46 protein-coding genes, 1 tRNA gene and 5 pseudogenes are annotated in these 55,367 nt (G+C 70.4%); 27 read left to right on the top strand and 25 right to left on the bottom strand.

What is annotated here, in order from left to right:
• The coding region (locus AB0M27_RS34270) for a penicillin acylase family protein (protein ID WP_365727598.1) at window positions 1–2,920 on the bottom strand (2,920 nt) is incomplete at its 3' end.
• A 215-nt stretch (window positions 2,921–3,135) separates the two neighbouring features.
• Here AB0M27_RS34270 and AB0M27_RS34265 point away from each other — a divergent pair.
• The 6 genes from AB0M27_RS34265 (at window position 3,136) to mscL (ending at window position 8,935) form a co-directional block, all read left to right on the top strand.
• Window positions 3,136–4,695, top strand: coding sequence for a potassium/proton antiporter (locus AB0M27_RS34265; protein WP_365727596.1), 1,560 nt, complete (start codon window positions 3,136–3,138; stop codon window positions 4,693–4,695).
• 282 nt (window positions 4,696–4,977) lie between these two features.
• Complete coding sequence (locus AB0M27_RS34260) at window positions 4,978–6,276, top strand: MFS transporter (RefSeq protein ID WP_365727594.1); 1,299 nt, start codon at window positions 4,978–4,980, stop codon at window positions 6,274–6,276.
• Window positions 6,277–6,343: 67 nt separating this feature from the next.
• Window positions 6,344–6,643, top strand: a complete 300-nt coding sequence (locus AB0M27_RS34255; protein WP_365727592.1) for an FmdB family zinc ribbon protein — start codon at window positions 6,344–6,346, stop codon at window positions 6,641–6,643.
• Window positions 6,644–6,742: 99 nt separating this feature from the next.
• Complete coding sequence (locus AB0M27_RS34250) at window positions 6,743–7,576, top strand: S-methyl-5'-thioadenosine phosphorylase (protein WP_365727590.1); 834 nt, start codon at window positions 6,743–6,745, stop codon at window positions 7,574–7,576.
• A 144-nt stretch (window positions 7,577–7,720) separates the two neighbouring features.
• Window positions 7,721–8,320 carry a hypothetical protein gene (locus tag AB0M27_RS34245; protein ID WP_365727588.1) on the top strand — a complete coding sequence of 200 codons (600 nt, stop codon included), beginning with the start codon at window positions 7,721–7,723 and terminating at the stop codon, window positions 8,318–8,320.
• A gap of 138 nt (window positions 8,321–8,458) precedes the next feature.
• Window positions 8,459–8,935 carry a large conductance mechanosensitive channel protein MscL gene (gene mscL, locus AB0M27_RS34240; protein ID WP_365727586.1) on the top strand — a complete coding sequence of 159 codons (477 nt, stop codon included), beginning with the start codon at window positions 8,459–8,461 and terminating at the stop codon, window positions 8,933–8,935.
• Window positions 8,936–8,954: 19 nt separating this feature from the next.
• On the opposite strand, the gene AB0M27_RS34235 is transcribed toward mscL, so the two are convergent.
• The gene (locus AB0M27_RS34235; protein ID WP_365727584.1) at window positions 8,955–9,131 is read right to left on the bottom strand and encodes a hypothetical protein; all 177 of its coding nucleotides are present in this window, start codon (window positions 9,129–9,131) and stop codon (window positions 8,955–8,957) included.
• Window positions 9,132–9,293: 162 nt separating this feature from the next.
• On the opposite strand from AB0M27_RS34235, the gene AB0M27_RS34230 reads away from it, so the two are divergent.
• The 4 genes from AB0M27_RS34230 (at window position 9,294) to AB0M27_RS34215 (ending at window position 13,898) form a co-directional block, all read left to right on the top strand.
• The gene (locus AB0M27_RS34230) at window positions 9,294–10,532 is read left to right on the top strand and encodes a low temperature requirement protein A (protein ID WP_365727580.1); all 1,239 of its coding nucleotides are present in this window, start codon (window positions 9,294–9,296) and stop codon (window positions 10,530–10,532) included.
• A 37-nt stretch (window positions 10,533–10,569) separates the two neighbouring features.
• Window positions 10,570–11,592 carry a P1 family peptidase gene (locus AB0M27_RS34225; protein WP_365727578.1) on the top strand — a complete coding sequence of 341 codons (1,023 nt, stop codon included), beginning with the start codon at window positions 10,570–10,572 and terminating at the stop codon, window positions 11,590–11,592.
• A gap of 184 nt (window positions 11,593–11,776) precedes the next feature.
• Window positions 11,777–12,994, top strand: coding sequence for an Ig-like domain-containing protein (locus tag AB0M27_RS34220; protein ID WP_365727576.1), 1,218 nt, complete (start codon window positions 11,777–11,779; stop codon window positions 12,992–12,994).
• A gap of 157 nt (window positions 12,995–13,151) precedes the next feature.
• Window positions 13,152–13,898 carry a DUF6227 family protein gene (locus AB0M27_RS34215; RefSeq protein WP_365727574.1) on the top strand — a complete coding sequence of 249 codons (747 nt, stop codon included), beginning with the start codon at window positions 13,152–13,154 and terminating at the stop codon, window positions 13,896–13,898.
• 57 nt (window positions 13,899–13,955) lie between these two features.
• On the opposite strand, the gene AB0M27_RS34210 is transcribed toward AB0M27_RS34215, so the two are convergent.
• From AB0M27_RS34210 to AB0M27_RS34190, 5 genes are all read right to left on the bottom strand, one after another.
• Window positions 13,956–14,207, bottom strand: a complete 252-nt coding sequence (locus AB0M27_RS34210) for a hypothetical protein (protein WP_365727572.1) — start codon at window positions 14,205–14,207, stop codon at window positions 13,956–13,958.
• A 118-nt stretch (window positions 14,208–14,325) separates the two neighbouring features.
• Window positions 14,326–16,470 (bottom strand): fructose-specific PTS transporter subunit EIIC, encoded by a 2,145-nt coding sequence (locus AB0M27_RS34205; protein ID WP_365727570.1) that lies wholly within the window; start codon window positions 16,468–16,470, stop codon window positions 14,326–14,328.
• A gap of 283 nt (window positions 16,471–16,753) precedes the next feature.
• Window positions 16,754–17,701 (bottom strand): 1-phosphofructokinase, encoded by a 948-nt coding sequence (gene pfkB, locus AB0M27_RS34200; protein ID WP_365727568.1) that lies wholly within the window; start codon window positions 17,699–17,701, stop codon window positions 16,754–16,756.
• Window positions 17,698–18,459, bottom strand: coding sequence for a DeoR/GlpR family DNA-binding transcription regulator (locus tag AB0M27_RS34195; protein WP_365727565.1), 762 nt, complete (start codon window positions 18,457–18,459; stop codon window positions 17,698–17,700). The genes pfkB and AB0M27_RS34195 overlap by 4 nt, the downstream gene beginning before the upstream one ends.
• Before the next feature lie 208 nt (window positions 18,460–18,667).
• On the bottom strand, window positions 18,668–20,098 hold the full coding sequence (locus tag AB0M27_RS34190; RefSeq protein WP_365727602.1) for an MFS transporter: 1,431 nt from the start codon (window positions 20,096–20,098) through the stop codon (window positions 18,668–18,670).
• Between the two features lie 176 nt (window positions 20,099–20,274).
• Here AB0M27_RS34190 and AB0M27_RS34185 point away from each other — a divergent pair, with 176 nt between their 5' ends.
• Window positions 20,275–21,264, top strand: coding sequence for a YafY family protein (locus AB0M27_RS34185; RefSeq protein WP_365727563.1), 990 nt, complete (start codon window positions 20,275–20,277; stop codon window positions 21,262–21,264).
• Between the two features lie 18 nt (window positions 21,265–21,282).
• On the opposite strand, the gene AB0M27_RS34180 is transcribed toward AB0M27_RS34185, so the two are convergent.
• Window positions 21,283–22,131, bottom strand: a complete 849-nt coding sequence (locus AB0M27_RS34180; protein ID WP_365727561.1) for a TetR family transcriptional regulator — start codon at window positions 22,129–22,131, stop codon at window positions 21,283–21,285.
• A 152-nt stretch (window positions 22,132–22,283) separates the two neighbouring features.
• Here AB0M27_RS34180 and AB0M27_RS34175 point away from each other — a divergent pair, with 152 nt between their 5' ends.
• Window positions 22,284–23,264, top strand: a complete 981-nt coding sequence (locus AB0M27_RS34175) for a MerR family transcriptional regulator (RefSeq protein WP_365727559.1) — start codon at window positions 22,284–22,286, stop codon at window positions 23,262–23,264.
• 471 nt (window positions 23,265–23,735) lie between these two features.
• On the opposite strand, the gene AB0M27_RS34170 is transcribed toward AB0M27_RS34175, so the two are convergent.
• Window positions 23,736–24,734 (bottom strand): sigma-70 family RNA polymerase sigma factor, encoded by a 999-nt coding sequence (locus AB0M27_RS34170; protein ID WP_365727557.1) that lies wholly within the window; start codon window positions 24,732–24,734, stop codon window positions 23,736–23,738.
• A gap of 192 nt (window positions 24,735–24,926) precedes the next feature.
• Here AB0M27_RS34170 and AB0M27_RS34165 point away from each other — a divergent pair, with 192 nt between their 5' ends.
• Window positions 24,927–25,445: an N-acetyltransferase family protein gene (locus AB0M27_RS34165; RefSeq protein WP_365727555.1), complete on the top strand. Its 519-nt coding sequence runs from the start codon at window positions 24,927–24,929 to the stop codon at window positions 25,443–25,445.
• A 37-nt stretch (window positions 25,446–25,482) separates the two neighbouring features.
• On the opposite strand, the gene AB0M27_RS34160 is transcribed toward AB0M27_RS34165, so the two are convergent.
• A complete protein-coding gene (locus AB0M27_RS34160) occupies window positions 25,483–26,274 on the bottom strand; it encodes a class III extradiol ring-cleavage dioxygenase (protein ID WP_365727553.1) in 792 nt (263 codons plus the stop codon).
• A gap of 104 nt (window positions 26,275–26,378) precedes the next feature.
• Here AB0M27_RS34160 and AB0M27_RS34155 point away from each other — a divergent pair, with 104 nt between their 5' ends.
• Window positions 26,379–26,888, top strand: a complete 510-nt coding sequence (locus tag AB0M27_RS34155; RefSeq protein WP_365727551.1) for a MarR family transcriptional regulator — start codon at window positions 26,379–26,381, stop codon at window positions 26,886–26,888.
• A gap of 31 nt (window positions 26,889–26,919) precedes the next feature.
• Here the strand turns inward: AB0M27_RS34155 and AB0M27_RS34150 are convergent, their stop codons facing one another.
• Both AB0M27_RS34150 and AB0M27_RS34145 read right to left on the bottom strand, forming a co-directional pair.
• Window positions 26,920–28,476: an MFS transporter gene (locus AB0M27_RS34150; protein WP_365727549.1), complete on the bottom strand. Its 1,557-nt coding sequence runs from the start codon at window positions 28,474–28,476 to the stop codon at window positions 26,920–26,922.
• 179 nt (window positions 28,477–28,655) lie between these two features.
• A complete protein-coding gene (locus tag AB0M27_RS34145; protein WP_365727548.1) occupies window positions 28,656–29,303 on the bottom strand; it encodes a TetR/AcrR family transcriptional regulator in 648 nt (215 codons plus the stop codon).
• 465 nt (window positions 29,304–29,768) lie between these two features.
• On the opposite strand from AB0M27_RS34145, the gene AB0M27_RS34140 reads away from it, so the two are divergent.
• The 7 genes and pseudogenes from AB0M27_RS34140 to AB0M27_RS34110 all read left to right on the top strand — a co-directional run bounded on the left by AB0M27_RS34140 (window position 29,769) and on the right by AB0M27_RS34110 (window position 36,214).
• Window positions 29,769–31,019: a M6 family metalloprotease domain-containing protein gene (locus AB0M27_RS34140; RefSeq protein ID WP_365727600.1), complete on the top strand. Its 1,251-nt coding sequence runs from the start codon at window positions 29,769–29,771 to the stop codon at window positions 31,017–31,019.
• 139 nt (window positions 31,020–31,158) lie between these two features.
• A complete protein-coding gene (locus tag AB0M27_RS34135) occupies window positions 31,159–32,775 on the top strand; it encodes an IclR family transcriptional regulator C-terminal domain-containing protein (protein WP_365727546.1) in 1,617 nt (538 codons plus the stop codon).
• 383 nt (window positions 32,776–33,158) lie between these two features.
• Window positions 33,159–33,602 carry a hypothetical protein gene (locus tag AB0M27_RS34130; protein WP_365727544.1) on the top strand — a complete coding sequence of 148 codons (444 nt, stop codon included), beginning with the start codon at window positions 33,159–33,161 and terminating at the stop codon, window positions 33,600–33,602.
• Window positions 33,603–33,871: 269 nt separating this feature from the next.
• Window positions 33,872–34,345 (top strand): annotated as a pseudogene (locus AB0M27_RS34125) (RHS repeat domain-containing protein); the annotation flags it as partial.
• Between the two features lie 293 nt (window positions 34,346–34,638).
• Entirely contained in the window at window positions 34,639–34,869 is a 231-nt protein-coding gene (locus tag AB0M27_RS34120; protein WP_365727542.1) for a hypothetical protein, read from the top strand.
• A 240-nt stretch (window positions 34,870–35,109) separates the two neighbouring features.
• Window positions 35,110–35,185, top strand: a tRNA-Arg gene (locus tag AB0M27_RS34115).
• Window positions 35,186–35,647: 462 nt separating this feature from the next.
• Window positions 35,648–36,214: a Uma2 family endonuclease gene (locus AB0M27_RS34110; RefSeq protein WP_365727540.1), complete on the top strand. Its 567-nt coding sequence runs from the start codon at window positions 35,648–35,650 to the stop codon at window positions 36,212–36,214.
• A 401-nt stretch (window positions 36,215–36,615) separates the two neighbouring features.
• On the opposite strand, the gene AB0M27_RS34105 is transcribed toward AB0M27_RS34110, so the two are convergent.
• Window positions 36,616–36,765, bottom strand: a complete 150-nt coding sequence (locus AB0M27_RS34105) for a hypothetical protein (RefSeq protein WP_365727538.1) — start codon at window positions 36,763–36,765, stop codon at window positions 36,616–36,618.
• Between the two features lie 185 nt (window positions 36,766–36,950).
• Between AB0M27_RS34105 and AB0M27_RS34100 the strand changes: the two genes are divergently transcribed.
• Window positions 36,951–37,112 (top strand): hypothetical protein, encoded by a 162-nt coding sequence (locus AB0M27_RS34100; protein ID WP_365727537.1) that lies wholly within the window; start codon window positions 36,951–36,953, stop codon window positions 37,110–37,112.
• Between the two features lie 135 nt (window positions 37,113–37,247).
• Here AB0M27_RS34100 and AB0M27_RS34095 read toward each other — a convergent pair.
• From AB0M27_RS34095 to AB0M27_RS34085, 3 genes and pseudogenes are all read right to left on the bottom strand, one after another.
• Window positions 37,248–38,473, bottom strand: a pseudogene (locus AB0M27_RS34095) (IS110 family transposase).
• Between the two features lie 925 nt (window positions 38,474–39,398).
• The gene (locus AB0M27_RS34090; protein WP_365727535.1) at window positions 39,399–40,121 is read right to left on the bottom strand and encodes a hypothetical protein; all 723 of its coding nucleotides are present in this window, start codon (window positions 40,119–40,121) and stop codon (window positions 39,399–39,401) included.
• A 33-nt stretch (window positions 40,122–40,154) separates the two neighbouring features.
• On the bottom strand, window positions 40,155–40,544 hold the full coding sequence (locus tag AB0M27_RS34085) for a hypothetical protein (protein ID WP_365727533.1): 390 nt from the start codon (window positions 40,542–40,544) through the stop codon (window positions 40,155–40,157).
• 254 nt (window positions 40,545–40,798) lie between these two features.
• Between AB0M27_RS34085 and AB0M27_RS34080 the strand changes: the two are divergent.
• Window positions 40,799–41,358 (top strand): annotated as a pseudogene (locus tag AB0M27_RS34080) (hypothetical protein); the annotation flags it as partial.
• A 224-nt stretch (window positions 41,359–41,582) separates the two neighbouring features.
• On the opposite strand, the pseudogene AB0M27_RS34075 reads toward AB0M27_RS34080, so the two are convergent.
• Together AB0M27_RS34075 and AB0M27_RS34070 are read right to left on the bottom strand one after the other, a co-directional pair.
• Window positions 41,583–41,767: pseudogene (locus AB0M27_RS34075) on the bottom strand (IS630 family transposase); the annotation flags it as partial.
• Window positions 41,768–41,884: 117 nt separating this feature from the next.
• The gene (locus AB0M27_RS34070) at window positions 41,885–42,223 is read right to left on the bottom strand and encodes a DUF1801 domain-containing protein (RefSeq protein ID WP_365727531.1); all 339 of its coding nucleotides are present in this window, start codon (window positions 42,221–42,223) and stop codon (window positions 41,885–41,887) included.
• A 174-nt stretch (window positions 42,224–42,397) separates the two neighbouring features.
• Between AB0M27_RS34070 and AB0M27_RS34065 the strand changes: the two genes are divergently transcribed.
• The 3 genes from AB0M27_RS34065 to AB0M27_RS34055 are packed head-to-tail and all read left to right on the top strand — an operon-like array spanning window position 42,398 to window position 45,623.
• Window positions 42,398–43,051 (top strand): response regulator transcription factor, encoded by a 654-nt coding sequence (locus AB0M27_RS34065; RefSeq protein WP_055705962.1) that lies wholly within the window; start codon window positions 42,398–42,400, stop codon window positions 43,049–43,051.
• Complete coding sequence (locus AB0M27_RS34060) at window positions 43,042–44,310, top strand: HAMP domain-containing sensor histidine kinase (RefSeq protein WP_365727529.1); 1,269 nt, start codon at window positions 43,042–43,044, stop codon at window positions 44,308–44,310. Before AB0M27_RS34065 ends, AB0M27_RS34060 begins: the two co-directional genes overlap by 10 nt.
• A gap of 38 nt (window positions 44,311–44,348) precedes the next feature.
• Window positions 44,349–45,623: a hypothetical protein gene (locus tag AB0M27_RS34055; protein ID WP_365727527.1), complete on the top strand. Its 1,275-nt coding sequence runs from the start codon at window positions 44,349–44,351 to the stop codon at window positions 45,621–45,623.
• A 230-nt stretch (window positions 45,624–45,853) separates the two neighbouring features.
• Here AB0M27_RS34055 and AB0M27_RS34050 read toward each other — a convergent pair whose 3' ends face one another.
• The 5 genes from AB0M27_RS34050 to AB0M27_RS34030 are packed head-to-tail and all read right to left on the bottom strand — an operon-like array spanning window position 45,854 to window position 51,323.
• Window positions 45,854–46,615, bottom strand: coding sequence for a response regulator transcription factor (locus AB0M27_RS34050; protein ID WP_365727525.1), 762 nt, complete (start codon window positions 46,613–46,615; stop codon window positions 45,854–45,856).
• 38 nt (window positions 46,616–46,653) lie between these two features.
• Window positions 46,654–49,305 carry an FtsX-like permease family protein gene (locus tag AB0M27_RS34045; protein WP_365727524.1) on the bottom strand — a complete coding sequence of 884 codons (2,652 nt, stop codon included), beginning with the start codon at window positions 49,303–49,305 and terminating at the stop codon, window positions 46,654–46,656.
• The gene (locus AB0M27_RS34040) at window positions 49,302–49,964 is read right to left on the bottom strand and encodes an ABC transporter ATP-binding protein (RefSeq protein ID WP_365727522.1); all 663 of its coding nucleotides are present in this window, start codon (window positions 49,962–49,964) and stop codon (window positions 49,302–49,304) included. The genes AB0M27_RS34045 and AB0M27_RS34040 overlap by 4 nt, the downstream gene beginning before the upstream one ends.
• Window positions 49,951–50,661, bottom strand: coding sequence for an ABC transporter ATP-binding protein (locus AB0M27_RS34035; protein ID WP_365727520.1), 711 nt, complete (start codon window positions 50,659–50,661; stop codon window positions 49,951–49,953). Before AB0M27_RS34035 ends, AB0M27_RS34040 begins: the two co-directional genes overlap by 14 nt.
• Before the next feature lie 5 nt (window positions 50,662–50,666).
• On the bottom strand, window positions 50,667–51,323 hold the full coding sequence (locus AB0M27_RS34030; protein ID WP_365727518.1) for a hypothetical protein: 657 nt from the start codon (window positions 51,321–51,323) through the stop codon (window positions 50,667–50,669).
• Between the two features lie 153 nt (window positions 51,324–51,476).
• Here AB0M27_RS34030 and AB0M27_RS34025 point away from each other — a divergent pair, with 153 nt between their 5' ends.
• The gene (locus tag AB0M27_RS34025; RefSeq protein ID WP_365727517.1) at window positions 51,477–52,802 is read left to right on the top strand and encodes a HAMP domain-containing sensor histidine kinase; all 1,326 of its coding nucleotides are present in this window, start codon (window positions 51,477–51,479) and stop codon (window positions 52,800–52,802) included.
• A gap of 683 nt (window positions 52,803–53,485) precedes the next feature.
• Here the strand turns inward: AB0M27_RS34025 and AB0M27_RS34020 are convergent.
• Window positions 53,486–54,547 (bottom strand): pentapeptide repeat-containing protein, encoded by a 1,062-nt coding sequence (locus AB0M27_RS34020; protein WP_365727515.1) that lies wholly within the window; start codon window positions 54,545–54,547, stop codon window positions 53,486–53,488.
• Between the two features lie 406 nt (window positions 54,548–54,953).
• Window positions 54,954–55,105 (bottom strand): annotated as a pseudogene (locus AB0M27_RS34015) (IS5/IS1182 family transposase); the annotation flags it as partial.
• Window positions 55,106–55,367: the final 262 nt, after the last annotated feature.

Genomic DNA, 55,367 nt, shown 5'->3' with positions numbered 1-55,367 from the left:
CCTCGTCGGTGTGCACCTGGACGTAGGTCAGGTTGCGCCACGGCGTGCCGACCACGTGCGTGCTGATTCCGGTGATGCGCACGGCAGTTGCCCCTAGGACGAGGGTGTCGCTCGTGCTGTCGTCGACCGCCTTGGCCGAGAACGACCAGGGCAGCAGTTCGCCCTTGGCCCACAGGCTCGTCTGGTCCGTGTAGTGGGCGCTGAAGGCGTGCCCGGAGGCGCCGGTCAGGTTGATCCACCTGGACTTGTCGAAGTCGGCGAGGTTGACCACCATCCGCATGGACGGCACCCAGACGACGCTGTAGCCGCCGGCGGCGTTCCAGCCGGTCGCGTTCACCGTGGCCTCGCCGCCGCTGAGCTTCCAGGGGCCGCGGTTGAGGACGTACTGCAGGACCGCGGGGCCGTCGGTGCCGAGCGTCTGGTTCTTCAGGAACAGGCGGTGCAGCCGGCCCCAGCTCCAGGTGTCGATGTCCTTGCCGAGCTTGGCGGTCAGCTCCCAGCGGGCGTCGATCATGGCGCGGCGGAAGAGCTGGTCCATGTTGTTCGCCGGGGGGCGGGTGCCCGACTTGGGGGTCTTCCACCAGTCGCTGTCCGGCTTCTCCATCAGGGTGCGCACGACCTCGAACCAGCGGTCGCCGCCGTCCGGCTGCGCCTGGTCGGCGTCGCGCTCGCCGCACTCGCGCACCTTGGTGTCGTCGTCGACCGGGCCGGTGCTGTCGATCTTGTCGACCCACAGGCACTGTCCCTTGACGCGCAGCTCCTTGGGGAGCTTGTTGCCGAAGGCGAGCTTGAGGATGTTGCGCCAGACCGCGTTGAAGTAGGCGGCCGCCGCGGAGTCGGACTCCTGGGTGTAGTCCCAGCCCTCCAGCAGCTTCTGCGCGTCGCGCACGTTCTTGTCGTCGAGGTTGATCTTCAGCAGCTTCGGCACCAGGAGTTTGGCGATCTCGCTGCTGTTGTCCAGCTGCATCTGCCGCATGTCGTCGGTGGAGATCTTGCCGCCGTCCTTGATCTTGGACTCGATCAGGTCGGTGATGCGCTGGCTGCGGGCGCCGTAGCCCCAGTCGGTGGTGAGGGTGTACGGGTACTTGTCCTTGTCGACCACGGCCTGGTTGGCGGTGACGATGTAGCCGCGCTTGGGGTTGTACTCGTAGGGCAGCTCGTCCTGCTTGATGAAGCCGGTCCAGCGGTACTTCGAGTTCCAGCCGGGCGCCGGCACGGAGCCGTCGTCGACGGAGGAGCGCGTGGGGATCCTGCCGGGCAGCGTGTAGCCGATGTGGTTGTCGGTGTCGGCGTAGACGAGGTTCTGCGAGGGCACGTCGAACAGGGCGGCGGCCTGGCGGAAGTCGCTCCAGTCCGCCGCCCTGTCGAGGGCGAACACGGCGTCCATGGAGGTGCCCGGGTCCAGCGCGGTCCACCTCAGGGCGATGCCGTAGCCGTCGCCGCGGTCGGGGGCGGCGGTGTTGACCGTGGCCCGCTTGCCGACCTGGACGAGTTCGTCGTCACGGTCGGACAGCAGCGGCATCCCGTCCTGGGTCTGGCGCACGACGATCTTCTTGGACGCGCCGCCGGCGACCTTGATGGTCTCCTCGCGGGACTTGAAGGGCCGGACCTTGCCGTCGTACAGGTAGCCGTTCGCGCTCACCTTCTCCAGGTAGAGGTCGGTGACGTCGACCCCGGAGTTGGTCATGCCCCAGGCGATGTTCGCGTTGTGGCCGATGATCACACCGGGCATGCCGGCAAAGGTGTAGCCGGTCACGTCGTACTGGCACGTGGTGGAGACGCTGCGGCAGTGCAGGCCCATCTGGTACCAGACCGACGGCAGCGACGCCGACAGGTGCGGGTCGTTGGCGAGCAGCGGCTTCTTGGTGATGGTGTACTTCCCGGACACCACCCACGAGTTGGAGCCGATGCCCTGGCCGTTCACTCCGACGGCGGTCGGAACGTCGTCCAGGACGTTGTACAGGCCCGTCAGCTGGCTTGTGAGCGACGATCCGGACGTGGTCGAGGTGGACGAGCCGGTCGTGCCCGTCGAGCCCGCAGAGCCGCCTGTGGCGCCGCCGGTCGTGCCGGACGCACCCGTCGTGCCGGTGCCCTGCGAGGTTCCGGAGGCGCCGCCCTGATGGAAGGACTTGGCCAGCTCGTTGTACTGGCCCTCCTGCACGATCGGCTTGTTCCGGCCGTACGGGTACTCCGGGTACAGGTCCTGGATCTGCTGCGGGCCGAGCCGGCTCGTCATCAGGGCGCGGTCGATCTCGTCCTGCATGTTGCCGCGCAGGTCCCAGGCCATCGCCTTCAGCCACGAGACCGAGTCGACCGGGGTCCACTTCTCGGGCTTGTAGTCGTTGGTGAGGCCCAGGGCCGCGTACTCCAGGGAGATGTCCTTGCCGTCCTTGCCCTGAAGGTAGGCGTTGACACCCTTGGCGTACGCCTGGAGGTACTTCTTCGTGGCGGTCGACAGCTTGGTGTCGTACTCCTGCCCGGCGATCCGGTCCCAGCCGAGGGTGCGCAGGAACTCGTCGTTCTTGACCTGGCTCTTGCCGAACATCTCCGACAGACGCCCGGAGGTCATGTGCCGGCGCACGTCCATCTCGTAGAACCGGTCCTGCGCCTGGACGAAGCCCTGTGCCATGAACAGGTCCTCGTCGGAGGACGCGTAGATCTGCGGGATGCCGTTGCCGTCCCGCTTGACGTCGACCGGCCCCGACAGGCCCTGGAGCGTGATCGTGCCCTTGGTCTGCGGGAAGGAGGCGCGGACTGTGCTGATCGACCAGTACGCGCCGAAGGCGATGCCTCCGATGACGGCCAGTACCAGGACCAGCACGATCAGGCGGGCTTTGCGCCCCTTCTTCCTGCCGGACTTGGCGGGCGCGACACCGGTGGTGGCGGTGTCACCCGTTGTGGCGGTGGTGTTGGGGGGCATCGCTGTCCTTGCTGTCCTAACGCGAGCGGCAGGTCGGGCTGTGACTTTGAATGAGCGCTGGAGCAACCATAGGCGCAGGGCCCTGTGCCGCTTGACGCGGAGTCGGGAACCAGCGCGCACGAGCGTTCGATCTTCCCCCGGGAAGCGTCAAGAAAGCGTCAAGAGTTAGGTAAGGTAACGAAGTACTTGGGTGCGGTGCGCCGCAGCCTCGGGTCTTGTGTACGCGAGCTCGCGCCCCCCGGCGCGCGGGCCAAGGAAGGGAACCGCCGCTGACTGTTCACCACCTCAACCAGCTCCTGCTCGTGTGCTCCGTGGTCCTGCTCGTCGCCGTCGCGGCCGTCCGGATCTCCTCCCGCAGCGGGCTCCCCAGCCTGCTCGTGTACCTGGGGATCGGCGTCCTCATGGGCCAGGACGGTATCGGCGAGATCCACTTCAACAGCGCCGCCGTGACGCAGGTCATGGGGTACGCGGCCCTGGTCGTGATCCTCGCCGAGGGCGGTCTCGGCACGAAGTGGAAGGAGATCAGGCCGGTCCTGTCGTCCGCCTCCGTCCTGGCGACCGCCGGGGTCGCCATCAGCGTGGGCGTCACCGCGGCGGGCGCGCACTGTCTGGTCGGGCTGGAGTGGCGGCAGGCGCTCATCATCGGCGCGGTGGTGTCCTCGACCGACGCGGCGGCGGTCTTCTCGGTGCTGCGCAGGGTCCCCCTCCCCGCGCGCGTGACGGGCACGCTGGAGGCGGAGTCCGGCTTCAACGACGCCCCGGTGGTCATCCTGGTCGTCGCCTTCTCCACGGCCGGCCCGGTCGAGCACTGGTACGTCCTGCTCGGCGAGATAGCCCTGGAGCTGGCCATCGGCGCGGCCATCGGGCTCGCGGTGGGCTGGTTCGGCTCCTGGGGGCTCAGGCACGTGGCCCTGCCGGCCTCCGGCCTCTACCCGATCGCGGTCATGGCGATCGCCGTGACGGCGTACGCCGCCGGCGCGCTGGGGCACGGCAGCGGCTTCCTGGCCGTCTACCTGGCCGCGATGACGCTCGGCAACGCCAAGCTCCCGCACTGGCCGGCCACGCGCGGCTTCGCCGAGGGGCTCGGCTGGATCGCCCAGATCGGCATGTTCGTCGTGCTCGGCCTGCTGGTCACCCCGCACGAGCTGGGCGACGACGTCGTACCGGCCCTGATCATCGGGCTGGTCCTCACCATGGTGGCCCGCCCGCTGAGCGTGGTGCTCAGCCTGGCGCCGTTCCGTGTGCCGTGGCAGGAGCAGACGCTGATGTCGTGGGCGGGCCTGCGCGGTGCCGTGCCCATCATCCTGGCGACCATCCCGATGGTGAGCGGCGTCACCGGCAGCCGCCGCATCTTCAACATCGTCTTCGTGCTGGTCGTGGTCTACACCCTCGTCCAGGGGCCGACGCTGCCCTGGCTGGCCCGCACGCTGCGGCTGGGCGAGACGGGCGAGGCCTCCGACCTCGGCATCGAGTCGGCGCCCCTGGAGCGGCTGCGCGGACACCTGCTGTCCGTCTCGATTCCCGCGGGCTCCCGGATGCACGGTGTGGAGGTCAGCGAGCTGCGCCTGCCTCCGGGGGCCGCCGTCACCCTCGTCGTCCGCGAAGGAAAATCGTTCGTTCCGCTGCCCTCGACGGTGTTGCGGCGGGGCGACGAACTGCTCGTCGTCGCCACGGACCCGGTCCGCGACGCGGCCGAACGCCGTCTGCGCGCGGTCGCCCACGGCGGCAAACTGGCCGGCTGGCTCGGCACGAACGGGGCGAGCAGCTCGCGTTGAGGGCGCGTTCCCTGCCGTTCGCGCTCCCTTCCCGTGAAATCCCAGGTGGCCCGTTCCGTGGTGCTCGTTTTCACAGCTGAGGGAAGAGGTGATCCCTGTAGCATGAAGGCGCACCCTGATCGAACCAACTCTGCCTGACGCAGAGCTGGCGCGACCGTATGGCGGCCGGGTCCCCCACCCGCAGTGGGCGCCGGTATCTACCGCAGTCCGCGCAAGAGGACAGCTCTCGGCGCCCGGGCCCACACCAGGCCCGCGCTACCAGGCGGCAGAAAGGCACGGGCCGTGGGATCCACGGTCACCACCACCGAACCGGAGAAGACCTCGCCGGCCTCGTCCCGCCCGGGATACGGACAGCTGCTGCGCACCCGCGGCGCCTGGACCTTCCTGCTCCCCGGCTTCGCGGCGCGCCAGCCGTTCGCGATGCTCACCATCTCCATCGTGCTGCTCGTGCAGCACACCACCGGCTCGTACGGCGCCGCGGGTGCCACCGCGGCCGCCACCGGTGTCTCCATGGCACTGTTCGCGCCGTACAGCGGGCGCCTCGCCGACCGCTACGGCCAGCGCGCCGTGCTGGTCCCCGGCGTTCTGGTGCACACCCTGTCCGGCCTGTCGCTGACGGCGCTCGCGCTGGCGCACGCGCCCCTGTGGGCGCTGTTCCTGGCGGCCGTCCCGACCGGCGCCTCGGTACCGCAGGTCGGCCCCATGGTGCGTGCGCGCTGGGGCGTGAAACTGCAGGGTTCGCCGCTGATGAACACCGCCGCGGCGTTCGAGTCGGTCACGGACGAGCTGACCTTCGTCTTCGGCCCGCTGCTGGCGACCGCGCTGTGCACCGCCGTGACCCCGGCGGCCGGTCTGGTCACGGAGGGCGCGCTGACCCTCGTCGGCGGTCTGCTGTTCGCCGCGCAGAAAGGCACGCAGCCGCCGGTGACCGGTGCGGGCGGGCACGCGCGCGTGCAGCACGCCTCCGCGCTGCGCGTGCCGGGCGTGCGCGTGCTGGTCGTGACCTTCCTGGGCATCGGGTCCGTCTTCGGCGGCATGCAGGTGTCGCTGGCGGCGTTCACCGAGTCCATCGGCGAGCCCGGCCTGAACGGTGTCCTGTACGGCGTCTTCGCCGCCGGCAACATGCTGTCCGGCATCGTCTGCGGCGCGATCGCCTGGAAGACCGCCCCCCAGCGCCGCCTGGTCGTCGGCTACACGGCGCTCGCGATCGTGGCGTCCGCCCTGTGGACGGCGCACTCGGTGCTGCTGCTCGCCGGTCTCGGTCTGCTCGTGGGCATGTGCATCGCACCGGCGCTGATCACCGGCTACACGCTGGTCGAGGGCCTGGTCCCGGCCGGCGCCCGCACGGAGGCCTTCACCTGGCTGACCGGCGCGGTCGCGCTCGGACAGGCGGCCGCCGTCACGGTCGCCGGACAGCTGGAGGACCGGCTGTGGGACGGCGCGGGATTCCTGGTGCCGATGGCCGGCACGGTGCTCGCGCTCGCGACCCTGCTGGCGCTGCGGTCGCGGCTGGTCGCGCCGCCGCAGAACCGAACCGTCGCACGTGGCGTCGGTCACCGCGTGCCGGTGGCGGTGGACTGAGCCTCAGGAATACGTCACTATAGACCGTCGTTAGCACTCATCGAGTGAGAGTGCCAGGAGGAAGACAGTGCCGACCTACCAGTACCAGTGCAGCGAGTGCGGCGAGGGCCTTGAGGCGGTGCAGAAGTTCACCGACGACGCCCTGACCGAGTGCCCCAGCTGCGGTGGCCGCCTGAAGAAGGTGTTCTCCGCGGTCGGCATCGTCTTCAAGGGCTCCGGCTTCTACCGCAACGACTCCCGCGGCTCCACGTCGAGCAGCAGCCCGGCGTCGAAGCCGTCGAGCACGCCGTCGTCGAGCACGTCGAGCTCGTCCTCGTCCGACTCGAAGCCGTCCTCGTCGAGCTCCGCCAACAGCTCCGCGGCCTGACCTGTTCATCCCCGGACCCTGCCGTCGTACGACGGCAGGGTCTTCGGCGTTTCCCGGCGCCGCTCCCCCACGGTTTCACCGACCGCTAGTGTGCTGGTCATGGCGAACGCAGAGATCGGCGTAATCGGCGGCTCGGGCTTCTACTCGTTCCTCGACGACGTGACCGAGGTCCAGGTGGACACCCCCTACGGGCCGCCCAGCGACTCCCTCTTCCTCGGCGAGATCGCCGGCCGGCGGGTCGCCTTCCTGCCCCGGCACGGCCGCGGCCACCACCTGCCGCCGCATCGCATCAACTACCGCGCCAACCTGTGGGCGCTGCGCTCGGCCGGCGTCCGGCAGGTGCTCGGCCCCTGCGCGGTGGGCGGGCTGCAGCCCGAGTACGGCCCCGGCACCCTGCTCGTGCCGGACCAGTTCGTGGACCGTACGAAGACCCGGATGCAGTCGTACTTCGACGGGCTGCCGCTGCCCGACGGCACGGTGCCGAACGTCGTGCACGTCTCCATGGCCGACCCCTACTGCCCCACGGGACGGGCTGTCGCCCTGAAGGCCGCCCGGGGGCGGGACTGGGAGCCGGTGGACGGCGGCACGCTGGTCGTGGTCGAGGGGCCGCGCTTCTCGACGCGTGCCGAATCGTTGTGGCACCGGGCGCAGGGCTGGTCGGTCGTGGGCATGACCGGTCACCCGGAAGCGGCGCTCGCCCGTGAACTGGAGCTCTGCTACACCTCGCTGACCCTGGTCACCGACCTCGACGCCGGCGCCGAGACCGGCGAGGGCGTCTCGCACGAGGAGGTGCTGCGGGTGTTCGCGGCCAACGTGGACCGGCTGCGCGGCGTGCTGTTCGACGCGGTGGCGGCACTGCCGGAGACCGGGGCGCGGGACTGCCTGTGCGTGAACGCGCTCGGCGGAATGGATCCGGGCTTCGCGTTGCCGTAGCGCCTTCGAAAAGACCCGGAATTCCCCGTTCGGGTGGCGGAGTTATCCACAATCCGTCCGTGATCCACCGGCTCCGGCGCAATTCGGCGTGAGGCCTCATCGTGGCATCGCAAGCCGAATTCCTCGTCGCAGGCGGTGATTTCCGTGCCTCTGTCCCCGTCCTTGAATCCGTCCCCCACCCCGTCCCCGCCCTATCCGCCTTTTCCGCCTCCGCTCCGGCTTCCGCGTCCCCTGGGCACGGACGCCCCGGCGACCTGTGACATCCCGCAGTTCCCGCCGGTGCGGGTGCGTGGCGGGCGGTATCGGCTGCAGCGGCTCGTACGGCACCGCGGGCGGGCCGTCGCGGCCGGCCTCGCGGTCACCGCGGCCGCGCTCATCGCCGCGGGGCCGCGCACGGGGACCGCACCGCAGCGTGCGGAACCGGCCCGGGGCCACCCGGTCACGGTGCCCGTACGCCGGCCCGCGGCCGTGGACGTGGTGACGGCGCCCGTGCGGATCGCCGACGCGGCCACCGTCCGGCTCCTACGGCCCGGCGACCGCGTCGACGTCATCGCCGCCGGGGACCCGTCGGCCGGGGGCGTCGCCCGTGTGCTCGCGCGCGGTGTGCGGGTGACCAAGGTGCCCGAGCCGCTGGAGGACGGGGCCGAGAGCGGGGCGCTGGTCGTGCTGTCGGTGCCGCGGGGCACGGCGGCGCGGCTCGTCGGCGCGAGCGCCACGGCGCGCCTGGCGGTGACGCTGTGCTGAACCGACTCGGACGCTTTCCCGGCGGCTTGCCGTCAAGTCGCTCGATCGAACGCCGGGACTGGACACAACGGCCGCACCGTGCCGTAGGTTGCGGAGCGTTTCGTTCCACACCCTGCGTATGCGAGGAGAGTCCCCGAGGTGAGCGCGAAGAAGGAACCGAGCGTCTGGCAGGGCTTCAAGGCCTTCCTGATGCGCGGCAACGTCGTCGATCTGGCAGTCGCGGTGGTCATCGGCGCGGCCTTCACGAACATCGTGAACTCGGTGGTCAAGGGGGTGATCAACCCGCTGGTGGGGGCGATCGGCACGCAGAATCTGGATCACTACAGCTTCTGTCTGAAGGACCCGTGCGTGGTGGGCCCGGACGGCTCGGTCAAGAGCGGTGTGCCGATCCTGTGGGGCACTGTTCTCGGTGCGACGCTGACGTTCGTGATCACCGCGGCGGTCGTGTACTTCCTGATGATCCTGCCGATGTCCAGGTACCTGGCGCGGCAGGCGGCCCGAAAGGCGGCGCGGGAGGGCACCAAGGAGGTCATCGAGGTGACCGAGCTGGAGGTGCTCAAGGAGATCCGCGACGCGCTGGTCGCGCAGCGTGGCTCGGGACACGACGAGCGCTAGCGGCGCCGCCGCGGGCGGCTCAGAGGTGGTGGGGCGGCTTCTCGTCGAGGAAACGCTTCAGGTCGGCGGCGCTGTCGCCGTCCGTGCGCTCGCCCCACCCGCGGTCGGTGTCGTCCGAGGACTGCTGGTCCAGCGGGTCGTCGAAGACCAGCGCGGGCTTCGGGTCGCGGGGCTCGGACGCGGGGGCGGTGCTCATGCCACCAGGGTACGGCCCCGGCCGCGGCGCACCCTCCGCACCGGCGGATCGCCGAGCCCACAAGCGTGCCCTGAACCGGGGCTTGTTCACGGCCCGGCCCCTCGCCCCGCTTTGTGAATCCGTCGCAAGATTTCGGCCCTGTTTTCTGCTGTCCTGGGAGGCATGACGTCGAGTTCCGCTCCGGCGCCCGCCTCCCCGGGCGCACCCCAGTCCTCCGGACCGCTGCGACGGCTCGTCGCGCGCGGGCGCGACGAGGCGCACCGGGTCTCCTCGCCCCTGGAGCTCCTCTTCGACCTGTGCTTCGTCGTGGCGATCGCGCAGGCGGGCGCGCAACTGGTGCACGCCGTCGCCGAGGGGCACTCGGGCGACGGCATCCTCAACTACGCCATGCTGTTCTTCTCCATCTGGTGGGCCTGGATGAACTTCACCTGGTTCGCCTCGGCGTACGACAACGACGACGCGCTCTACCGGGTCGTCACCCTGGTGCAGATCGCCGGCGTCCTGGTGCTGGCCGCCGGCATCTCCCGGGCCTTCCAGCAGCACGACTACCTGGTGGTCTGGCTCGGCTATGTGATCATGCGGCTGGCGATGGCCTCGCAGTGGCTGCGAGCCGCGAGATCGGCCGAGGGCGCCGAGAGAACCTTGGCGTTGCGGTACGCGTGCGGCGTGCTCCTGTGCCAGGTCGGCTGGCTCGGACTGTTGCTGCTGCCCGAACCCGCCCGGCCCTGGGTGTTCCTGGTGATGGCGATCGCGGAGATGTACGTGCCGCTGTTCGCCGAGAAGAACTACGAGACCTCCTGGCATCCGCACCACATCGCCGAGCGGTACGGCCTGTTCACCATCATCGTGCTCGGCGAGACGGTCGCCGCGGCGACCGTCGCCGTCAAGGGGGCCTTCGACGAGCAGAACGCACTGGGCGAGCTGCTGCCGATCGCGGCGGGCGGGCTGCTGATCGTCTTCTCCGCGTGGTGGATCTACTTCGTGGTGCCCATCCACGGCCACCTGCGCGCCAGCGGCCAGGCGTTCCTGTGGGGTTACGGCCACTACCTGATCTTCTCCTCCGCCGCGGCGATCGGCGCGGGCCTGGCGGTGGCCGTGGAACACGCGGTCGGCAAGACAACCATCTCCACGCTGTCCGCGTCGGCGGCCGTGACGCTGCCCACCGCGCTGTATCTGCTCACCGTCTGGGCGCTCCACTCGCGGCACTTCAAGGTCGGCATCGCCCAGCAACTGGTGCTGCCGGTCGCGGCGCTGCTGGTGATCTGCTGCACCTTCCTGGGCGACTGGGCGGTGTTCGCGGCGGGGCTGACGTGCTCGGCCGCGGTCGCCGTCGGGGTGACGCTGACGGCGCGCATGGTCGGCCGGGGGCGTGCGGCGAGCGCCACCGTTGCGGCCGGCTGAGTCCGCTCGGGCGCCGGGACGGGCGAGACTGGCCTCCATGACAGTTGACGCAATCACGGACGTCGTCGGGGTGCGGGTGGGGCATGCCACCCGCACCGGGGACGGCTGGCTCACCGGCACCACGGTCGTGCTCGCTCCGGAGGGCGGTGCGGTCGTCGCCGTGGACGTGCGCGGCGGCGGCCCCGGTACGAAGGAGACCGACGCGCTCGATCCGCGCAACGTGGTGCAGCGGGTCGATGCGGTCGTGCTGACCGGTGGCAGCGCTTACGGGCTCGACGCGGCGTCCGGTGTGATGGCCTGGCTGGAGGAGCAGCGGCGCGGAGTGCGGGTGGGGCCGGACCCGGCGCACGTGGTGCCTGTCGTGCCCGCGGCGTGCGTCTTCGACCTGGGGCGCGGGGACTTCCGCGCGCGGCCGGACGCGGCGACCGGGCGTGCGGCGGTGGAGGCCGCGGCGGCGAGCGCGCCGGGCGCTCGGGTGCCGCAGGGGTGCGTCGGGGCCGGGACGGGCGCCGTGGCGGGGCGGATCAAGGGCGGCGTGGGCACCGCGAGCACGGTGCTCGACTCGGGGATCACCGTGGCCGCGCTGGTGGTCGTGAACGCTGCGGGGTCGGTGATCGAGCCGGAGACGGGGGCGCTGTACGGGGAGTTGTGTCAGGGGCGGGTGGAGTACCCCGAGGAGCGCGTGCACGAGGCCGCGCGCCGGCGCCTCGAGGAAACCGCCGCCAAGAAGGCGCCGCCCTCGCTCAACACGACGCTGGCGATCGTCGCGACCGACGCCGACCTCTCCAAGACGCAGGCGCAGAAGCTGGCAGGCACGGCGCACGACGGAATCGCGCGCGCCGTACGGCCGGTGCACCTCATGAACGACGGAGACACGGTGTTCGCGCTGGCGACCGGCGCGCGCTCTCTCGCCGGGCACCCCTTGGAGCTCAACGGCATCCTCGCCGCCGGCGCGGATGTCGTGACCCGCGCGATCGTACGGGGTGTGCGCGCCGCCGAGTCGGTCGACGGGCCCGGTGGAGTGTGGCCGTCGTACGGGGAGTTGTACGGGGCGAGGTAGGGCGGTGCCGTGGCGGGGGCGGCGGGCTGAGGAGGGGTCGGCCCCGCAGTCGGCGTTGCATTGTCGCGGTTCTGTCACGTGATGGCGTTCACAGGTGGCCGGCGGGAACCTTCCCGGCCGCCAGTGCCCTCTTTCTTCACGCACTGGAACGGATCACGCACATCACACGAACCTGGAGCAGCCCGTGACAACGCCGGACATTGCAGCGCGGCGCGTACTGGGGGCCTGTGCCGCCCTGGTGGTCGGCAGCCTCGCCCTGACCGCTTGTGGTGGCAACGCCAACGCCACCGACAACGACAAGGGCGGCAAGAACTCCCCCAAGGCGTCGACGGCGCAGATCCTGATCTCGGCCAAGGACGGTTCGACCGGCGCGTCCATCAACGCGACCGGCGTGAAGGTCAGCGGCGGCAAGCTGACCGAGGTGAGGATGACCGCCGCCGAGTCGGGGCAGACCGTGGCGGGCGCGATATCCGCGGACGGCGGCAGCTGGAAGCCGAAGCAGCAGCTGGAGCGCGGGACGAAGTACGAGATCGACGCGACCGCGAAGGACTCCGGCGGGCGTACCACCACGACCAAGTCCGTCTTCACCACCGTCACGACGGCGAACAGCTTCATCGGCACCTACACGCCGGACAACGGCACCACGGTCGGGGTGGGCATGCCGGTGTCGTTCAAGTTCGACAAGTCGATCACCGACAAGAAGGCCGTGCAGTCGCACATCACGGTCGACTCCAGCAGCGGTCAGCAGGTGGTCGGGCACTGGTTCGGGGACCAGCGGCTCGACTTCCGGCCGCAGGAGTACTGGAAGGCCGGCTCCAGGGTCACGCTGAAGATCGACCTGGACGGGGTTCAGGGGGCGAAGGGCGTCTACGGCGCGCAGAAGAAGACCGTCTCCTTCACCATCGGGCGGTCGCAGGTCTCCACGGTCGACGCCGACACCCAGACCATGACCGTGGTGCGGGACGGCAAGACGGTCAAGACGGTTCCGATCTCCACCGGCGACCCGCAGCACACCACGTACAACGGGCAGATGGTGATTTCCGAGAAGTTCCAGCAGACCCCCATGGACAGCCGGACGGTCGGTCTCGGCAACGCGTACAACATCCCGGACGTGCCGCACGCGATGCGCCTGACGGACTCCGGCACCTTCATTCACGGCAACTACTGGTACAACAAGGCCAATCCGCCCTTCGGTCGCGAGGGCACCAGCCACGGCTGCGTCGGGCTCGCGGACGTGCAGGGCGGGCAGGGCGCCACGTCGGCCAAGTGGTTCTTCGACAACTCGATCACCGGGGACGTCGTGATCGTGAAGAACTCTCCCGACAAGACCGTCACCCCGGACAACGGGCTCAACGGCTGGAACATGTCGTGGAGCGCCTGGACCGCCGGAAGTGCCGTCTGAGCGGCGGTTTTTGACGTCACGTCGGGCCGCGCGGGAACTTCTCGCGCGGCCCGCGCGTTTTCCCTGCGTACGTTTTCTCGGTTCCCGGACATGATGTCCGACCGAGGGGCTACGGTATGCACCCACTAGGTGACATGCAGCAACGCCGGGAGAAGCCTTGAGCGTTCCGTACGAGACGGCAGCGTACGAACCAGCCGAGTCGCCCGAGTCTCCTGAGGAGCATCTCGAGCGACTCCTCGGCCGTGCCCTGAACTCCTTCGAGCTGCCCGACGAGGTCATACGGCAGCTCGACTGCGCGCTGGCGCACGACAGTTCACTGCACTCCGCGTACCACAGCGCGGGGCTGCACCGGGAGACGTACCGGCACACCTGGCTGCTCGCCGACGGCTCCGCGGTCACGCTGTGGGAGCTCGTGCACAACCCCACGCCGGGCGGCGCCCCGGAGAGCGAGGTGTACGTCGACGAGGAGGAGCTGCAGACGGCCACGGCGCGGCTCGGGATGCCGCCCGAGACGCCGGAGTTCGAGCTGCCCGCGCTGATGCGGCTGTGGGCGATTCCGGAGCCGCGGCACATGTTCGCCTCCGACGACTCGGCCGACCACGCGCGCCGGCTGCTGCGCCGTGCGGAGAATCCGGACCGGCCCGACGCGGAGACGGCGGCACTGCTGGCGACGGCGACGGCGCACGAGATCACGCAGGCGTTCGGACGCCCGGGCCGCGCCGGGCGCGCGGGACTGAGCTACGCGCTGTACGAGCACGCGTTCCTGCTGCCGGACGGCAGCCAGGTCTCCCTGTGGGAGGTGGAGCACACCGCGACGCCGGACGGGCGGCACATGTGCGAGGTGTACATGTCGGAGGACGCGGCGCGGGACGCCATGGAGCGGCGCGCGGCGCGACAGGGGTAGCGCGCGCCGCAGGGCGGCGGGGGCAGCGGGCGCCACGGGGCGAGTGCCGCCTCTCGGTCAGTGATCGCCAAGTCGCCGTATCAGTCCGGCGAAGGCGTCCCGTTCCGCGGGGGTCAGTTCCACCTTCTCCCACGCGGGGCCGGCCTGCCGTTGGGTCGGCAGGAACGGCAGACGAGCGGCCGGGAGTTCTCGCAGGGCCTCCTTGCGGAAGCGGCGCAGCAGGCGTACGACGACGATCGCCCAGGCCACGCCGGCCAGGGTGAGGACGGCCGCGCCGGCCAACTGGAGAGTCGCGACTTGCTCTGGCATAGGCCCAGTACACACCACGGTCCGGGACTTTGGTCCCGGACCGTGACGTATCTCGCAGGTGCCGTGAACAACTCACAGCGAACTAAAGGGACAAGGCGCGGCGGCGGTGGTGCGGTGGTCAGGCCGCCACGGGCTGCTTGGTCTCCTTCGCCGCGGTGGCCGCGTTCGCGGCGGGGTCGGTGGCCGTGGTCTGCGGGGTCTGCTTGCGCATGCCCTTGAGCAGGACGACCAGGGCCGTGGTGGCGCATACGCCGACCGCGATGGCGATGAGGTACAGGAAGGGGTTGCCGATCAGCGGGATCACGAAGATGCCGCCGTGCGGGGCGCGCAGGGTGGCGCCGAAGGCCATCGACAGGGCGCCGGTGAGCGCGCCGCCGACCATCGACGAGGGGATCACGCGCAGCGGGTCGGCCGCCGCGAACGGGATCGCGCCCTCGGAGATGAAGGAGGCGCCCAGGACCCAGGCGGCCTTGCCGTTCTCCCGCTCGGTCTGCGTGAACAGCCTGCCGCGCACGGTGGTGGCCAGGGCCATCGCCAGCGGCGGGACCATGCCGGCCGCCATCACCGCGGCCATGATCTTCATCGCGGAGTCGCTGGGGTTGGAGACCGCGATGCCGGCCGTGGCGAAGGTGTAGGCCACCTTGTTGACCGGGCCGCCCAGATCGAAGCACATCATCAGGCCGAGCAGGGCCCCGAGCAGGATCGCGTTGGTGCCGGTGAGGCCGTTCAGCCAGTCGGTGAGGCCCTTCTGGGCGCTGGCGATGGGCTTGCCGATCACGACGAACATCAGGAATCCGACGATCGCCGAGGAGATCAGCGGGATCACCACCACCGGCATGATGCCGCGCAAAGCCGTGGGTATCCGCACCTTCTGGATGGCCAGCACCACACCACCGGCGATCAGACCGGCCGCGAGGCCGCCGAGGAAGCCCGCGTTGATGGTCAGTGAGATCGCGCCGCCCACGAAGCCGGGGACCAGGCCGGGCCGGTCGGCCATGCCGTAGGCGATGTAGCCGGCCAGGACCGGGACCAGGAAGCCGAAGGCGACGACGCCGATCTGGAAGAACAGCGCGCCCCAGCTGTCGGCCTGCGTCCACACGAAGTGGTCCATCACCGACGGCGCCTTGTTGATCTTGTAGCCGCCGATCGCGAAGCCCAGGGCGATCAGGAGGCCGCCTGCGGCGACGAACGGCACCATGTAGCTCACCCCGCTCATCAGCCACTTGCGGAGCTTGGTGCCGTAGCCCTCGGTGGAGTCGCCCGCGCGCTCGACCGGCGTGCCGCCCGACGCGGGCGCCGGCGCGCTCGTCTCGCCACGCGCCGCCTTCGCGCGCGCCTCCGTGATGAGCTCGGCGGGGCGGTTGATGCCCGCCTTCACCCCTACGTCGACGGTCGCCTTGCCGGCGAAACGGTCCTTCTCGCGTACGGGGACGTCGTGCGCGAAGATCACGGCGTCCGCCGCCGCGATCACCGCCGGGTCCAGCCGGGTGAAGCCGGCCGAGCCCTGCGTCTCGACGACGAGTTCGACGCCCGCCTCGCGTCCCGCGCTCTCCAGGGACTCGGCCGCCATGTACGTGTGCGCGATGCCGGTCGGGCAGGAGGTGACGGCGACGATACGGAAGGGCCGTTCGCCGGAGTCCGCGGCGGAACCGGTTCCCGCCGGGGTCGCCTGCGCCGGGGCGGATGAGCCCGGCGCCTGCGCGGTGGTGTCCGCCGCGGCGCCGGCGGAGGCCGCCACCGGCGCCGCGGCGGAGTCTTCGGACACGTCCGCCGTGCCCACGGCGCCCTGAGCAGCGCCCGCCGCCTGCGCCGCGCTCGGCGTCTCGTCCCCGCGGATCAGCGCGGCCGCCGTCTCCGCGTCGGCCACCGACCGCAGCACGTCCGTGAACTCGGTGTTCATCAGCTGGCGGGCCAGTGAGGAGAGGATCGTCAGGTGGGCGTCGTCGGCGCCGGCCGGGGCCGCGATCAGGAAGATCAGGTCGGCCGGGCCGTCCGCGGCGCCGAAGTCGACGCCGGCGGCGCTGCGGCCGAAGGCGAGGCTCGGCTCGGTGACGTGGGCGCTGCGGCAGTGCGGGATGCCGATGCCGCCGTCGAGGCCGGTCGGCATCTGGGCCTCGCGGGCGGCCACGTCGGCGAGGAAGCCCTCCAGGTCGGTCACCCGGCCCTGGGCCACCATGCGCTCGGCGAGGGCGCGCGCCGCCGCTTCCTTGGTGTCGGCGGACAGGTCGAGATCGACCAGGTCCGCGGTGATCATGTCGCTCATCGCGGGCTCCTATGCACGCGTATCGCCCGGGGGGAGGCGTGGGCGGAAAGGGGGACGGGGGTGCGGTGGGGGGGTGACGTGGTTGGGGAGGCGGGTCCGGGGAATCCCGGCCTCTCCGGGGCGGCACGGTGGCTGGGCAGGCCGTGCCGCCCGCAGGCAGCGGCGAGTAACGGGGTGCCTCGCCGCTTCGAGGTGGGCCGGGTGGGCGCGTCCTGGGGTGCGGACGCGCTGCGAGCGCCCAGCCGCCGGGTGCCGGGGCGGGTGCGGCGGGGCGCGAGGGCGTTCATGACACCGGCTCCGTCAGTTCGCGGTCGACCGGGATCTCGGCCGTGACGGTCACCGCCGACGGGTCCAGGTCGGCGGGGGTCGGCATGACGCTGCCGGGTAGCTGGACGGCGGCGGCGCCGTGGGCGACGGCGGAGGCGAGGGCCTCGGGGCCGCTCCCACCGGCGATCAGGAACCCCGCCAGGGAGGAGTCGCCGGCACCGACGTTGCTGCGGACCGTGTCCACGCGGGCGGTGGCGAACCAGGCACCCGAGTCCTCCACGAGGAGTTGTCCGTCGGCGCCCAGGCTCGCGAGCACGGCGCGTGCGCCCATGCCGCGCACCTCCTCGGCCGCCTTCAGCGCGTCGCCCACGGTCGCCAGAGGGCGTCCGACCGCTTCCGCGAGCTCCTCGGCGTTGGGCTTCACCACGTCGGGCCGCGCGGCCAGTGCCTCCAGCAGCGCACGCCCCGAGGTGTCCAGCGCGATGCGCGCGCCCACGGCGTGCGCCCGCGTGACGACGTCGGCGTACCAGGAGGGCGCGAGCCCCCGGGGCAGGCTGCCGCAGCACGCGATCCAGTCGGCGTCGCGAGACTGCTCGCGCACGGTGTCCAGGAGGAGCTCCTGTTCGGCCTCCGACAGCTCCGGGCCCGGCGCGTTGATCTTCGTGAGCACCCCGTCGGACTCCGCGAGCGCGATGTTCGAGCGGGTGGCTCCGGCGATCAGGACCGGCGCGACCTCGATGCCCTGCGCGTCGAGCAGGTCGGCGATGAGCGCCCCCGGCGCACCACCCAGGGGCAGAACGGCGACCGTGCGCCGGCCCGCGGCCGCGACGGCGCGCGAGACGTTCACGCCCTTGCCGCCGGGGTCCATGCGCTCGCCGGTCGCGCGGACGACCTCGCCGCGCTCCAGGGCCGGGACCTCGTAGGTGCGGTCGAGGGAGGGGTTGGGGGTGACGGTGAGGATCATGCGCGCACTACTTCCGTGCCGCCGCGCTCGATGGCGACGGCGTCTTCCGGGCTCAGCCCGCTGTCGGTGATCAGCAGGTCCACATCGCCCAGGTCGCCGAACCGGGCGAAGTGCTCCTGGCCGTGCTTGGAGGAGTCGGCCAGCAGCACCACGCGCCGGGCGGCGGCGACCGCGGCCCGCTTGACCGCGGCCTCGGCGAGGTCCGGGGTGGTCAGACCGTGCTCGGCGGAGAAGCCGTTGGCCGCCACGAACAGCACGTCGGCGCGGATCTCGCCGTACGCGCGCAGCGCCCAGGCGTCCACGGCGGCGCGCGTACGGTGCCGTACGCGCCCCCCGACCAGGTGGAGCTGGATGCCCGGGTGGTCGGCGAGGCGAGCGGCGATGGGCAGGCTGTGCGTGACGACCGTCAGGGAGGCCTCCAGCGGGATCGCGGCGGCGACCCGGGCGACCGTCGTACCGGCGTCGAGGATCATCGTGCCCTCGGTCGGCAGTTCGGCGACGGCGGCCTTGGCGATGCGGTCCTTCTCGTCGGCGGCGGTGGACTCGCGCTCGGTGAGATCCGGTTCGAAGTCGAGGCGGCCGACCGGGATGGCACCGCCATGCACCCGGCGGACGAGGCCCGCGCGGTCGAGGGCCTTCAGATCGCGGCGGATCGTTTCCGCGGTGACCTGGAACTCCTCGGCGAGCGACAGCACGTCCACCCGGCCGCCGTCACGCGCGAGCCGGAGGATCTCCTGCTGCCGCTCCGGTGCGTACATGTCCGCTCGCCTCCGACTCGATGTCCGTTCACTTCTGACCGATGCCCGAACGTGTGGTTTCAGTCGGGAGGCTACGCCGTGATTTCCGGAAAGTAAACAGGTTCGGGCTTCAACCGGACATGATCGGGCGTCCGCCCAGGCGGTTGAGCACAGAGGAGCATGCGAAGGGCCCGGCACCCGCAGGTGCCGGGCCCTTGTCAGGCGCGGCTCAGTGCACCAGCTCCGGCTCCCTCGCCGGTGCCTCCGCCTCGGCTCCCTCCGCGTGCTGTGCGGGCCGCTTCGGCAGGGCGGACATCAGCAGGAAGATCGCGCCCATGATCCCGGCGACCCACCACAGCGCGTGCTGGAAGGCGTGCACGAAGGCCGGGCCGACCTGGGCCGGGGTCAGCCGGTCGCCGATCTCGCCGAAGAACACCACCGACACGAGCCCCAGGCCGAGCGCGTTGCCCATCTGCTGCACCGTGTTGATCAGCCCGGACGCGGACCCCGCGTGCTCGCGCGGCACCTCGGAGAGCACCGCGTCGGTCAGCGGGGCGACGATCAGCCCCATGCCGGCGCCCATCACGACCAGCGGCAGGGCCATCTGCCAGGAGGCGATGGCGAGGCCGTACCGGTGCGCCTCCCACAGGTAGAGCAGTACGCCTACGGCCATGACCAGCGCGCCCGCCTGGAGCACCTTCCGCCCGAACCTCGGGACCAGCTTCTGCACCGACATCCCGGCCGCCGTCGACACCGCGAGGGAGAACGGCACGCCGGTCAGCCCGGCCCGCAGCGGGCTCCAGCCCAGGCCGATCTGCATGTACAGCGTCCAGACCAGGAAGAAGATGCCGAGCGCGACCCCGAAAACGGTCTGTACGGCGATGCCCGCGGCGAAGCTCTTCACCCGGAAGAGGGACAGTTCGATGAGCGGGGAACCGTCCCTGGCGGCCTTCCGTTTTTCGTACGACACCAGCGCCGCGAAGACGACGAGCGCGCCGGCCATGCAGAGGTACCCCCACAGCGGCCAGCCCAGCTCGCGGCCGCGGGTGAGCGGGTAGAGCAGCATCAACAGGCCCAGCGAGACCAGGGCGACACCGACGAGGTCCAGCTTCAGCGCCTTGGGGGCCTTCGATTCGGTGATGAAGCGGCGGCCCAGGATCCAGGCCAGGACGCCGACGGGGAGGTTGATGAGGAAGATGGGCCGCCATTCGAGGCCGAACAGGTTCCACTCGGTCAGCAGCGCGCCGAGCAGCGGTCCGGAGACCGCGCCCAGGCCCACGATCGCGCCGAACAGGCCGAACACCTTGCCGCGTTCGTGGGCCGGGAAGGTGGCGTGCACGATCGACAGCACCTGCGGCACCATCATCGCCGCCATACCGCCCTGCAGGATGCGGGAGGCGACCAGCATCTCCGGGTTCGCGGCGAAGCCGCACAGGGCGGAGGCGAGGGTGAAGCCGCCGACACCGATCAGGAACAGCCGTTTGCGGCCATGGATGTCACCGAGACGTCCGCCGGTGATGAGGGCCGCGGCGAAGGCCAGGGCGTAGCCGGCGGTGATCCACTGGATCTGGCTGACCGACGCGTGGGCCGTCCGCTGGATGGACGGGATGGCGATGTTGACGATCGTCACGTCCACCAGGTCCATGAAGGCAGCGGTCATGACGATGGCCAGGGCCAGCCATCGGGTTCGGTCGGGGATGGGTTCGGGGAGCGCCGTGGGGGTGGGTGTGGCGGCCCCGCGCCCCTGGAAGGTCTTGTCGTCGCCGTGGGTCATGCGCTCAAGCTAGGACGCCATTAGGTCAGATCGTGTCCTACTTGTGCGGCATCCTCGTACTCATGACGACGGACACCCCGGCACGGCTGCTGCAGCTCCTCTCCCTGCTCCAGACCCCGCGCGAGTGGCCCGGTGGTGAGCTCGCCGAGCGACTCGGGGTGTCGCGGCGCACCGTGCGGCGGGACATCGACCGGTTGCGCGAGCTGGGGTATCCCGTGCAGGCCAGCAAAGGGGCCGACGGCGGATATCGGCTGGTCGCCGGCAAGGCGCTGCCGCCGCTGGTATTGGACGACGAGGAGGCGGTGGCGATCGCGGTGGGGCTGCGGGCCGGAGCCGGGCATGCGGTGGAGGGCGTGGACGAGGCCTCCGTACGGGCCCTGGCCAAGCTGGAGCAGGTGCTGCCGGCCCGGCTGCGCCACCGGGTGTCCACACTCCAGGCCGCGACGACACCGCTGACCAGCGGAGACGGGCCGACCATCGCGCCGGAGACGCTGACCGTGATGGCCTCGACGGTGGCGGGGCACGAGCGGCTGCGGTTCGCCTACCGCGACAAGGACGGCAGCGAGTCACGGCGGCTGACCGAACCGCACCGGCTGGTGTCGACCGGGCGGCGGTGGTACCTCGTCGCCTACGACCTCGACCGCGCCGACTGGCGGACCTTCCGGGTGGACCGGGTGAGCGAGCCGTTCGCGACCGGAGTCCGCTTCGCGCCACGGGAGTTGCCGACCGGGAGCGCGGCGGAGTACCTGCGGCAGTCCATCCGGCGGCGGCAGGAGAGGTACGAGCTCGCGGTGCGCTTCGCCGCGACGGCGGAGCAGGTCTCCGCACGCCTGCCGGCGGGGCTCGGGGTGCCGGAGGACGACGGCGAGGGCGGTTGTGTGCTACGGGGCGCCTTCGGCGATCCCCTGGAGTGGCTGGCGGTACGGCTGGCGATGGCGGGGTACGAGTTCACGGTGCAGGAGCCGAGCGAACTGGTCGAATGTGTACGGAAGTTGGGCGCACGGCTGAGTCGGGCGGGGGCGGATGTTCGCGAGGAGGGGGCCCTTCGGTGAGGGCCCTTCGGTGACGGTCTAGCCCTCCCCGGCGCCCCATCCGAAGCCGCGCAGGGATTGGAGGTGGCGCAGCGCCAGCGCAGCGGGGCCCTCCGGGCCTGTGGGCGGGGAGGAGGTGGCGGCCCAGGACTCCACGGCCACGCGGACGGCGGCGCCGGCGACGGCCGCGGCGAAGCGGAGGTCGCGGGTGACCGGTGCGGGGGGTGTGGGCTCCGGGGCAACGTTGTCGGGCCCGTTGTTGTCGCGCCGTCCTTCGGCTGCGTCGACCTCAGCGGTTCCGCGACCGCCAACTTCGCCGCGCTCACCGCCCGTTGCCGCTGCCACGATCCGGTGCGCGAGGATCTCGGCCAGGCTCCGCTCCGACGCCTGGCACACCTCTGCCCAGACCTTGCGCAGGGCAGGACTGGCGTCGGCCAGACGGATCAGGGTGCGGACCCATTCCCAGGAGGCGGCCGAGACACCGGCGCCTGGGGTGAGGGTGTGCTGTACGGCGTGCTCCAGGGCCTCGGGGACGCTGAGGTGGGCCGGGGCCGAGCGGACCGCTTCCGCCCAGCGCTGGGCGCCTGTCGCGTAGAGGGGGGCGACCGCTTCCTCCTTGGTGGCGAAGTAGCGGTAGAAGGTGCGCGGTGCGATGCCCGCGGCCTGTGCGATGTCCTCGGCGCGGGTCGCCCGCAGACCCTGGCGGACGAACAGGGCGGCCGCCGCCCGGGCGATCTCCGTCCGGGTCTCGGCCTTCCGGCGTTCGGTCAGCGAGACCGGCGCGGAGGCGGAAGGCGACCGGTGGGCAGTGCTGGAGGTGGTGCCGGGGGCAGTGCTGGAGGTCGTGCCGGGGGTGGTGCTCGGCGTGGTGCCGGGGGTGGTGCCCATCTCGGCAGGCTATGCCCGTGTGGCAGAATCTGCCATCCGACGGTCCACCCCGGGGTTCAGGTACGGGGTGGGCCGTCGTTCCACGACGCGCCACCGCCCCACCGTCCGTGCAGACTTGAGTCTCCCGCAAGGGGAGACCGGAAGGTGGGGTCATGCACTCCGGCATCTCGTACTCGATCGGTGAGCTGGCCCGGCGTACCGGGCTGTCGGTCAAGACGATCCGCTTCTACTCGGATCAGGGTCTCGTGGTGCCGGCGAGCCGTACCCCGGCCGGTTACCGCCGCTACGGCCCCGAGGCCGTCGCCCGGCTGGCGCTCGTACGGACGCTGCGCGAACTCGGCCTCGGCCTGGAGGTGATCCGGCGGATCGTGGACCGGCCACTCGCCCTCGGCCGGGTCGCGGCCGAGCAGGCCGCCGCGCTGGACGTGCAGATCAGTGTGCTGCGCCTGCGCCGGGCGGTGCTGTCCGCCGTGGCGGCCAGGCGTGAGCCGACGTTCGAGGAGATGGAACTCATGCACCGGTTGGCGACCCTGTCCGAAACGGAGCGTCGACGCCTGATCGACGGTTTCCTCGACGCCGTCTTCGAAGCACCGAATCAGCCCTCCACGACCCACGCACCCCAGCCCTCCCGGGCCGAGGCAGGGCTCCGGCGCTCCCTCACCCCCGAGTTGCCCGACCACCCGACGGAGGAGCAGGTGTCGGCGTGGGTGGAGCTGGCCGAGCTGTCGCTCGACGACGAATTCCGTGCGGCCGTACGACGGCTGGTACGGGAGCATGCCGGCAACCGGCGCGGACCCGAGGGCAGCGTCGGCACACCGCCCGCGCCGGACGTCGTCGCCGTCGCCCGGGAGGTCGTGAACACCGCCCTGGCGTCCGGCACCAGGCCCGAAGCGCCGGATGCGGATCCCGTCGTCGCGGCCCTCGTCACCCGGTGCGCCCCCGCCCGTGGGCAGGCCGGTCACGCCGCGCCCTGCGAGTGGCTGCTCCAGCGCCTCGAGGGCGCGCGCGAACCCCGCAGGGACACCTATCTCCGCCTGCTGGCCCTCGTCAACGGCTGGCCGGCCCCCGAGCCGCTGACACCGGTGATCGACTGGGCGGCCGCAGCACTGCGCGCGCGGACGGTGGCCGGATAGGAACGTCCGGAGAGGACCGATCAGTTCACGGGCGGCACCCTGCCCAACCTGAGCAGTCGAGAAGACCACATACAGGCACGCATAAAGCCGGGCCCCGGCACCCGGGGGGGATAGGTGCCGAAGCCCGGCTGGGAAGGTCCCGGCGCCGGGGGGGGTGTGCGTCGGGACCTGGCTGTGTGGCTCGGGTCGTGCGGTGGGCGCGTGGGGTCGGCCGGTTTGTGCGGTTGGTCCGTCGGGAGTGCGGTCCCGGGCCTGGCTGCCGGGGGCCCGGAAGGGTTGTTCCCGCGGGCCCGCGAGTTGAAGCGATGGGACCGCGCCATGTTTGCGCCGCCTTTCGCCACCGGCGTGCGCTCCCCGCAGGCACCGCACGCCCACAGGCACCACAGGTTGCCGACCGCCGCGCTCCAGTACCGCGGCCCCCGACTCACCCCACGGGCACCCCTCTCACAACACCGGCACGCCGTAACCCCGTTACGCCGCCGCGTCGAAGCCGGTCTGGCGGGCCAGCTTCTTCAGTTCGAGCAGCGCGTGCTTCTCGATCTGGCGGATGCGTTCGCGGGTCAGGCCGTGCTCCTTGCCGACCTCGGTCAGGGTGCGCTCGCGGCCGTCCTCGATGCCGTACCGCATCTTGATGATGGAGGCCGTGCGCTGGTCCAGGCGGCCGATCAGGTCGTCCAGTTCCTCGCTGCGCAGCAGGGTCATGACGGACTGCTCGGGGGAGACCGCCGAGGTGTCCTCCAGCAGGTCGCCGAACTGGGTCTCGCCCTCGTCGTCCACCGACATGTTCAGCGAGACCGGGTCGCGGGCCCAGTCGAGGACGTCGATGACGCGCTCCGGCGACGCGCCCAGCTCCACGGCGATCTCCGCGGGCTCCGGGTCGCGGCCGTGCTCACGGTTGAACTCGCGCTGCACGCGGCGGATGCGGCCCAGCTCCTCCACCAGGTGGACGGGGAGCCGGATGGTGCGGGACTGGTCGGCGATGGAGCGGGTGATGGCCTGACGGATCCACCAGGTGGCGTACGTCGAGAACTTGAAGCCCTTGCGGTAGTCGAACTTCTCGACCGCGCGCACCAGACCGGCGTTGCCCTCCTGAATCAGGTCGAGCAGGGGAAGGCCGCTGCGCGGGTAGCGCCGGGCCACCGCCACGACCAGGCGGAGGTTGGAACGGATGAAGATGTCCTTGGCCCGCTCGCCGGCGGCGACCAGCGCCTCCAGCTCCTCGCGGGTGGCGTCCGTCTTGGACTCCTCCTCACCGTCGAGGACCTGCTGCGCGAAGACACCCGCCTCGATGGTCTGGGACAGCTCGACCTCCTTGGCGGCGTCGAGCAGCGGCGTACGCGCGATCTCGTCGAGGTACATGCCGACCAGGTCGCGGTCCGCGATCTCGCCGCCATGGGCGCGAACACTGCTTGCCGAGTCGCCCGTCTCGCCGGTGGCGGACTGACGACGGGCGACGGCACGGGTTGCCATGCGTGCTCCCTTGCGATGGTGGGCTGGCGGGTGGTCCTGCTGAACGCTCGGCATCGGGGGAGGGTCTGTGGCGACTCTCTCCGAGTGCCCTGCATCCGTGGGAAACAACGACTGGAATCCGGACAGAATTCCCAACCCTCCCCCCAATTTTTCTGATCATGCAGTACCCTGTCCGCCACACGGGGAGGCGACATGCCGACGCAACGTACAGAGGTGCAGGTCAGGCCGGGAGCCGAGGGAGATCTCGACGCTCTCACGGCGATCTACAACCACTATGTACGTGAGACGGCCATCACCTTCGATACCGCGATCTTCACTCCGGAAGAGCGCCGCCCTTGGCTGCTCTCCCACCCGGAAGACGGTCCGCACCGGCTGAAGGTTGCCACGGACGCGGAGTCACAGCAGATTCTGGGGTACGCCACATCCAGCCCTTACCGGCCGAAGCCCGCGTACGTCACGTCGGTGGAGACCTCGGTGTACGTCGCCCCGGCCGCCGGCAGGCGCGGCGTCGGCACGCTGCTCTACGAGGCTCTCTTCAAGGCGCTGGCCGACGAGGACGTGCACCGCGCCTACGCCGGGATCGCCCAGCCCAACGAGGCCTCCGAGCGGCTGCACGCCCGCTTCGGCTTCCGGTATGTCGGCACGTACCGCGAGGTCGGCCGCAAGTTCGGCCGCTACTGGGACGTGGCCTGGTACGAGAAAGAGCTATGACCCACAGGGGGCCGTCCGTGACCCTCAGGGCCCGCACTCATCCGAACTGCACCGACCGCTTGGCCATTCCCATCCAGAACCCGTCGATCACGGACTTCTGCGCGTCGAGCTCGTCCCCCGCCTCCGCCGCGCCCATGGTGACGAAGAGCGGGGCGAAGTGTTCGGTGCGCGGGTGGGCGTAACGGCCGGCCGGGGCCTTGTTCAGGAAGTCCAGCAGGGCGTCCCAGTCCCGGGCCTCCAGGGCGCGGCGGCCCCAGTCGTCGAACTCGGAGGACCAGCTGGGCACGCCGCTCCCCGCGTACCGCAGGGCGGCGAGGTTGTGGGTGAAGAAGCCGGAGCCGACGATCAGCACCCCCTCGTCCCGCAGCGGCGCGAGCTTGCGGCCGATGTCCATCAGGCGCGCCGGGTCGAGTGTGGGCATGGATATCTGCAGGACGGGGATGTCGGCGGCCGGGAACATCTCAACGAGGGGGACGTAGGCGCCGTGGTCGAGGCCGCGGTCGGGGATGTCCTGGACGGGGGTGCCGGGGGCGCGCAGCAGCTTGCGGACGGACTCGGCCAGCTCGGGGGCGCCGGGGGCGGCGTACTGGACCCGGTAGTAGTGCTCGGGGAAGCCCCAGAAGTCGTAGACGAGCGGAACGGCCTCCACCGCGCCCAGCGCGAGCGGGGCCTCCTCCCAGTGGGCGGAGACCATGAGGATCGCCTTGGGGCGGGGCAGACCGGCGGACCAGGCGGCGAGCTGGCCGGGCCAGACGGGGTCGTCGGCGAGCGGCGGGGCGCCGTGGCTGAGGTACAGGGCGGGCATGCGCTCCGGGCTGCTGGTGGACATCGCGGCGACTCCCAGGACTGCGTTGCTTTAACTCTCAAGTTTCAGGTTCAACGGTACGCCGGACTTGTTCAAGTTTCAAGGAGATGCCTCGTACAGTGGAATGCATGAACACGGCATCCGACTCCGCCGCACAGCCCCGCTGGCTCAACGACGAAGAGCAGCGCGTCTGGCGCGCCTACCTGCACGCCACCACCCTGCTGGAGGACCACCTCGACCGGCAGCTGCAGCGCGACGCGGGCATGCCGCACATCTACTACGGCCTGCTCGTCGGCCTGGCCGAGGCACCGCGCCGCCGGCTGCGGATGACCGAGCTGGCGATGCAGGCGAAGATCACCCGTTCCCGGCTGTCGCACGCGATCGCGCGACTGGAGAAGAACGGCTGGGTGCGCCGCGAGGACTGCTCCTCCGACAAGCGCGGCCAGTTCGCGGTACTCACGGACAAGGGCGCGGAGGTGCTGGGGCACACCGCGCCGGGACATGTGGCCGCCGTACGGCAGGCGCTGTTCGAGCGGCTCAGGCCGGAACAGCAGAAGGCCCTCGGCGAGATCATGGAGATCGTCGCCGAGGGCCTGCAGCCCGATGAAGCGGGTGCGGACCTGCCCTGGCTCCGCTAGATCAGCGCGCGGCCACGCGCGCTGCGGCCGGTCAGTGGGCCACCACCGGCACCGGCACCTCGTCCTCGACGCCCTCGCCGGAGGCCACCGTGGTGGCGCCCGGGCGCCCCGCGTTGACGAAGGTGAAGGCGATCAGCGCGGCAAGGCCCAGGATGCCGACGGCGAACCAGATCGCCGCGGTGTAGCCGTGCACCAGGCCCTGCAGCTGGACCAGCTGCTGTTGCGGCTTGGCGGTCGCACCGGCGATGTGGTCCTTGACGTACGACGTCGTCGCGGAGGCGGCGATCGTGTTCAGCAGGGCGGTGCCGATCGCGCCGCCCACCTGCTGCGAGGTGTTGACCATCGCGGAGGCGACGCCGGCGTCCCGGGGCTCGACGCCCATGGTGGCCAGGGACATGGCCGGCATGAACGCCGTACCCATGCCGAGACCCAGGAGCAGCATCGCGGGCAGCAGCAGGGCGGCGTACGACGAGCCGACCTCCAGCTGGGTCAGCAGCAGCATGCCGACGCCGGCGACCAGGAAGCCGGGGCCCATCAGCAGCCGGGCCGGGGCGCGGGTCATCAGCCGGGTGCCGATCTGGGTGGAGCCGGTGATCATGCCCGCGATCATCGGCAGGAACGCGAAGCCGGTCTTGACCGGTGAGTACCCCTTCACGACCTGCAGGTAGTAGGTCAGGAAGAGGAACAGGCCGAACATGCCGATGATCGCGAGACCGAGCGAGAGGTAGATGCCACCGCGGTTGCGGTCGGTCACCACGCGCAGCGGCAGCAGCGGGGCCTTGACCCGGGACTCGACGAAGGCGAAGGCGGTCAGCAGCACCACGGACGCGATGAACATGGACACGGTGACCGTGTCACTCCAGCCGTCGGACTCGGCACGGGTGAAGCCGTAGACGAGGGCGACCAGGCCCAGCGTGGACAGGATCACGCCGGGGATGTCGAGCGGGGAGCGGTTGCGGCCGCCCTCGGGCTCACGGATGACGAAGTAGGCGCCGGCCGCGGCAACGATGGCGAACGGGATGTTCACGAAGAAGGTCCAGCGCCAGTTCAGGTACTCGGTGAGGAAACCGCCGAGGATCAGGCCGACGGCACCGCCGCCGCCCGCGATGGCGCCGTAGATGCCGAACGCCTTGGCGCGCTCCTTGGCGTCCGTGAACATCACGGCGAGCAGCGACAGCGCGGCCGGGGCGAGCAGGGCGCCGAAGACGCCCTGGAGGGCGCGGGCGCCGAACATCATCGGGCCGGTGGCGGCGGCACCGCCCAGCGCGGAGGCGAGGGCGAAGCCGGCCAGGCCGGTGACGAAGGCGCGCTTGCGGCCCCACTTGTCGGCGATACGGCCGCCGAAGAGCAGCAGACCGCCGAAGGCGAGGGCGTAGGCCGTGACGACCCACTGCCGGTTGCCGTCGGAGATGCCGAGGTCGCTCTGGGCGGAGGGGAGGGCGATGTTCACGATGGTGGCGTCGAGGACGACCATCAGCTGGGCGAGCGCGATGAAGACGAGCGCCTTCCAGCGGTTGGCGTCGCCGGCGCGTGCGGCGACGCCGGTCGGCGCGGTGGCGCCGGGAGCCTTTCGGGCTGTTTCGGACATGGAGGTACCCACTTCGGGACTTCGGGACGGAACGTGACGGAAAACGTGCGGGAAAGATCGAGAAAAGAGGGAGTAGGGCGAAAAAACGGAAGCTCAGGGTGTGGCTCGTCGACGGTGACGGCCGAGGCGCCGGTGTGCCGGCCTACGGGTGGACTGGGATCGGGAGCCGAACTAATCGGTCAGGACTCGCGCAGCTCCTTGACGGTCACGGCCGTGCCCGGCAGGGCGGAGCGGGCGGGCGCCCGCAGGCCGTCGAGGAACAGCTGAAGGTGGCGGTGGACGAAACGGTCGCCGCGCAGGCAGTCCGTGCCGGCCGGGGGTCGGCTCAGCTGGGCCACGACGATCATCAGGTCGCCGACGCCGACGTCGGGCCGGAGCTGCCCGGCCGCCGCGGCCCGCCCCATGACCTCCTCGACGAGCTGCTCGACGCGCTCGCGGGAGGCTTCCAGGTCGGGGTGGTGCTTGTCGAAGCTGCTGGCGATCACCGGGCACAGCGCGCTGATCCGCTCGTCAGCGGCGGCGTGCACGAAGTGCTCCAGCGCGGCGAAGGCGTCCCCGGTCTCGGCGAGGGCCACTTCGGCCGCCTCGGCCGTACGGTCCATGACGGAGCAGACGACCTCTCGGACGAGGGCCTCGCGGTCGGGGAAGTTGCGGTACACCGTGGCGTTGCCGACGCCGGCCCGGCGGGCGATCTCGTCGAGCGGCACGTCCGGACCGTGCTCGACGAACATCTCCCGGGCCGCGGTGACGATCCGCTCCCGGTTGCGCACGGCGTCGGCGCGGGGCCGGGGCACCTTGCGCACTGCGGGGGTGGTCGCGGTCGGCACGGCGTACTCCTCGGTCTACTGGAAGGCGATCCGGGGATGCAGTCCCCGTTTCGCTCGGACACAGGGCTAAACGGGGACGGGCTCCCCGGTTATTTCCCATGCATGAAAAGAATGCCTGTGACCTGAGACACACTCACATCCCGCCGGGATTCACCCCCGTGCGGGCCCGCATTCCCACGATCGGTCTCCTCCAGCGCGCGCCCCGCACCCCACCGACACAGGGTGATCGCAAGGGTGCAGCCGGAGACCTGTGGCTGCCGTGGAGCGAAGGGTCCATGAATGCAGCCGCAGCCGCCCCGCCACATATCCCTTGCCCACACGGGAGCCCGCCGGGGCGGCTTCGCCCACACAGGAGACCCGCGAAGTGCCTTCGCCCGCGCAGGAACCCCCAGGGGCGGCTTCGCTCACCCAGCAGCCCTCCGAGGCGGCTCCGCCCGCGAAGTCCGCCCACGCTCCCGCCGTCGCATACGCCCGCGCCGGGCGGCCGCTCTCGCCGCGGTGACCGCGCTGACCGTGGCGGTCAGCACCTCGGCCGGAACCGGACACCTGATGGCGCCCACCACCGCCGGACCCATCGGCACGGCCCGCTCCGTCCTCATCCCCTGCACGATCCAGGGCAGTGTCGACGTACAGATGACCGAGGGCATCCCCACCCCGCACGGCTACGCCCACTCCACGGGCACGCTCCACGCCCTGACCCTGATGGTCGACTTCTCCGACACGCCCGGGCAGGGCAGCGCCATGGACCGCTTCCACGAGTTCTTCCCGCAGACCCGGGACTGGTTCCGCACCGCGTCGTACGGCCGCCTCGACTACCGGCCGGAGACACCGATCACCACATGGCTGCGGATGCCCAAGCCCTTCAAGGGGTACGGCATAGAGCGCGGCGCGCCCTTCGACCCCGGCTACCGGCAGCTGTTGCACGACATCGTGGCCGCGGCCGACCCGACGGTGGACTTCCGCGCGTACGACATCCTCAACGTCCTGGTCACCCCCAACGCCGGCCCCTCCGCCCTGGACACGGTCCTGTCCGTGACCTTCGCCGGCAACGGCGACGCCGCCCCGGTCGCCGACGGCGTGCCCATAGCCAACGCGTCCTTCATCTACTCCCAGCAGGACGACGGCTCCGGCTCCTACTCCCACACCGGCTACCGGGTGCTGCCGCACGAGAACGGCCACACCTTCGGCCTGCCCGACCTGTACACACAAAAGGGCGGCGGCGCGGTCGGGCACTGGGACATCATGAGCGAGGACTGGGGGGCCGGCAACGATCTGCTCGGCTGGCACAAGTGGAAGCTGGGCTGGCTGGACGGCTCCCAGGTGGGCTGCGCGGCGGCACGGGGTACCGTCGAGTACGACCTGACACCGCTGTACAAGGCGGGCGGCGGCAAGCTGGTCCTCGTCCCCATCGACGCACGGAGCTCCTACGCCCTGGAGGTGCGGGAGCAGGGCGGCAACGACGAGGTGGTGTGCCGGCCGGGGGTGCTGATCTACAAGGTGGACGGCTCGATAGACACCGGACGCGGACCGGTCACGGTCTACGACAGCCACCGGGGCAGCGGCGGCTGCACCCGCAGCCCCAACGTCCAGGCAGAACTCTCCGACGCTCCCTTCGCCCCCGGCGAGACCTTCAAGGACCCCGGTCACGGCATCACCATTCAGGTGGTCAGCAGGGACGAGGACAAGAAGTACCGGGTGCGGGTGACGCGGACGTAGCGCCTCCGGCTTCCGGAAGAGCCGGCCGGGGGTTCTTCGAGCAGGCGGGGCTCTTCGAGCCGGCCGGAGGCTCTTCGGGCAACGGGGCGCCGGGTGGCGGTTTACCGTAGGCGTGCCCGTATGCCGTACCGGAGAGCCGATGCCCGCGAAGAGTGCGACCGCACTGGATGCCGACACCCGTGCCGAAGCGGGGGAAGCGGTCGGGCCGTTGCTGCGCGGGGTCGGGGTGCTGCGGCGGCTGACCGACGCGGACGGCACGCTCAGCCCCAGCGCGCTGGAACGGGCCACCGGCCTCGCCCGCTCCACGGTCGACCGCATCACCGCGACCCTCTCCCGCATGGACTACGTCCGCCTCGACGGCCGGGACGTCGTCCTCGCCCCCGGCGTGATGGAGCTGGGCAACGCCTACCTGGCCGCCCTGCGGCTGCCCGCGCTGCTCGGCGCCCACGCCGACGCGCTCGCCGACGAACTGGACGAGTCGGTGTCGCTCGCGGTCGCCGACCTCGACGGCATCCGCTTCATCCACCAGGCCACCCGCCGCCGCGCGCTGTCCGTGAGCTTCCGCATCGGCGACCTGCTCCCGGCCGAACGCACCGCGCCGGGCCCGCTGTTCGCGACCGAGTGGGCGGAGCCGGACTGGACACGCTGGCGCGCCCGCCGCGCGGCGGACCCGACGGACGCGGCCTTCCCCGCCGTACCGCCACGACGGCTGCCCGCCGACGACTCGGCTTTCCTGGAACGGGTGGAGCGGGCACGCCGCGACGGCTGGGCGGTGGACGACCAGCTGATCGAACCGGGCCTGGTCGCGGTCTCCGTGCCCGTACGGCACCCGGACACCGGCCGCCTGGCCTGCGTGGCGAGCGTGGTCAGCCACACCAGCCGGCACTCCGCGGCCGACCTGCGCACCAGCCTCCTGCCCCGCCTTCGTACGGCCGTGGCGGCGATGGAGTCCGAGCTGCGCACCGCTCCCCCGCCCGAGCCCGGCCCACCACCCTCGGGCCTGGCGACCTGGACGACGGCGTCCAAGCACGAGCTGGGCCGGGACTTCGTGGAGTCCCTGGCGCGCGGCCTGACCGTGCCGGCCGCCTTCGGCGAGGGCCGTTCGGCGCTGTCCCTGAGCGAGGTGGCCCGGGCGACCGGCCTGGCCCGGGCCACGGCCCGCCGCGCGCTGCTCACCCACGAACACCTGGGCCTGGTGCGCGCGCTCCCCGACCGCACCTTCGCCCTGACCCCCCGCGTCCTCGACCTCGGCTTCCCGCCGCTGTCCCGCACCACACTCCCCCGTCTGGCCGAGCCCCACCTCCGCGCCCTCGCGGACCGGTTGCACGAACCGACGGCACTGGCGGTCCTCACGCCGGACGGCACGGAGATCCAGTACACGGCCGGAGCGGGCGCGAGCCGCGTCCTCACGGTCCACATCACCGTGGGCGCCCGCCTGCCCGCCGCCGAGACCTCCCTCGGCCGAGTCCTCCTCGCGGACACCAACCGCCCCCTCCCCCCGGCCCTCTCCGAGGTCCACGCCCAGGGATACGCCCTGGTCGACGAGGAACTGGAGTCGGGCCTACGATCCATCGCCGTACCGCTACGGGACCGGTCCGGCCGAACGATCGCCGCCCTGAACATCGCCACCCACGCGGCCCGCCGCACCCTCGAGGACTGCGTCCACGACGTCCTCCCCGCCCTCCGCACGACCGCCGCCCACATCGAGTCAGACCTCCACACGGCCTCCCGCTTCACCCACATCCCCGCATCCTGACCCTCACTCCCACAGCCCGCTGTACCGGGCGGGCCCACCCGCTACACGGTCGACGGTGGCCTCGTCGCCACCGATCGAGCAATGCCTTCGTGCCTTCGTGCCTTCGTGGGATCTGTGGGAAATTCCGTCGTCGCAGCTCAGGCCTGGTGCCATGCGACGCCCCCAAACGCTGCAGCGCAGGATCCCAAACGTCTCTGCAGTGTTTTTGCAGTTCACGACATGCGTCGCACTCGTCAGAACGCTGCCGTGGTGCACCGCTACCTGTGCACCTGGCGATGACAGGGCCCCCGATTGGCGGCAGGCATCTGACGCTGTGGGGTGAAGGTCTCACCCATGGGACGGCACAGTGCTTGCTACTTGAATAGCTATCTGGGCCTTGCAGTGTGCCCACCCCCCTCGACCGCCGCGTTCACCTGCTCCTCCTGGACGACCAGGACCGCCTCATGCTGTGTGGCGGCTGCTGCAGCGGCTGGACCGTCCCCCAGACGTTGCTTGCCCCCGACACCGACTTCAGAGACGGAGCCGCTCACTACCTCGCCGAGCGATTTCGCATCACCAAGCCCCGTTTTGGATCTGTTTACGGAGTTCGCGAAACACGGGGCTTCGACTGCTGGGAGCATGACCGCCACACCATTTCGCAAGTGTTCATCGTGAGGATCAGTTCCGAGGATTCCGATTCGGTCCAGATGATTTCTCCGACGCACACCAGGTGGGGGCTCGATGAACTCAAATCCCTCAGTCGCGAGATCTCGCCGGAGGGCCTCGTCCTCCTTGTATCGGGCTATGTGGAGGGGTGGCTTCCAGACGGCCCCATCTCTCTCCACTAAGACAGCTGAGGAATATTTCGAAGCACGAAGCCCTGGAGGGTCCGTGCCCGCACATGCAATCGGGATCGTTCTCACTCGAACCGTCGGCGGAGTTGAGCTTGAAGCAGCACGAAAAATCGGCGGCATGCCGATGGCTCCGTCGTTCGACGGCAAGAGATCGCCGTGCTGGTATCGGCGAGCACTGAGGATCGGGCCATCGAGAAGGTGTGGCCGGCACGGCAGGCGGTCCTCCGGCCGGTGCGTGCCAAAGGCGGCCGGTCAGGGCATCCGACGGCTACCTCACCGAAATCCGGGAGCTGACTTCCGGCACCCGTCGTTTCGACCTGGATGGCATGGGCCGCGTCACCCGGACGCGCGCCCACGGCTGGAGCGAGACGTACGCGTACGCCCCAGCGGGCAACCTGACGCACGCCGCGTCGCCTGCCCATGAGACACCCGGTGAGCTGCGGTTCGAGGGCACGCTCGTCCGCTCGGCCGGTCGCACCTCCTATGAGCATGACGGCGAAGGCCGCCTCGTGCGCAGGACCCGCAAGCTTCTGAACAGCCAGACCCGTACCTGGACCTACACGTGGAACGCCGAGGACCGTCTCACGGAGGTGATCGCCCCAGACGGAACTCAGTGGCAGTACGCGTACGACCCGCTCGGGCGACGCATCTCCAAACACCGGGTCGCCGACGACGGCTCCGTGGCCGACCGTACGGACTTCGTCTGGGATGACCTGTGCCTGGCCGACTCCTCGACGAGATCCTCCCGGGCGAAGACAGGGGTTGCGTGCACGAGATCGCGCTCACTGACGCGTCGATCACCGTCCGCTGCAAGGACCTGCAAGCCGTTTGGGGGGACGTGGGCTGAGGAGTCAACCGGGATCACCGACCCACAAGGTATCGGCTCATCGTCGACTCGGCAGACGGGAACCACGTAGAGAGTCGTTTTTATCACGTCCTTGAGGTGCACTGTCGAAACGGTCCTCACGTGGAGAGAATTCAAGTTTACGAAACTCAGGAAGATAGACCGCTGGATCCAAGGACGAAGCGCATGAGGTTCAACAGGACCGAGCACCTCCGAATCATTCCGCCAGGCCCCGAAGCCGGAGAACGCCTCATCGGGTTCCGCCAGGACAGCGAATCCGGATTCTCCACCCTGGATGAGACACACCGCCTCCGACGGATCCCCGCGTACGGAGCCGACGGCGCTCTGCTCATCTACATCGGGTACGCCTGGGCCAAGAACTCCGTGGCCCTCGGCATCACCCGCCGGACACGGTAGCTACTGGGCCGGTCGGTGCACGTCACCGCACGACACGCTCCGCCGGCCGATACAGGGGGCTCGGCACACAGGGGCGGGACCACACAACAGCAGGGCATGGCGCCTCGGTGCGCTGCCGCAACCGCTAGACTGTGCGCGGTGCACCACTCTGGTGGGGCGCCCTGTGGATGTCTGGGGCCCTCAGGGGTCGGGATCCGTCCGATGTGGGCGGATTTCAAACACCTTTGCCCACACATCCCTGCCTTCGTAGCTCAGGGGATAGAGCACCGCTCTCCTAAAGCGGGTGTCGCAGGTTCGAATCCTGCCGGGGGCACCATGCCTGACCAGGCACGATGCGTCAGAAAGGCCCCTCGGAGTCGTCTCCGAGGGGCCTTTTGATCTTCAATGGGAACGAATGGGAACGCGCCGTCAGGCAGAGTCCTCCGTGGGAACGCTGCTCCCCCAGTTTCGTCCTCGGCCTTCACGCAGTCGGCGCAGCGGTTGGGAGCCTCCGGCCCCGAGATCTGGGGCTGGCACGGCCGCACCCTCAGCAGCCGCGTCGACCACCCTGCCCAAGGCGCCTGCTGACTCAGGCTGCTGTCCGCACCAGGTGACACAGCAGCGTAAAACTCCTGGTGACGAGTCCACCCCGCCGGTTCCTCACTCGGCGTGGGCGCGCTGGTCGGATGCCGGCCGACGGGGAGGGGGCGCGAGCGACATCAGCGTCCCGGACGGATGGCAGACACTACGCTGAACCCAGCGGGATCGGGCCCGCAGCACAGCGTCCAGGAGGTGCTTCATGACGGCCGAGATGGTGGCCCCGGCGTGGATGCATGAGCAGATCACGGCGGAGGAGTACGAGTCCTGGTCCGAGGAGCAGTGCGCCGGTATCGAGATCGTGGACGGGATGGTCGTCGTGAGTCCGAGTGCGTCCAAGCGGCACAACCGGCTGGCCCGCATTCTGGCGAACGCCCTGGACGGCGCCGCGGGCCCGGAGTGGAACGCCGACACGGACTTCGACGTCCGGCTTCAGGACGTCCCGCTCACCAATCGCCGCCCGGATGTCGTCGTGTACCGCGCGGACACGATCGACATCACCCCCACCCGCCCCGAGCACGTGCTGCTGGTCGCGGAGGTGGTGTCGCCGGGCTCGGAGACCACCGACCGGATCGTGAAGGTCGACCAGTACGCCAAGGCAGGCATCGGCTTCTACTGGCGGATCGAGCAGGCCGCGACAGGCGTTCCTCTCGTGTACACATACCTTCTCGATCCCGCAACGAAGACCTACCGGGACGGAGACGTGTTCACCGGCGTCCTCAAGGTAGCGGCCCCCTTCCCGGTGGAGATCGACCTCGGTCAGGTCTGACCACGCGCTGCTCAGAGTCGGCAGCGCGTGAGCGATGCGTGAGCGCACGGCCCGGTGCAGGGCGGCATGAGTCGGATCAAGTGGTTCACCGTACGTTCTGACCAGGGAAAACAGCACCGCGTGGCAGCGCCAGGCACCCCCGGCAAGGATCCGATCCCACTCCTGAAGTGGGTGTCGCAGGTTCGAATCCTGCCGGAGGGCACCAGCTCTGACCGCATCGGAGCATCAGAAATGCCCCTCGGGATCTACTCCGAGGGGCATTTTGACCTTCCACGGAACGAATGGGAACGCGCCGTCCGGCAGACCTCGCCGTCTTTCGAGGGAACGTCGGGCGTCTCCTCCGCTTCCTGTGGGCGTCTCGCCGTACCGGGGAGGTGCGCGGAACCAAAGCGAGCGCACAGTCAGCGAGTAGGAGTGGCGAGCAGAGTCTGGATGGCCTTCATGTGCAGGCCGACGGCCAGCGACAGGGTTACGGCGCAGTGCCGCAGGTCGTGCAGCCGCACCGGGGCCGACTGCAGGGGATGGCGCCAGCGGGGTTCGAGCGGCTCCACAAAGCGATCTCCAGAAATTCCGTGGACGCAACCCGTGACCAGGCCAGTGCCAGTTGGCCTCAGCGACCTTCGTGCCCGTAGTTCGCATCGAGAGGGTCAGAGGCTTCCAAACCGGGGCTGGCCTTCCACGCGACCACCACCAGGGATAGCCTTCCACTCCGTTCGAAGGTCCCTGGAGGCTCCCTGTGCACACCACCGTTTTCCTGCTGCGGAGCGCGCTGGGCCTTGGTGGCGGTCTGGTGGGCGTCTGGGAGCTGACCCGCCAGGCTTCGGGACCGGGCTGGAGGAAGCGGCGGGTCTTCTCTGCGGTGGCAGCTTTGACGCTCGCCGGGCTGCTCGCAGTCTAGGGATGGCCAGTCGACATGCCCCTTCCGTGCCCGTTCGGTCGGAAAACAGCGGGGAACAGCGGTCGCCGGCGGACAACGCTCACGAGAACGGCCCCTGACCGATTTACCTGGTCAGACACCCCATGTCGTTTGATGTCAAGCGGCATGGGGGTGGGCGTGGTGCGACCAAGCGGTCGCTTCGTTGTAAAGCGTTCGGGTCTTGAGGCATCCGTGGAGGATGCCGACGAGGCGGTTGCCGAGCTGGCGGAGGGCGGGGTTGTAGCCGGCCTCGCGGGCCCGTTGCTTGTCGTAGTAGCGGCGGGCTCCGAGGGAGGCGTTCAGTGCGGAGAACGCCTGGGTTTGCAGCGCGTCGGCGAGGCGGTTGTTGCGGACGTAGCGGGCCTGGACGGAGCGGCTTTTGCCGGAGGCCCGGGTGATTGGGCTGGTGCCGGCGTAGTTCTTCCGCGCCTTGGCTGACGTGTAGCGGGTGGGGTCGTCCCCGAACTCGGCGAGCAACCGGGCGCCGGTGATGGCGCCGATGCCGGGCATGGAGAGGTAGATCTCAGCATCCGGATGCGCGAGAAAATGGGCCTTCACCTGCCCTTCAAGCTCGGCTATCTGCTCGTTCAGGGCGATCAGCAGCCGCGCGTGTGCGGTGGCTGTGGCCGCGTAGGCGGCGGTGACCGGTTCGGGCAGGCTGAGGTGCCGCTCACGTAGTGCGGCCTGGATCGTGGCCGCCTTCGCGGTCCGGTTGTGGCGGCGATGCCGGGCCAGGACAGCGGTGATCTGCGTGCGGGTCAGCTTCGCCGCGGCCTGCGGGGTGGGCGCCTTGACCAACAGCTCCATCGCGTCCGTGCTGGTCAGGGACAGATCGGCGTAGGCGTGCAGGGCTGCGGGGAAGTACTCGCGCAGCGCGGAACGCAGGCGCTGGAAGGTGCGGGTGCGCTCCCAGATCAGGCTCTGGTGGGCGCGGGCGACCACCTTGACCGCCTGGGCCTGGTCGGTGTCCCCGGCAATCGGCCGCAACTGATCACGGTCGATGCGGATCATGTCGGCGAGCGCGTGTGCGTCACCCTTGTCGCTCTTGGCGCCCGAGGTGCCGTACCGCTCTTTGAATCGGGCGGCCTGCTTCGGGTTGACCGCGTAGACCTGGTAGCCGGTGGCGAGCAGGGCCTGCACCCATGGGCCGCGGTCAGTCTCCATGCTCACCACCACCTGGCCGGGGGTGAGGTGGTCACCGCCGTGCTTCGCGACAAGTTCGTGGAGTTTGGCGATGCCTTCCAGCCCTCGGGCAGTCTGGCGGTCGCCAGCTTCCGGCCGGTCTCGTCCTGGACCTCGATGTCGTGGTGGTCTTCGGCCCAGTCATCGCCTATCAGCAGCAACGCACTCTCCCGGTCACGTAGTTCACCTATCGTGCTGCCGCGGAAGACACGGCACGCTCCCTAATGGATCCAGTGCTCACGCCCTCCGAGGGGCTTTTTGGCCTTGCATGGGAACGAATGGGAACGGGCCGTCAGGCAGCGTCCTCCGTGGAAACGTCGTCGCGATCTTCCGTGGAAACGCTGGACGCCTCTCTCCCTCCGACTTCTTCCCCCTCCGGCAGGGCCACCTCGGGCACACCCCCGTGAGAGAGCTGGCGGCCCCAGCACACGGCTAACCTCAGGGCCGTGCCACCCGACGCGCACGACAACGCCCAGGCACAGCAATCCGTGTGCAGTCGCGACGACCCCGGTAGCCGATCTCCCAACCTGGGCCACCTCAGCCCGGCCGGAACCAATCGGCCCCCTGATCCCCTCACTGCGCGGCACCGTGCCCGTAAGGGCGGGAAACAAGGGTCAACAGCGGTGCGACCTCGCACTTACGAGCCCGCAGAGAGCACAGATGCCCAGGTCAAAAGCCCTTCCAGGTTGGAAGCGCCGCCGCTTCCCAAGCTGAGAGCGCGAGTGCCTCGGGCCGCTCCTGTGCTCCGCGGACCAGGCAGCCTGACCGCGCAGGTGGCCGAAGGCCCCGGCACCCTGCTCAGTGTGGGACCTTTGGCGCCCCCGAGGAGTCTGCGGTGCTCACCGCTTCGACGACCGCAGCTGACCTCAGTCGACTACTCCATGACCGGTGCGAGGCTGGGCCAGTGCGCAAGCCTCTGATCACGAAGCCGACCACCCAGGACTGAGGTCCCGGGCTCGCACAGCGGGCATCACTGATGGTGATGTGCCGTTCGGCCCCGGCCCACCCCTGCGTTTCGGGGGTGGGCCGGGGCCGAAGAGCCTTCTGGCGTCGTACTTCCGGCCGAAGGCCGTCGCCCGCCCCCCCTCACCCGTGGTACAGCACCCGTACGACGATCGTGTCCGGCGTCAGGGCATCGAGGTACTCGTTGAAGTAACGGCGCTGCTCGGGGCCGGCGATCGCGAGCCAGCGGCCGTCCAGGGTGAGGAGTGCGTGGGTGGGCAGGGTCTGGTCAGCGACTTCCCTCATGTGGGCGCCGAGGTCGCCCACCAGGCGGGCGGCCGGGTCGCCGCCCACGAGGTCCTCGAGTTCCGGCCGGTCCGCGAGCGCGACCAGTGCCGGCTGGGTCCGGTAGTCCTCCACGGCCTGGATCCTGGGGTAGCCCTCAGGGTCCGCGAAATGCCTGGCCCAGAAGTGACTCGCCGGGTGCACCGGCGGGTACCTGGAGGCGAACTCCTGCCATGCCTCGAACGCGCGGCGCGCCTCGGCGGCCGCCTGTGCGCGCGGCGCTTCGAGATCCAGCAGCCCCCGTGGGCCGCCGTCGCACAACGAGGGCGGCAGGTCGCGCGCCTCTCCGGAGAGCGTGTGGGTTGCCCGGATGAGGCGCGGGTCGTCCTCGTGTCCCGCGACGACCAGGAACTCGCAGCCCCCTCCGTCGATCCGCCAGTAGTCCCACCAGGTCTCCATCTCCGGCTCGCCGGGGGTGGAGTGGCGGTTGTAGTCGTACGGAGCGATGGCGGCACCGATCGCCTCGGGCACATCGCCCGGGGCACACCGGGGGACGCACACGGTGACTCGTTCTTTCGCCATGGCCCTTGTGGCTCTCTCTCCTCGTTCTCCGCCTCACGCCTCCTGCGGCGTGACGCAATCGGCCAGCCAGCCACCGCAGCCGCGCTGCACGTCCCGCGCCATGTCCCAGAACATGGCCAGGTCGCCGAGGACTCCGAAGACGCCCATGGCCTTGCCCAGCTTCGACCCCGCGCCCGACCTCGGCGCGGACGGCGCTTCGGGCAGGGTGGGAGCCTTCTGCGGAGCTTCGCCCGGCGTGATGGTGATGGTCCCGCCGGGGATCTTGCGGACCAGGGGCTGCACGCGCTGAGTGTCGAAGGACCCGTCCGGCCAAATTACCCGGACGTTCTTGTTGCCGACGAACCTGTCCCGGATCGCCTCGGCCTCGGCCTGGCTCTTGGCGACGTAGACGACGTTCTGGGTCTGGCCCTTGTTCTCGTTCATCTTGTTCGAGATGGTGTCCGCGGTATTTCCCGGGTTGAACACCTTGGCTTTGCTCTCGTGGCGTCCCAGGTGTCGACGCTCACGATCTTGCCGTTCTTCCAGGTGACTTTGATGAAGTCCGCGGTGGCGCCGGCCGCGACGTGGTCGCCGTTGGGGCCGTGCCACATCCCCTTCTTGGGAAGAATGCCCTTGTCGTCCTGCCACAGGTACTGGCTGCCGCTGCCGTTCTTCGAACCGTCGTAGTACTTGCCCGCGTTGCGCAGGTCGTTCATGTAGTCGAAGGCGACCTTCTCCGAGTGGTTGTCCGTACCGGCCACCAGCCATCCAGAACCACCTGTACGGAATCGCGGCCGAGTTGGCCCGCCTCACCGGCTGGACCTACTTCGACGCCCGCCAGTACAACCAGGCCCGTGCCTATTTCACCGAATCCCTGAAGCTGGCCAAGGAGATCGACGACTGGCAGTTCATGGCCAACGTGCTCGCCTGCATGAGCCTGCAAGCGACCTACCAGGACAAGCCCGCCGACTCCCTGGCCCTCGTCGTCGGCGCCCAGGACCAGGCCCGGTCGTCCCAGGGGACGACCCCGCGCGTCCTGTCGATGCTGTCCATGCGTGAAGCCTTCGCACACGCCTCACTCGGCAACCGGGACGGCACGCACCGGGCGATCGGCGAAGCCCATCGCCACTTCGAGCGGATCCGGGCGAGCGACCAGGACCCGTCGTGGGTGACGTACTTCGACGAGCCGAAACTCATCGTGGACACGGGCATCGCACACGGCCGGCTGGGCGATGCGGTGACCGCAGAACCACTGATCGGATAGGACACGCTGGCTGCGGTCCGAAGACGATCAACACGGTCCCAGATCCTCGCCACCACGGGTCTGGGACCGCCATCATGCGCGCTAAGAACAACGTACTGCGAACAGCCCGTTCGGGACCGATGAGTGATCGATCAATGAAATCGGGTTCGCGGCCTGTCCGTCTTCACGCCGTCCCACCCCGCGGACCGGCACGAGCATCGCCGAAGCCGTTCGTGCGCGTCCCGGACGGTGTCCTCGTCCGCCTGCACCAGCTTCGCGATCACCGGGACCCGGTTCCCTGCCGGCGAGCAGGGAACATCGCCCGCCGGAACCGCACCGAAGTGGTGCTAGCCCGGCGCACGATCTGCTGCAGCTTCTGCCCCTCCTGGTCGGTCAACCTGCGGACACGGACAGGCTGTGCCACCACACCCCCAACGGTCAGACCAACGGACGTCACCGCACATTCAACCGCGAGGGCGGAACGCGGTCGGGCCATCCAGGGCCCGCCTGGCTGTGCCTGCGTGCAGGGCCGGGTCCCCGGTCAGGGCTTCAGCGCGGCACGGATGAGAGCGCGCAGTTCATCGTCGGTGACGGCCGCCATGTCCGTGGACCGCAGCCGAATGGTGGCCTTTCCACTGATGAGCGTGGGATGGCGGGAGCTGAAGCCGCCATCGCGGTCCGTTCCCCACCCGTAGATCGAGACGCCGTGCTGCCAGACACCGATGTGCAGCCTGCGCTTTTCGACCCGGTAGGTGGGCATTCCGTAGGACAGCGCCACGCTCGTCTGCGGGAATTCCTCCAGGATCAGCCCGCTCACCCGGTCGAAGAGCGAACGGTGACCTGGCGCAATGGAGTCGACGTACTCCTGTACAGAGTCCATGCGACCCATTGTGGTGCTCCCGCGAACACCGCTGCTGCGGCTCGGCCTCTCGCGCCCGACCGTCGCGGCTTCATGGCAGGGCAGGGGCGCGCGGCACCAGCGGCCTGCTCCCGACCGTCAGGCGGCTGACCAGGGCAGATGGAGAACTGGGACGGGAGTATCTAGGGTCAGCACGTGGCTTTCATCATGGTGTGCGAAGACGACGCGGCGGTCCGCGGCGTCCTCAAGCGCGCCCTGGAGCACGACGGCCACACCGTCTCCGTCGCCGCCACGGCCGACAGCCTGCTGCGGCAGCTCGCACCGGCGCCCCATCTGGTCGTCCTGGATCTCGGGCTCCCGGACGCCGACGGGCGCGACGTCTGCCTGGCCCTCCGGGCTCGCGGCGTCGACGCGCCGGTGTTGATGCTCACCGCCTTGGATGGCCTGCATCACAAGGTGGGCGGCTTCGAGGCCGGCGCCGACGACTACATGACCAAACCCTTCGACATCCCGGAACTGCTGGTCCGCGTCCGGGCGCTGCTGCGCCGGGCCACCGTGGCGCCCGCACCGCGCGAGGTCGTCCTCGATCCGGCGAAGCACGTGGTGACCTACGATTCGGTGAGCATGAGCCTGACCCCGACCGAGTTCCGGCTGCTGGGCCGCCTGATCGCCTCGCAGGGCGACGCGGTACGCCGCCACGCCCTCATCGCTGCCGGCTGGCCGCACGGGGCGCAGGTCAGCGACAACACCCTCGACTCCTATGTGCGCCGGCTGCGGGCCAAGCTCGGTCCGCTGGGTGTGGCCGAGCGTCTGGCGACCGTCCGCGGCGTGGGCTACCGATGGCAGTGACGGGATTCCGCAGAAGCGTCGTCGCGCTCACTGTGCTGATCGCCACCGCCGTGGTGGCGATACTGGTCGTGGTCTCGCACGTGCTGCTGAGCCGGGTGACGGACGCCGACGCGCGCGATCTGGCACGTACTCGCGCCGAGGCGGTCGCGGCGAACGTCACCGCCAAAGGCGGCCGTGTCGTACTGACGGAGAACAGCAGCGAGGCGCTGGACGAGGTCGCCTGGGTGTATGCCGACGGCCGCCTGATCGACGGGAACGTGCCGCCGAGCGTGGTCGATCGCGTCGAGAAGCTGGCGGACTCGGGGCGATCGCAGACCGCGTCGGTCGGCGATTACCTCCTGTACACGCGGGAGGTCCCGATCGACGGCCACCACGTCATGGTGATCGTCCGGGTGGACCTCACGCCCTACGAGACATCCGAGCAGCGCAGCCTGACCTTGTCGCTGATACTGGGCGGCCTCGCAATCCTCCTCGCCGGCGGTGTCGCACACCTCGTGGTGCGCCGCGCGCTGCGGGTCGTGCACGAGATGGCCGCCCTCGCCGACGACTGGGGCCATCACGAACCCGGGCGCCGCTTCAACCTCGGGGTCCCCCGCGACGAGTTCGGGGAACTGGGGCGGACCCTGGACCATCTCCTGGAGCGCGTCGACAACGCGCTGGCGGACGAGCGCCGGCTCACCGATGAGATCGCCCACGAACTGCGGACACCGCTCACGGTCCTGCGGGCCGAGGCACAGCTGGCGCAGCTGTCCGGCGAGCCGGTGCCGCCGGAGGCGGTGCTGAGCGAGGTCGACCGCCTCGATGCGGCGATCACGACGATTCTGCGCGCCGCGCGCGCACGGACAGACGAGGGGACCCGGTGCGATCTGCGCTCCGCCGCACGGCAGGCGATCGCCGGCCGCGCGGTCGAGGTCGCCTTTCCCGCGAAGGCCGAGGTCGCCGTGGCGGCCGACGTCGCCGTGTCGTTGCTGTCGCCCCTGCTGGAGAACGGCCTGCGGCATGCGCGGTCACGTGTGTGGATCACCGCGCGCGTCCAGGGTGAGGCAATCGTGGTCGATGTCCTGGACGACGGCCCCGGGTTCGATCCCGCGGAGGTCGACCGGGTCTTCGAAGCGGGTGTGACCGGCGGCGGCGGGTACGGGCTGGGGCTGCCGGTGGTCCGGCGCATCGCCGCCTCGGCCGGTGTGGAGGTCCGCGCGATCGCGGACGGCCGCGGTCACGTCGAGGTGACGCTCCCGGCCGCGCGTGCGGCCACGTAGTCAGGTTGCGTGCAGGTTCGCCGCGTAAACCTCACCGCATGACAACGACAACGGAAGCACGCACGCGCAGCGGGCGGCTCATGCTCAACAAGGTTCCCGAGGTCACCATCTGGTTCTGGGTGATCAAGGTCCTGTGCACGACGGTCGGTGAGAGCTTCGCCGACTGGATCAACATGAAGCTGGGCGTCGGCCTGGTGAACACGGCCTGGATCTTCACCGCGGTGTTCGTGGTGGTTCTGGCCGTCCAGCTGCGGCTGAAGCGGTACGTTCCGTTCCCCTACTGGCTGACCGTGGTCGTTGTCAGCGTCACGGGCACCCTGTACACGGACATCCTGACCGACCAGCTGAACGTGCCGCTGTGGATCAGTTCCGCGGTCTTCTCGGTGCTGCTCGCGGTGGTCTTCGGCGTGTGGTGGGCGCGTGAGCGCACGCTGTCGATCCACTCGGTCACCACGCTCTCGCGGGAGTCGTTCTACTGGCTGACCGTCCTGGTCACCTTCGCGCTCGGCACCGCGACCGGTGACTGGACTCTGGAGCTGACCGGCTGGAGCCCGGGCGTCTCGGTGTTGCTGCCGCTCGGCCTCATCGCGGCGATCACGGCGCTGTGGAGGTTCGGCGCGAACCCGGTGCTGTCCTTCTGGCTCGCCTACATCCTGACCCGCCCGCTGGGCGCGAACATCGGCGACTGGCTCGCCTCCCCCAAGGTCGCCCAGAACCCGGGCGACCCGACCGGTCTCGCGCTGGGCACGTTCACCACCAGCCTGATCTTCCTCGGCCTGATCCTGGCGACGGTGGTCTACCTGACGGTGACGCGCTCGGACGTGACCGAGACCCACGAGGCGACCCACGCCGCACCGGCCACCAGCAATCCGCGCAAGGAGCGCACCGCGCTTGCCGGCTTCGGACTGCTGGCCGTCGCCACCGCGGGCCTGCTGGTCTGGGCCCACGGCCAGCCGCACGTCGGCCCGGCGCCGGAGACCGACAACACCTCCGCCGTCCAGATGGCTCCCGGCCAGGCGGTGAAGAAGTTCCCGCCCGCCAAGGTCGGCGCGCTGCGGACCCTCGCCTCCACCTCGCTCAAGGACGCACGCTCGGGGAACGCGACCGGCGCGCACGCGGCCGCCCAGTCGCTGCGTGACCTGTGGGACGCCGACCAGGCCTCGCTGCAGCCGCTGGACCAGACCGGCTGGACCTCCATCGACGCCCAGATGGACAAGGTGCTCAAGACGTTCGGCATCGATCACTCGAACCCGCCGATGTCGCCTGCGCAGCAGGAGAAGGAACTGAACGCCCTCCTGACGGACATGGGCTGACAGACCGCACAGCGCCCGGCCAGCCCACCCGGCCGACGGGCTCAGTGTGCCGAGGCGGCGCAGAGAACCGCGCTTCCTCGGCACACGCCGGCGAGCTGCGGACACCGCAGTGCGGCCGGGGCCGCCTGCGGCAGCCCGGGCATGTCCGCAGACTCTCGTGGGGCGGTCGCTGACCGGATGGCGTCGGCCGAATGAGTGCAGACCCTACTGCGCGAACAGGCGAGGGCCAGTCAGCTCTTCGTCCCGGCCCCATCGCTCCAGCCGCAGCGCTCGAGGCGGTAGCCATGCCCTCGGAGCGTGGTGATGTGAGGCAACCGGCAAGGGCGGGCGGACTCCTCGGCGGCCTGGGTGAGACGGCGACGCAGGCCGGCCATGGTGACGTCCAGGGTCTTGGTGGGGCCGAACCAGTTCTCGTCCCACACCTGTGCCATCAGCGTTTCGCGCGAGACGGCGGTGCCGGGGTTCCGGGCGAGCAGGGCGAGGAGGTCGAATTCCTTCGGCCGCAGCGGGACGTCCGTGTCGTGGAGGGTGCAGCGGCGGGACGTGGTGTCGATGACCAGGTCGCCGAGTCGTAGTGGGGGCTGCGGCTGCGACGTGATGGTCTGGCGGCGCAGGTGGGCGCGGAGGCGGGCCAGCAGGACGGTGAGGCTGAAGGGCTTGACCAGGTAGTCGTCGGCGCCTGCGTCCAGGCCGGCGATGACGTCGATGTCGTCGGTGCGGGCGGTGAGGATCACGATCAGCAGGTCGGGGAAGCGGGCGCGCAGGGTGCGGGCGAGGTCCAGTCCGTCGAGGTCGGGCAGGCCGAGGTCCAGGAGAACGGCGTCGTATGCGGTGCGGTCCGTCTCCGCCAGGGCCGAGGCGCCGGTGCGGCTCCAGGCGGGGGCGTAGCCGTTGACGCGCAGGCCGGTTTCCAGGTGGCGTCCGATGGTGTCGTCGTCCTCGACGACCAGGATGTGCAGGCGGCTGCGGTCCGCTGTGGCAGGCGTGCCCATGGCAACAGAGTAGACAGGTCGGTCCCCTGCAGGCGGGCTCACAGGTCGCGGAGTTCCTCCACCGCGGGGCGCCGGGCACCGCGGATGCCGTTCAGGGCTGCGGCCAGTACGGCGATCAAGGCGGCGAGTCCGGTCAGGGTCAGGTAGACGCCGGGCACCGCCAGAGCGGCGGGCGGCGGGTCGAACACGCCGGTAAGTACCTTGACCAGCATCTCCGACAGCGCCCATCCGATGACGGCACCCCCGGCCAGGCCGCCTGCGGCCAGCAGGAGGGCCTCGGTGAGGACCATGCCGCGCAGCTGGCGTGTGCGTGCGCCGAGGACGGTGGCGATGGCGAAGGTCCGGCGGCGTTCGGCGAGCCCGAGGGCGAGGACCAGTCCCCCGGCTCCGGCGGCCAGCAGGACCGCGAAGGCGAGCTCGATGCGGGTGAGTCCGGCCAGGTCGACGGAGGTCAGGCTGGTGCCGACAGTGCCGCGGGTCTGGGTGAGGTCGCTGACGGTGGCGCTGGTGCCGAGCTGCGAGCGCAGGCGCGCGGCGATTTGCTTCTGGTGGGTGCCGCCGGTGGCGAGGAGGAAGGCGCCGACCGCGTCGCTGCCGGTCGCCTTGGCGATGTAGGCGGCGTTGGCGACGAAGAAGCTGTCCTTCGGTGCCGTGGGGAACTCCTTGGCGATGCCGGCGTAGTGGAAGTGGACCGTGCGCAGGGCCTTGGTGCGGGCGTCCTGGATGCGCAGGTTGACGGTGTCGCCGGGGACAAGCTGGAAGTCGTTGACGGTTTCGACGCTGACCAGCAGGTTGTCCGGGCGCTGGGCCAGCTTGCGCATGAGCTGCTGGGTGGTACCGCCGGCGAAGTAGGCGTCCTGGAGGGAGGTGGCCTGGGCGATGGTGTCGGGGCGGACGCCGTAGAGGTCCTGCAGGTCGGAGCCGATGTAGGCGAAGCGGTGCTGGAGGGGTTCGACGTGCCGTACGCCGGAGACTTTCAGCGAGCCGGCTGCACTGGGTGAGACTCGGGCGCCGGGTGGTTCGGTGACGGTGACGTCGGCGCCGTTGGTCAGGCGGGCGTCGACCTCGGCCTGCTGCCGGTAGGTGGCGTTGAAGACGGCGGTGGAGAGCGCGAAGGACACGGCGAGGGCGAGCAGCACCACCGAGCGGGCCAGGGGGCGGCGGCGCCGGGAGAGGGTGGCGGCGGTGATGCCGGCGAGGGTCGCGGTCAGCGGGCGGGCCAGCCGGGCCAGGGCGGGGCGGCCGTGGGTAAGGGCGAGGAGCGTGAGCCGCCACAGCAGCAGGGCGGCGCCGATCCACAGCAGAGCGGGGCCGAGGAAGGCCCAGTACGACACGGAGATGCTGGGCACGCCCTCCGGTGCGAGGACGAGGGCGTACTGGTTGCCGGAGGAGGCGCGGAATACCAGCCAGGAGCCGATCAGGAGGGCGAAGTCCAGGCCGTACCGCATCCACCGGGGGTTTCGTGTGCTGCGGGCGCCGGACTCCTTGCGGGTTTCCGCGACGGTCACCGTGCGCAGGTCGCGCAGGGCCGGGACGAGAACGGCTCCTGCGGCCACGACCGCGCCGAGGACGAATGCGATGCCGTACCAGGCGGCCCAGGTACCCGCGCCCGCTCCGAAGGAAGCGGCACCGAAGGCGAGGCGTCCGGTCAGCGCGGCGACGCCCAGTCCGGCCAAGCCGCCGAGGAGACCGATCAGCGCCGCTTCCAGCCCGGCGAGGGCGGTGATCTGGCGGGGGCGCAGGCCGCGCAGCCGGAGCAGGCCCTGCTCCTGCCGGCGCCGCTCACCGCCGGCGGAGGCGACCGCGGCAGTCAGCGCGGCGGCCAGGACCGCGCCGGGGACGCCGAGGAAGAGGAAGAGGATCTGGGCATACAGGGCGTCCTGGCGGGCGGAGTCGAGGGCGGCGCCGACGTTGTTGCCGACGAGTGCGGCGCCCGCAGCGCGGGCCTCCAGGTTGTGGGCGGCGCGGGTGACCGCGGTGAAGGCGGCGGCCGGGTCGGAGGGCAGGCGGGCGTCGTCGCGCGCCACGTGGATCTGGGTCGTGACCGCGGAGGCGCCCCGAGTCAGCGCGGCGAACCTGGCGGCGGGCAGCAGGACGACGTTGTCCGGGGGTGCGGTCGGCTGGGACTGGCTGGGTGCGCCGACGGTTTGGAAGAGGGAGTCGGCCTGGGGCAGGTCGATCACGCCGTCCACCCTCACCGGCCTCAGCCCGATGCCGGGAAACTGGACGGCGATGGTGTCGCCGGGAGCGGCGTGCAGGTTCGAGGCGGTCTGCTGGGCCAGCAGGACGCCGGTCGGGGAGCCGGAGAGGGTGCGGATGGCGTCGGGGAAGAGGGCGCGGTAGCCGTCAGGCAGGCCGAGGGCCATGCCGGGGCCTGTGGTCTGGGTGCTGCCCTGGACGCGCGCGGTGAAGCCGGTGGTGTGGGCGAAACCGACGGACAGGGCGGCGCGGGTTCCCGGCGCCTTGCGGACCAGGGACATTACCGCGCCGGGGTCGGCGCCTGGCTGTACCTGGACCTGCCAGTCGACGGCGACCGAGCGCACGGCACGCTGGGTCATGGTCGCCTTCGACGCGGTGAGGAAAGAGCCCAGCGCGGCGACCAGGGCGACCGCGAGGGCGATCCCGGCCAGCGCAGCCAGCAGACGTCCGGTACGGCGGCGGGCGAGGCCGGCCGTCCACGAGCCGATCATGGCACCTCCTCAGGTGCGAGCAGTTGGCCGTCGCGCATGGCGCGCCGGGTGGTGAGGCGGGCGGCCACGGCGGGATCGTGGGTGGTGACGACGAGGGCCGCGCCCGTGTGGTCGGCGGCGGTGAGGAGGGCGTCGAGGACACGGCCGCCGGTGGCGTGGTCGAGGCGGCCGGTGGGCTCGTCGGCGAGGATCAGGCGCGGGGACTGGGCCAGCACCCGGGCCACGGCCACCCGCTGGGCCTGACCACCGGAGATCTCCTCGGGCAGCCGGTCCGCCAGATCGGCCGCGTCCACCAGCGCGAGCGCCGCGAGGGCGGCCCGGCGGGCCTCTTGCTCCGTCCGGTCGGCGAGGACCAGGGGCAGGGCGGCGTTCTCGACCACGTTGAGCGCGGGGATCAGGCTGTCGCCCTGGAAGACCAGACCGATGTCGTACGGCCCCAGGGAGGCGGCCCGGGTCACCGTGCCGCTGGTGGGTTGCTCGAGCCCGGCCAGCAGATGCAGCAGCGAGCTCTTGCCCGACCCGGAGGCGCCGACGACGGCGAGCCGATCGCCGGACCCAATCTCCAGGTCAGCGCCGTGTACGGCCACGACCGCCTGTGTGCCCCTGCCGAAGGTGAGAGCCGCGTCGGTGCAGGTCACGAGCGCTTCATCCCGTGACATCGGGCACCCCCTGCGCCGCGGGACGGGCGGCGTCGGTGGCCCTGCCGTCCTCCAGCGTGATCACCCGATCCGCGCTCCGGACGACTTCCGCGCTGTGCGTCACGATCAGCACCGCGCACCCCTGTGCGGCCCGCTCCCGCAGCATGGCGAGGACCACCCGCTCGGTCTCTCCGTCGAGTTCGCCGGTCGGCTCGTCGGCCAGCAGGGCAGCGGGCGCGTTGGCCAGCGCCACGGCCAGCCCGGCCCGGGCCAGCTCGCCACCGGACAGCTGCCGGGGCAGCGCATGCATCCGTTCGCCGAGGCCCACCTGGGTCAGCAGCTCCCTGGCCGAGGTCACGGGTTTACGGGCCGCGGCGCGCTGCGGCAGGCGGACGTTGTCCCGCACGCTCAAATGCGGCAGGAGATTGCGGGTCTGCAGCAGTACGCCGATGTGCCGGGCGCGCAGCCGTGCCCGCTCGGTCTCCGGCCGGTGGCTGATGCGTACGCCGTCCACGTGGACCTCGCCGCCGGAGGGCTCGTCGAGCCCGGCCAGACAGGCCAGCAGGGTGGACTTGCCGGATCCCGAGGGACCCACGACCGCCACCGTCTCGCCCCGCCCGACCCGCAGTGACACTCCGCGCAGCGCGAGCGTCTCCTCCTCGCCGGCCCGGTAGAAGCGGTACAGCTCACGGGCAGCCAGCACCGGCTCGGACGCCATGGTGCTCACCGCCAGGCGAAGGAGTCGCTGATGATCCGCCACGGGTCGACGTTGTCGGCGTTGACCGGGCCGGACAAGGTCAGATCCACCTCGTGGCCCGGCTTGTAGAAGGCATACCGCTCGAACCCGTCGCGCACCACCTTGCCCGTGACCGGGTCCTTCGCCGAGTCACCCTGATAGGTCAACCGGACGACACGGCCCGCGTGCCGAGACACCTCCGACACCTTCGGCGCGGCGAACTTCGGCACCTGGGAGCGCAGCTTGGGGACAACCGTCTTGGTGACCGAGTCGACCGTGGGCGCGGTGGACGCGGAGACCGCCGTGATCCTCACGGTGTTCAACTTGTCAGTGAACACCGTGTTGCCGCCCTGCTCGGTACGGGCCCAGCCCTCAGGCACCTTCACCGTGAAACCGGAGAAGGACCCACCGGCCGGCCGATAGACGACGTACACCTGGTTGTCGGGGATGTCACCGGGCGGATTGGACTCGGTGGGAGCGGGTGCCGGGTTGTTCTGCCCGTTTCCGACACGCGCCGAGGAAGCCGGCGGTGATGGCGTCGTCGAACCAGAACCGGAGTGCGTGCCGGAGCCGGAACAGCCCGCGGTCACCGCTGCGACGAGCACCAGCCCGACTGTCGCGGACGTCCGTGCGTGTGCTGCCATCACCACTGCCCTCCAAGGGGTCCTGCGGACCGGACGGTCATGGCACCCACGCTAGGAAGCGGCCGGTTAACGCCCTGCTCGCCGAGGGTTAGACGACGGCAAAAGCATGAGCCCAGCCCCACGCGCCCCGCCGAACCGCCGCATGATGAGGGCATGAGACAGCGCGTGGTGCGAGTCGCCCTCACCGCCGCGTTGGTCGCCGTGGTCCTGCTCGCCGTCCCCCTGGCCCTGGCCATCAGGTCCTCCCTGTACGCCGGACAGCGCGACACCCTGGAACGCGCGGCCCTCGCCGCGGCCGTACGGGTGAGCCCGGACTACGCGACTGGTGACCCGGTGGAACTGCCCAGGGCGCCGACAGGGGGGCATCTGGGCCTGTACGACCCGCAGCAGGCCAAGCGGGCGGGCAGCGGCCCTGGGATGGCGGACGCGCCGGTCCGCCGCGCCTTTGACGGAGAGGTGGTCCGGGGGCAGTCGGGCGGCGATCTGGTCGCCGCCGTACCGGTCTCCCACGCCGAGCGGGTGATCGGCGTGGTCCGCGCGTCCTCCCCCGCTGACGCCGTACGCGACCGGGTCCTGGCTGCGTGGGGCGTACTACTCGGCGTGACCGTAGTCGCGCTGACCATCGCGGTACTGGTCGCCCGCCGGCAGGCTCGGGCGCTGGCCGCCCCGCTGGAGGACCTCTCCCGCCACTGCCGGGCCGTCGCCGAAGGGGACCTGAACGCGCGGGCGGCCCCCAGCAGCATCGCCGAGATCGATCAGGTGGCCCGCACGCACAACGCGATGCTTCGCAGCCTGTCCGAACTCCTACGCCGCGAACGCGACTTCGCCACCAACGCCTCCCACCAGCTGCGCACCCCGCTCACCGGCCTGCAACTCACTCTGGAGGCGGGCCTCGCCCAGGACGACGACGCCCGGCTACGTCCCGCCCTGACCGAGGCACTGGACACCACCCATCGCCTCCACCAGACCGTGGAGGAAGTGCTGCGACTGTCCCGCTCCCCGGACCGGCCCCGCCCGGCCGCCGGGGACATTGCGGTGGCACACCTCCTTCTGGAGACGCGGGAGCACTGGCACGGCCTGTTCGCCGCCGACGGCAGACGCCTGGAGTGCGGCACACATGACGCACCCGCGGATGTCCTGGTCCCCAGCGGCCCCGTTTCGGAGGTGCTCGGCGTCCTGCTGGACAATGCACGGGTGCACGGACGCGGAACCGCGCGACTGGTGGTGCGGGACCTGAACGACGCCCTCGCCTTCGACGTGAGCGACGAGGGAGCCGCGGAGGGCGAGCCAGCGCAGCTGTTCGACCGCGGACACACCGGCGGCGGCCACGGGACAGGCATCGGACTCGCCCTCGCTTCCGAACTGGCCCACTCCATCGGCGGCCGGCTCTCCCTCACCAGAAGGGCTCCGGCCACGTTCACCCTCCTCGTCCCGGTCCGCGGGGCCGGCTCCGAAGGCAACGCACCGGCCTGCAGATGAATGCCTCTCTCCGACATGCTCGGCTTCGGGGTGTGGCTTGTTCGCCTGCCCTGGTGTCGAGCCGGTCCGGTGGGCCCGGATCCACGACGGCCACCCCGCACAGACGGTGGACCTGCGATACCGCCGGGCTTGACAGTCCCGCAGCCGTGCCCTCGCCGGAGCGGGCCTTCCCGACGGGGAGGCCCGCTCCGGCATTGCCGACCGATGCCGACGTGCGTGCGCGATGCGTGAGCGGACTGTCCGGCCGGCACAGGCCACCATGAGCCGGATGAAGCACACAGCCGCGTGACGCTGACCAGGCGAGACAGCATCACACGGCAGCGCCACGCACGACCCGGCAAGGATTCGATCCCACTCCTAAAGCGGGTGTCGCAGGTTCGAATCCTGCCGGGGCACAGAGAGAAGGGCCAGTTCAGGGGCGTGATCCCCTCGAACTGGCCCCTTATCTATGAACACGGCCGTGCCACACACGTGCCACGAGGTCCGCTACGGGCTCGCACCAGGCGCTCCTTGACCTTGCGAGTCATCGAGCCGATCCACGAATCTCACGGTCACAGCCGATGACCATGTGCTGAGAGATCAGGGCCGCGCGGGGTGTGCTGCGGCCCATCCTGGTCATCAGCTCACGCGGGGGCGCGCCTGACACGGGGCCGCCGCGGAAGACGTGACTGTAGCGATAGTCACTACGAGCGCTCTGGGGGTCTGGGCGTCGGTGGTGGGGGCGGCTCATTCGAGGCGTGCCGCTCCCGCCATGCCTGGCAGTCCGCCACCCTAGCGATGATCCAAGGATCGGTGGCGAGCTCTGAGGGCAGCCGGGATGTCTCGTCGATGAAAGCGCCTGACAACTGCTCAGCAGACAGTGAGCGGGTGTCCCTGAGGTCTGCGCCGGCGAGGTACGCGCCGAGCAGGATAGTGCCGTCAAGGCGCGCGCACCGCAGGTCGGCGTCGCTGAGGTGGGCGTGGTCGAGGCGGGCGGAGCCGAGCCGAGCGTGGCAGAGTTGAGCACCATTGAGGATCGCTCGGGTCAAGTCAGCGCCACGAAGATCAGCGCGTCGCAGATCGGCCCAGGTGAGAAACATCCTCGACAGGCGAGGTGGGGCATTGAACTCAAAGTCCCGCAAAGCAAGCCCCACAAGGGTGGTTGAACGAAGGTCGACGCGACGTGGCTCAGGCCTTTCAGGTCGACGAGCTAGAACGTCGATTGCTGCTCGGATGTCTGCGGGAGGTTCGGTTGCCCAGGCCGGCAGGTCTCGCAGCCCGTCCGGAGCTCCCTGTCCGTGACTGGGTGGACCGTCCTGCTTGGTGTTTTCGCGAATGAACGCTGCAAGCACTGCCACGACTGTGTTGTGCTCTTCAGACGACTCAGCCATGACGTGCTCCAGGCTGTAGATGGCCCCCAAACGCTCCGCAAGCTTGTCCGACGCCAGGTGGCCGATGGCTGACCTGAATCGCTCCGTCACCTGCCCGCGCCGAGACAGACGATAAGTACGGGCCGTGAACCCGACACCGATCAGCACCGACGTGCCTGCCACGGCGGCCAGCACTGTCTGACGCACCGCGGTGAGTGCGTCAGCGCGTTCCTTGCCATGAAGTGTGCGGACCGTATCCCCGGCTATCAGCCATGAGAGGGGCCCCAGTACCAGAAGGATCGCGCCCAGGAGCGACAGCACTCCGAGGGCTGCAGGAGCAGCGCGATTGCTGCGAACTCGGCGAACGCGGTTCCCAAAGAAGGTTCTGGCGTGCATGCGTCGTGATTCCATCGCACTTGGGGGCAAGTCCGCTACTGAGTCGGGCTCTCCGTCAGCCGAGACTGGATGAGGCATGCAGCGCGTGTCGCAGGATCGGCCCCTCGCTCCTCCAGCTCGCACGCGCCTTCGGACCAGCCGAGCCGGAACAGCCGCATCCCCCGCGCCAGACGGTGCCTCTGATGACGCTCGTCTGTGCCGTCTGGTGGTTCGTCGATTTCAGCACGCCAGAAGGCCGCATGTGGGGCTGGGAACCGAACGCCCGCTGCGAGCAGCGCTGTTTCTTCCCGGAGCGGTTCACTTTGAGGCAGTGGCTGACGGATTGGCTCGACGGCTATCGAGCCTTCCCCGAGCCGCCGCCGTTGACGGACTGTCCTGACTGCTGGACCGAGGGTGGGTGTGGTTTGGAGAGTCGGCGGTGGCGGATGAGGGCCGCCGCGATATCCGTGAATGCCAGGAGGTGTTCAGGCTTGCGCTCATAGCGACAGTGCGGGCGCCGGCACCAGTCGGCCAGGCCACGGTTCGCTCCACGACCCAGCGGCACCGGCCCAACCGCCGACCAGGACTTACGAGCAGCGCAACACCGTCGAGCACTGCATCAACTGCCTGACGCGATGGCGAGGCATCGCCGGACGATGCCTCCGCCCAGTAGGTCGAGGCGAGCCTCTTCGAGTGAAAAACCGGAGCAAGGCCACCTGACCGGCGGTTCGCTGATTGTTGGGGGGTGTCGGCGGCGGCTGAACGCTGACCCACTTTGGGCGGTTGAATCCTGACCCAGGTGGTGTCTGTTGCGGTTGTGTTCAGTCGTTGTCGGTGGCGT

Source organism: Streptomyces sp. NPDC052107, assembly GCF_040680215.1.
Lineage (GTDB): Bacteria > Actinomycetota > Actinomycetes > Streptomycetales > Streptomycetaceae > Streptomyces.
Note: the sequence above shows the minus strand (reverse complement) of the source record. Positions and strands in the feature narration are given on the sequence as shown.

Coding starts and splice junctions, on each gene's coding strand:
- AB0M27_RS34175 (WP_365727559.1), top strand. CDS start 22,284: ATGCACTCCGGCATCTCGTACTCGATCGGTGAGCTGGCCCGGCGTACC.
- AB0M27_RS34190 (WP_365727602.1), bottom strand. CDS start 20,098: ATGACCGCTGCCTTCATGGACCTGGTGGACGTGACGATCGTCAACATC.
- AB0M27_RS34205 (WP_365727570.1), bottom strand. CDS start 16,470: ATGAGCGACATGATCACCGCGGACCTGGTCGATCTCGACCTGTCCGCC.
- AB0M27_RS34060 (WP_365727529.1), top strand. CDS start 43,042: ATGGCAGTGACGGGATTCCGCAGAAGCGTCGTCGCGCTCACTGTGCTG.
- AB0M27_RS34040 (WP_365727522.1), bottom strand. CDS start 49,964: ATGTCACGGGATGAAGCGCTCGTGACCTGCACCGACGCGGCTCTCACC.
- AB0M27_RS34020 (WP_365727515.1), bottom strand. CDS start 54,547: ATGCACGCCAGAACCTTCTTTGGGAACCGCGTTCGCCGAGTTCGCAGC.
- AB0M27_RS34160 (WP_365727553.1), bottom strand. CDS start 26,274: ATGTCCACCAGCAGCCCGGAGCGCATGCCCGCCCTGTACCTCAGCCAC.
- AB0M27_RS34155 (WP_365727551.1), top strand. CDS start 26,379: ATGAACACGGCATCCGACTCCGCCGCACAGCCCCGCTGGCTCAACGAC.
- AB0M27_RS34055 (WP_365727527.1), top strand. CDS start 44,349: ATGACAACGACAACGGAAGCACGCACGCGCAGCGGGCGGCTCATGCTC.
- AB0M27_RS34195 (WP_365727565.1), bottom strand. CDS start 18,459: ATGTACGCACCGGAGCGGCAGCAGGAGATCCTCCGGCTCGCGCGTGAC.
- AB0M27_RS34230 (WP_365727580.1), top strand. CDS start 9,294: ATGACGTCGAGTTCCGCTCCGGCGCCCGCCTCCCCGGGCGCACCCCAG.
- AB0M27_RS34090 (WP_365727535.1), bottom strand. CDS start 40,121: ATGGCGAAAGAACGAGTCACCGTGTGCGTCCCCCGGTGTGCCCCGGGC.
- AB0M27_RS34035 (WP_365727520.1), bottom strand. CDS start 50,661: ATGGCGTCCGAGCCGGTGCTGGCTGCCCGTGAGCTGTACCGCTTCTAC.
- AB0M27_RS34085 (WP_365727533.1), bottom strand. CDS start 40,544: ATGAACGAGAACAAGGGCCAGACCCAGAACGTCGTCTACGTCGCCAAG.
- AB0M27_RS34030 (WP_365727518.1), bottom strand. CDS start 51,323: ATGGCAGCACACGCACGGACGTCCGCGACAGTCGGGCTGGTGCTCGTC.
- AB0M27_RS34235 (WP_365727584.1), bottom strand. CDS start 9,131: ATGAGCACCGCCCCCGCGTCCGAGCCCCGCGACCCGAAGCCCGCGCTG.
- AB0M27_RS34110 (WP_365727540.1), top strand. CDS start 35,648: ATGACGGCCGAGATGGTGGCCCCGGCGTGGATGCATGAGCAGATCACG.
- AB0M27_RS34050 (WP_365727525.1), bottom strand. CDS start 46,615: ATGGGCACGCCTGCCACAGCGGACCGCAGCCGCCTGCACATCCTGGTC.
- AB0M27_RS34135 (WP_365727546.1), top strand. CDS start 31,159: ATGCCCGCGAAGAGTGCGACCGCACTGGATGCCGACACCCGTGCCGAA.
- AB0M27_RS34120 (WP_365727542.1), top strand. CDS start 34,639: ATGAGGTTCAACAGGACCGAGCACCTCCGAATCATTCCGCCAGGCCCC.
- AB0M27_RS34045 (WP_365727524.1), bottom strand. CDS start 49,305: ATGATCGGCTCGTGGACGGCCGGCCTCGCCCGCCGCCGTACCGGACGT.
- AB0M27_RS34250 (WP_365727590.1), top strand. CDS start 6,743: ATGGCGAACGCAGAGATCGGCGTAATCGGCGGCTCGGGCTTCTACTCG.
- AB0M27_RS34180 (WP_365727561.1), bottom strand. CDS start 22,131: ATGGGCACCACCCCCGGCACCACGCCGAGCACCACCCCCGGCACGACC.
- AB0M27_RS34225 (WP_365727578.1), top strand. CDS start 10,570: ATGACAGTTGACGCAATCACGGACGTCGTCGGGGTGCGGGTGGGGCAT.
- AB0M27_RS34150 (WP_365727549.1), bottom strand. CDS start 28,476: ATGTCCGAAACAGCCCGAAAGGCTCCCGGCGCCACCGCGCCGACCGGC.
- AB0M27_RS34070 (WP_365727531.1), bottom strand. CDS start 42,223: ATGGACTCTGTACAGGAGTACGTCGACTCCATTGCGCCAGGTCACCGT.
- AB0M27_RS34165 (WP_365727555.1), top strand. CDS start 24,927: ATGCCGACGCAACGTACAGAGGTGCAGGTCAGGCCGGGAGCCGAGGGA.
- AB0M27_RS34185 (WP_365727563.1), top strand. CDS start 20,275: ATGACGACGGACACCCCGGCACGGCTGCTGCAGCTCCTCTCCCTGCTC.
- pfkB (WP_365727568.1), bottom strand. CDS start 17,701: ATGATCCTCACCGTCACCCCCAACCCCTCCCTCGACCGCACCTACGAG.
- AB0M27_RS34025 (WP_365727517.1), top strand. CDS start 51,477: ATGAGACAGCGCGTGGTGCGAGTCGCCCTCACCGCCGCGTTGGTCGCC.
- AB0M27_RS34170 (WP_365727557.1), bottom strand. CDS start 24,734: ATGGCAACCCGTGCCGTCGCCCGTCGTCAGTCCGCCACCGGCGAGACG.
- AB0M27_RS34210 (WP_365727572.1), bottom strand. CDS start 14,207: ATGCCAGAGCAAGTCGCGACTCTCCAGTTGGCCGGCGCGGCCGTCCTC.